31 protein-coding genes, 1 tRNA gene and 1 pseudogene (1 of these 33 running past the window's edge) are annotated in these 43,232 nt (G+C 60.0%); 14 read left to right on the top strand and 19 right to left on the bottom strand.

The window, feature by feature from the left end; genetic code table 11:
- From ACWTU7_RS21020 to ACWTU7_RS21005, 4 genes and pseudogenes are all read right to left on the bottom strand, one after another.
- Window positions 1-135, bottom strand: a pseudogene (locus ACWTU7_RS21020) (co-chaperone GroES); the annotation flags it as partial.
- Between the two features lie 469 nt (window positions 136-604).
- Window positions 605-1,480: a hypothetical protein gene (locus tag ACWTU7_RS21015; protein WP_455840066.1), complete on the bottom strand. Its 876-nt coding sequence runs from the start codon at window positions 1,478-1,480 to the stop codon at window positions 605-607.
- 123 nt (window positions 1,481-1,603) lie between these two features.
- Complete coding sequence (locus ACWTU7_RS21010; protein ID WP_455840072.1) at window positions 1,604-2,551, bottom strand: LysR family transcriptional regulator; 948 nt, start codon at window positions 2,549-2,551, stop codon at window positions 1,604-1,606.
- A 475-nt stretch (window positions 2,552-3,026) separates the two neighbouring features.
- A complete protein-coding gene (locus tag ACWTU7_RS21005; RefSeq protein WP_455840065.1) occupies window positions 3,027-4,403 on the bottom strand; it encodes an alpha,alpha-trehalose-phosphate synthase (UDP-forming) in 1,377 nt (458 codons plus the stop codon).
- Window positions 4,404-4,976: 573 nt separating this feature from the next.
- On the opposite strand from ACWTU7_RS21005, the gene ACWTU7_RS21000 reads away from it, so the two are divergent.
- Both ACWTU7_RS21000 and ACWTU7_RS20995 read left to right on the top strand, forming a co-directional pair.
- Window positions 4,977-5,687, top strand: a complete 711-nt coding sequence (locus ACWTU7_RS21000) for a winged helix-turn-helix domain-containing protein (RefSeq protein ID WP_455840064.1) — start codon at window positions 4,977-4,979, stop codon at window positions 5,685-5,687.
- Between the two features lie 437 nt (window positions 5,688-6,124).
- On the top strand, window positions 6,125-7,228 hold the full coding sequence (locus ACWTU7_RS20995) for a cytochrome-c peroxidase (protein WP_455846536.1): 1,104 nt from the start codon (window positions 6,125-6,127) through the stop codon (window positions 7,226-7,228).
- 412 nt (window positions 7,229-7,640) lie between these two features.
- Here the strand turns inward: ACWTU7_RS20995 and ACWTU7_RS20990 are convergent, their stop codons facing one another.
- Window positions 7,641-9,902 carry an nSTAND3 domain-containing NTPase gene (locus tag ACWTU7_RS20990; RefSeq protein WP_455840062.1) on the bottom strand — a complete coding sequence of 754 codons (2,262 nt, stop codon included), beginning with the start codon at window positions 9,900-9,902 and terminating at the stop codon, window positions 7,641-7,643.
- Window positions 9,903-10,540: 638 nt separating this feature from the next.
- Here ACWTU7_RS20990 and ACWTU7_RS20985 point away from each other — a divergent pair.
- Entirely contained in the window at window positions 10,541-10,831 is a 291-nt protein-coding gene (locus ACWTU7_RS20985) for a hypothetical protein (protein WP_455840061.1), read from the top strand.
- A 416-nt stretch (window positions 10,832-11,247) separates the two neighbouring features.
- Here the strand turns inward: ACWTU7_RS20985 and ACWTU7_RS20980 are convergent, their stop codons facing one another.
- Entirely contained in the window at window positions 11,248-11,658 is a 411-nt protein-coding gene (locus tag ACWTU7_RS20980) for a S1/P1 nuclease (RefSeq protein WP_455840060.1), read from the bottom strand.
- Window positions 11,589-12,182, bottom strand: a complete 594-nt coding sequence (locus tag ACWTU7_RS20975) for a S1/P1 nuclease (protein ID WP_455840059.1) — start codon at window positions 12,180-12,182, stop codon at window positions 11,589-11,591. The genes ACWTU7_RS20980 and ACWTU7_RS20975 overlap by 70 nt, the downstream gene beginning before the upstream one ends.
- A 155-nt stretch (window positions 12,183-12,337) precedes the next feature.
- Between ACWTU7_RS20975 and ACWTU7_RS20970 the strand changes: the two genes are divergently transcribed.
- The 4 genes from ACWTU7_RS20970 to ACWTU7_RS20955 are packed head-to-tail and all read left to right on the top strand — an operon-like array spanning window position 12,338 to window position 14,747.
- A complete protein-coding gene (locus ACWTU7_RS20970) occupies window positions 12,338-12,715 on the top strand; it encodes a calcium-binding protein (RefSeq protein WP_455840058.1) in 378 nt (125 codons plus the stop codon).
- Window positions 12,716-12,727: 12 nt separating this feature from the next.
- Window positions 12,728-13,558: a thermonuclease family protein gene (locus ACWTU7_RS20965; protein WP_455840057.1), complete on the top strand. Its 831-nt coding sequence runs from the start codon at window positions 12,728-12,730 to the stop codon at window positions 13,556-13,558.
- Between the two features lie 57 nt (window positions 13,559-13,615).
- The gene (locus ACWTU7_RS20960) at window positions 13,616-14,104 is read left to right on the top strand and encodes a hypothetical protein (RefSeq protein WP_455840056.1); all 489 of its coding nucleotides are present in this window, start codon (window positions 13,616-13,618) and stop codon (window positions 14,102-14,104) included.
- A 37-nt stretch (window positions 14,105-14,141) separates the two neighbouring features.
- A complete protein-coding gene (locus tag ACWTU7_RS20955; RefSeq protein ID WP_455840055.1) occupies window positions 14,142-14,747 on the top strand; it encodes a BRCT domain-containing protein in 606 nt (201 codons plus the stop codon).
- Window positions 14,748-15,877: 1,130 nt separating this feature from the next.
- Here ACWTU7_RS20955 and ACWTU7_RS20950 read toward each other — a convergent pair.
- On the bottom strand, window positions 15,878-16,528 hold the full coding sequence (locus tag ACWTU7_RS20950) for a hypothetical protein (protein WP_455840054.1): 651 nt from the start codon (window positions 16,526-16,528) through the stop codon (window positions 15,878-15,880).
- A gap of 750 nt (window positions 16,529-17,278) precedes the next feature.
- Here ACWTU7_RS20950 and ACWTU7_RS20945 point away from each other — a divergent pair.
- Window positions 17,279-17,674 carry a hypothetical protein gene (locus ACWTU7_RS20945; protein ID WP_455840053.1) on the top strand — a complete coding sequence of 132 codons (396 nt, stop codon included), beginning with the start codon at window positions 17,279-17,281 and terminating at the stop codon, window positions 17,672-17,674.
- A gap of 87 nt (window positions 17,675-17,761) precedes the next feature.
- Here ACWTU7_RS20945 and ACWTU7_RS20940 read toward each other — a convergent pair whose 3' ends face one another.
- Window positions 17,762-18,178, bottom strand: coding sequence for a hypothetical protein (locus ACWTU7_RS20940; protein ID WP_455840052.1), 417 nt, complete (start codon window positions 18,176-18,178; stop codon window positions 17,762-17,764).
- A 130-nt stretch (window positions 18,179-18,308) separates the two neighbouring features.
- Here ACWTU7_RS20940 and ACWTU7_RS20935 point away from each other — a divergent pair, with 130 nt between their 5' ends.
- The gene (locus ACWTU7_RS20935) at window positions 18,309-19,535 is read left to right on the top strand and encodes a hypothetical protein (protein WP_455840051.1); all 1,227 of its coding nucleotides are present in this window, start codon (window positions 18,309-18,311) and stop codon (window positions 19,533-19,535) included.
- 558 nt (window positions 19,536-20,093) lie between these two features.
- Here ACWTU7_RS20935 and ACWTU7_RS20930 read toward each other — a convergent pair.
- From ACWTU7_RS20930 to ACWTU7_RS20915, 4 genes are all read right to left on the bottom strand, one after another.
- The gene (locus ACWTU7_RS20930; RefSeq protein WP_455840050.1) at window positions 20,094-21,935 is read right to left on the bottom strand and encodes a hypothetical protein; all 1,842 of its coding nucleotides are present in this window, start codon (window positions 21,933-21,935) and stop codon (window positions 20,094-20,096) included.
- 702 nt (window positions 21,936-22,637) lie between these two features.
- Window positions 22,638-26,642 (bottom strand): DNA/RNA non-specific endonuclease, encoded by a 4,005-nt coding sequence (locus ACWTU7_RS20925; protein ID WP_455840049.1) that lies wholly within the window; start codon window positions 26,640-26,642, stop codon window positions 22,638-22,640.
- Window positions 26,639-27,880, bottom strand: a complete 1,242-nt coding sequence (locus ACWTU7_RS20920; RefSeq protein WP_455840048.1) for a hypothetical protein — start codon at window positions 27,878-27,880, stop codon at window positions 26,639-26,641. Before ACWTU7_RS20920 ends, ACWTU7_RS20925 begins: the two co-directional genes overlap by 4 nt.
- Window positions 27,877-29,175, bottom strand: a complete 1,299-nt coding sequence (locus ACWTU7_RS20915; RefSeq protein ID WP_455840047.1) for a hypothetical protein — start codon at window positions 29,173-29,175, stop codon at window positions 27,877-27,879. The genes ACWTU7_RS20920 and ACWTU7_RS20915 overlap by 4 nt, the downstream gene beginning before the upstream one ends.
- Before the next feature lie 901 nt (window positions 29,176-30,076).
- On the opposite strand from ACWTU7_RS20915, the gene ACWTU7_RS20910 reads away from it, so the two are divergent.
- Window positions 30,077-31,933: an alpha-amylase family glycosyl hydrolase gene (locus ACWTU7_RS20910; RefSeq protein WP_455840046.1), complete on the top strand. Its 1,857-nt coding sequence runs from the start codon at window positions 30,077-30,079 to the stop codon at window positions 31,931-31,933.
- Between the two features lie 69 nt (window positions 31,934-32,002).
- Window positions 32,003-34,480, top strand: coding sequence for a family 16 glycoside hydrolase (locus tag ACWTU7_RS20905; RefSeq protein ID WP_455840045.1), 2,478 nt, complete (start codon window positions 32,003-32,005; stop codon window positions 34,478-34,480).
- 417 nt (window positions 34,481-34,897) lie between these two features.
- On the opposite strand, the gene ACWTU7_RS20900 is transcribed toward ACWTU7_RS20905, so the two are convergent.
- From ACWTU7_RS20900 to ACWTU7_RS20890, 3 genes are all read right to left on the bottom strand, one after another.
- Entirely contained in the window at window positions 34,898-36,091 is a 1,194-nt protein-coding gene (locus tag ACWTU7_RS20900; RefSeq protein ID WP_455840044.1) for an IS91 family transposase, read from the bottom strand.
- A 2-nt stretch (window positions 36,092-36,093) separates the two neighbouring features.
- Complete coding sequence (locus tag ACWTU7_RS20895) at window positions 36,094-37,002, bottom strand: tyrosine-type recombinase/integrase (protein ID WP_455840043.1); 909 nt, start codon at window positions 37,000-37,002, stop codon at window positions 36,094-36,096.
- A gap of 616 nt (window positions 37,003-37,618) precedes the next feature.
- Window positions 37,619-37,695, bottom strand: a tRNA-Arg gene (locus ACWTU7_RS20890).
- A gap of 150 nt (window positions 37,696-37,845) precedes the next feature.
- On the opposite strand from ACWTU7_RS20890, the gene ACWTU7_RS20885 reads away from it, so the two are divergent.
- On the top strand, window positions 37,846-38,142 hold the full coding sequence (locus ACWTU7_RS20885) for a DUF768 domain-containing protein (RefSeq protein ID WP_029348647.1): 297 nt from the start codon (window positions 37,846-37,848) through the stop codon (window positions 38,140-38,142).
- 152 nt (window positions 38,143-38,294) lie between these two features.
- On the opposite strand, the gene ACWTU7_RS20880 is transcribed toward ACWTU7_RS20885, so the two are convergent.
- On the bottom strand, window positions 38,295-39,458 hold the full coding sequence (locus ACWTU7_RS20880) for a M20 aminoacylase family protein (RefSeq protein ID WP_455840042.1): 1,164 nt from the start codon (window positions 39,456-39,458) through the stop codon (window positions 38,295-38,297).
- A 230-nt stretch (window positions 39,459-39,688) separates the two neighbouring features.
- Here ACWTU7_RS20880 and ACWTU7_RS20875 point away from each other — a divergent pair, with 230 nt between their 5' ends.
- Both ACWTU7_RS20875 and ACWTU7_RS20870 read left to right on the top strand, forming a co-directional pair.
- Window positions 39,689-40,858, top strand: coding sequence for a D-alanyl-D-alanine carboxypeptidase family protein (locus ACWTU7_RS20875; RefSeq protein ID WP_455840041.1), 1,170 nt, complete (start codon window positions 39,689-39,691; stop codon window positions 40,856-40,858).
- Between the two features lie 4 nt (window positions 40,859-40,862).
- Window positions 40,863-41,969, top strand: a complete 1,107-nt coding sequence (locus ACWTU7_RS20870) for a CobW family GTP-binding protein (RefSeq protein ID WP_455840040.1) — start codon at window positions 40,863-40,865, stop codon at window positions 41,967-41,969.
- A gap of 283 nt (window positions 41,970-42,252) precedes the next feature.
- Here the strand turns inward: ACWTU7_RS20870 and ACWTU7_RS20865 are convergent, their stop codons facing one another.
- Window positions 42,253-42,528, bottom strand: a complete 276-nt coding sequence (locus tag ACWTU7_RS20865) for a sulfurtransferase TusA family protein (protein WP_455840039.1) — start codon at window positions 42,526-42,528, stop codon at window positions 42,253-42,255.
- A gap of 5 nt (window positions 42,529-42,533) precedes the next feature.
- Window positions 42,534-43,232, bottom strand: the 3' portion of a protein-coding gene (locus ACWTU7_RS20860; RefSeq protein WP_455840038.1) for a L,D-transpeptidase family protein. The gene runs 609 nt beyond the window's last position; the window shows 699 of its 1,308 coding nt (coding positions 610-1,308); the start codon falls outside the window, past its right edge; the stop codon is at window positions 42,534-42,536.

The following is a 43,232-nucleotide window of genomic DNA, read 5'->3' as shown; positions in this document are numbered from 1 at the left end:
GGCGATGATCTCGCCTTCCTGCGGCTTTTCCTTCGCCGTATCCGGGATGATGATCCCGCCGGCGGTCTTGGATTCGGATTCGACCCGGCGAACGACCACACGGTCATGAAGTGGGCGGAATTTCGACTGTGCCATTTTGGATTCCCTGGTGCGGATGTTGAACGGTTCCCCGTTGCCGGAGCGCGATTAGCACTCACCGAGGCCGAGTGCTAACAAAGGGGGTGGATAGGCGGTTGGCGGTTGCAAGTCAAGGCGCGAAGAACGGCAAAACCGAGCCGAAGGAAGGTGAGCTGAGGGCCTATATCGTTCTCCAGAAGGAGCAGGAGCATGGGCTCATTTCTTGCATCTATACCCCCCACAGAGGCGGCGGCCGTCAGTGGGGGCATCAAGGCCGTTTACAATGCGATCGACAGACGCGTCGTCGATACTGTGCCTTGCACTGTTCGTTTTCTCGGTTTTCGGCGTGATGCGGTTCTCGTATTCGATGAGGGACGATAGGCGGATATTTGCCGCCAATCGTCAGGATCGTTTCGCTTCAAACCGCGCTGGCGAGGTCGTCCGCTGCTGGTTAGGTGCTCTGCTTGAGCAGCCAAAGGACTGAAGATCAGACCTGCGGCTTGATATCATGTTGCGGGGTCGAGCCGCCGTTGAAAAAGTTCTTCGCCTTCTTGAACTGGTCAGTGGAGTTCGCATTCACGAGCTGCTGGAAGTTTTCATAGTCGGGCCCGCCTTTTCGGATCCGGCGTGCCTGTACGACGCTGATGACCTCGGTATAGTCGATGTCCACATTGACTCGTTGCGTCGACGAGCAGCAGGATTTCAGCTCAAGGAAGTTCTGTTTGAACTCGATCTGGCGCAGAACGATCGCTCCGTAATCGTAATATCCGCCTGCCCCATTATCGAGAAGGTAGCTCTGGTAGGTACACGTCAGCGCCTTGTATTGCTGCGCCTTGGCGTTGGCGCTGAAAGTGATGTCACCCATCGCGGTCAGGAAGGACTCGAAATCCGTCAGCAGCGATGCCCCGTCGGTGATGATCGCTTGGGCAACCAAGGAAAGGAACGTGGCTGAGACAGAAGTGCCGAAAACTTCTTTCGAATAACTTTTCTGGTTTTGCGCTCCGATCGAAAGATTCGGAATGTTGCTAAGAACGTCTGCCCAGATTCCGATGTCCAGCTTTTTTGAGTCGATGTTAGGATAATTGGAATGCAAGTAGTCGTAGATGAGTCCGCCAATCGCCAGAAGATTGTCCTCATTCTCATTCAAGATTCCGCTATACATACGGTCACGGGTTTTCTGGCCGATAAGGTGAAACTGTACCGTCCCTTGATCGTTGGCAATCATGTCGTCTCCCGGAGGTGCGGCATTTGCCAGCGAAAGAACCAAGGGCCTTGCGTGGAAGTACGCGCGAGCGGCCTTATAAATGTTGTCAGAATATTCTTTTTCACGTTCCTTAACATCAAGCGAAAATACGTTGGACATCTTATTCTCCTATGTGAGAGCTAGGGTTGCTTGTGAAGTGGTGAGGCGTCTGGAGTGCGTGCACTATCAGCTGACTTTTATGTGCCTCTGGCTGAATAGAATGCCGGTCAAACGGGGAGAGTCTTAGGAGGAAACATCCGTTATTGCCCTCCCACTTTGTGATATTTGCGTCAGCTCTGTTTGCGAAGCCGCTGCGGTGATCTCGTGGCGAAGCCAGCGGTGCTCCGGGTCGCGATGGCAGCGTTCGTGCCAAATGAGAGCGACCTCGTAGGGGGTCAGTTCCACGGGCGGATCGACAATCGCCAGGGGCAGCAAGGCGGCGATCCGCGTCGCGACGCGCCGTGGGACAATCAGCACCAGATCGCTCGCCGCGACTGACGCGGCTGCCGTCAATATGTTGGAAACCAGCACAGGATCGCGATCCAGGAGATCTAATTTGACCAATTCATCATGCACCCGGCCGAACCCGTCCTTGGAGTCTGAGGCGAGGGCAGCGTGGTGCAAGGTCGCGAAGGTATCGATCGTCCATTCTCGCGCCAGGGCTGGGTGATCATGGCGTAGCAGGCAGGCAAAGCGGTCGGCATAGAGCGTACGGCGCAAGTAACCCAGTGGTGCAGCCTCGATCTGCCCGATGACCAGATGGATTTCGCCTTGCTCAAGCCGCCGGAGCGCGCCGGCTAGAAGCGGGTCGGTGACGATATCGAGATTAGGCGCGTGCTCGCGCAGAAGTGGTAGGAGAGGCGGCAGCAAGATCAGCGCTTGGTGATCGGGCATCACCATTGTGGCTTTCGATCGCCATTCCCCTTGGGCGCAACTGCGGTCCATCATCGCGCGGATAGCATTCAAGACCGGCGGGAGGATCTTGGCAAGGCGCTCGGCCTGCGGCGTCGGAACCAGACTGCTTGATCCACGAACCACAAGATCGTCATTGAAAATTCCACGCAGCCTAGTCAGCGATCGGCTCATCGACGGTTGGCTCACGCCCATGTGCCGAGCCGCATGCGTGACGTTGAGGTGCTCCAACAGTGCCTCAAGAGCCAACAGCAATCTCAGGTCAATCGACGCCAGCATCCGTTGTTGCCGTGCGGCGCGCTCGCCATTGACAATGTGTGGCGCCCGCTCACTCCTGCTTGAACGATCCCGACTGTAAACGAGGTCCATGCCCCTCTCCTTATCTTTGTAGCGGTGTGCCTCAAGCTAACGTCTTGATAGTGGGCGTTGCGGGCCGAGCCTGCTGTTGACAATAGCGATGTCGCCAGTTGGTTCGACGTGGTTCAAGGTGACCGGTCTCGATCAGCGAAGCGTTCACAGTCGGTGCCGGCGACGAGCGCCTCCTGCGGCTTCGCTCGATGCAGGGGCAAAGCACTTGGCAAGGTGGAGGCGATCGCGTTGAGTAGGGGGTGAGCCCTCACTCGTGCCTGCAACTACCACGGCACATCGCCCGCCCTCGGCGAGGCAGGAATGCTGCCTCATTGATATGCTTGGGCCCAGCCTCACACTCGCGACACTGTCGCCGCGAGGCTGGGCCCACGAAGGGCGCCACACCTCAGGGCCCATTCAGTGACGAGAGAAAGTCGTTGCACCACTTGTGGACATTGTGCTCGCGAAGAATCGTCATGATCGCTTTCCAACGGTCAATCCGGTCCTCTCGCGGCAGAACAAGAGCCTTTTCCAGGGTGCCAGCCATCTCCTCCGTGTCATAGGGATTGACGAGCATCGCTGCGCCCAACTTCCTGGCGGCGCCGGAAAAGCGCGAGAGGACGAGGACGCCCGGATCCCTTGGATCCTGCGAAGCGACATACTCCTTCGCCACCAGATTCATCCCATCGCGAAGTGGAGTCACCAAACCGATACGTGCCTTCCGATAGAGGCCGGCCAGCTCCGACTGCTCGACCTCCTTATTAATGTAGTGCACAGGCACCGAATCGACCGTTCCGAATTCTCCATTAACGCGTCCTACCAGTTCGGCGACGTCCTTCTGAACCGCCATATATGCCGGTATACTTTCCCGGGACTTCGGGGTGATCTGCAGCAGCAACGTCTTGTCCACACGTGGCCCGTAGCGCCGCAGAAATTCGCCAAAGGCGACGATGCGTTTCTCGATACCCTTGGAATAATCGAGGCGGTCGACGCCGATCGCGATGTCATAGCCGGCGATCCTCGGATAAGTCTCCTGCAGACGCTCGTCGTGGGCCGCTTTCTCGGCGAGGCTTTCGAAGTTCGCGGTGTCTATGCTGATCGGAAAAACGCCGCAGCGAAACTCTTTGTCATAGGCTTGGTAGAAACCCCCTTCGACGAGTTTCCCTTGCTCCTCGCGGTCCAGACATTCGAGGAAGTTGCTGAGATCGTAATCGGTATGAAAGCCGACGAGGTCATAGAAGGAAAGCCCGCGCAGCAAAGTAGCGTACTTCGGGACGGTGGAGAGAATGTCCGCCGGCGGCCATGGAATGTGCAGGAAAAAGCCGATCCGGTTGCGGAAGCCCGCCTGGCGCAATTCTTCCGCCAGCGGAATCAAATGATAATCGTTCACCCAAATGACGTCGTCCTCGCTCAGGAGTGACTTCAACAGCTCTGCGAACATCTTGTTGACACGATAATACCCGGCCCTTCGTGCCTCGGAATATTCGGCGAGATCGGGGCGGCCATGGAAGATCGGCCAAAGAACCCTGTTCGCGAAGCCGTGGTAATATTCGTCCAGATCCTTCTGCGAGAGATCGACAAGTTGGTAGTTGATGCCGTCATCTTGCTGCGGGATCAGCGCCGGCGGGGCGGCCTCGGGTTTCACCTCCTTCGACCAGCCCATCCAGAAGCCGCTCCTTTCCCTGAGCGCCGCTTTCAGCGCAATGGCCATTCCGCCCGCTGGCAGCACCCCGTTTTCATCGCGCAGTGGAACCCTGTTGGATACGACGATCAGTCTACTCATTTCCATCTCCTTCGGTTGTTGCAGACACAACGAGAGCTCTTCGCTCCAGTTGTTTGTAAGTTGATTTGTATCCGGCGCAATCCTTTCGAAGGTAAATGCAACCAGAATTGGATAAATTGTGTTGTCGGACAAGTCTCGTGTGCCTTGATGATCGCTGTCATGCTCTCCTATACATCGGAACTACGGCAACAAATCCGTCTTAGCCGCAAGAATGTCAATGTTTTCGAGGTTTCAGATGAAATGAGGCTCAATCCGATTGGGAGATGTGCGCGCAGGCGCAGAACGCCTCATCACACTACCCTCAAGGCCGCAGGGGAGGGGATCCGCAGGGCCAAACACGGCATGTCGCGGGCGAGCAGCCAAAAGAGTAGGACGAACACTCTGAGCTAAATCGGAGAACACGGCCGAACAGCTTGGCGAGCTCGGTTCCTGGTTCACAGCTGCAGTCCCGTCTAGGACCTATGTATCTGCGCTATTGTGTCATGCGCCCAACGAAGATTGTCCCGCCTGCGGACCCTGCCTAATTTGGCTGATCGTCGCGGAAGCCAAAGCTGCATTCAACAGGGGGTAACCATGAAGAAGATTCTCGTTTTGAGTCAGGACGCTTCAACGAGAGAACTGCTCGTGGACCTCTTGTCCAAGCATGAGTTTAGGATCAGTGCGGTCGAAAACGGCCAACAGGCCGCCGGCAAAATGGTTTCTGAAGCGATCGATCTGGCAATTGTCGATCTGAGCCTCGACCGAGAGGACGGTTTGCAATTCGTTCGGGATTTTGGCGCCAACAGGGACCTTCCGATCATCATCATCAGCGCCGACTACCTGGATGAGTCCGATAAGGTGGTCGGTCTCGAAACCGGCGCCCGCGATTACATCACCAAGCCCTTTGGCCATCCGGAGTTCCTGGCCCGCGTGCGCGCCGCCGTGCGTCAGCGGCCGGGGCGTGAGCGAAATGCGATCTTTAATTTCGATGACTGGCAAGTCAGCACGAAACGTCGCCGCTTGCGTCGAGGGACGGATCATGAAGTAAAGCTCACTACGGGTGAGTTCAACCTGCTCATGGCCTTCCTCAAGAACCCAGGCCGGGTGCTTTCGCGCGAGCAGCTTCTGAAGGCCACCAGGGTCTATGATCAAGAGGTCTATGACCGCAGCATCGACGTGCTGATCCTGCGCCTTCGCCGTAAGCTGGCACACCGCTCGGCCCTGCAGTATATCCGCACCGAGCGCGGCGCCGGGTATGTTTTCGAAAGCGCCGTGGACGTTGAGGAGCTGAGGACGCGCCGCTAAGGCGGCGCCCTTCCTTTGTAGTCTATCATTCCTTCACCAACCACTCAGCGTATGTGGTTCACTCAAGGAGTGTTACCGGAGAGGCGCGACTATGTTGTCTGCCTGGCCGGCTACCGTGGCCGGCTTTGCGGGCGATAGACACCGAGTAGCTCTTCCGCGGGGGGGCGGGCCCGATCAGAAGCGTTAACGTATGCTTGCGCGCGTGGCCGTTGTGGCAGCCGCGGACATAAGATCGTGTGGACCGGTGTCGGCATGCGCCGGCCAACGTCCATTGTCGGGTTTGTCCGGCCCACGACGCTGCCGTGGTCGATTTGCACCCGGCTAGGGCCGAAAGCCGTTTGGCACACTTGTCCGAGTTCTTCCTGCGCCTTTGGCTCGATTTTTGCTCCTCTCCATCGCGACGCTGCAGATGCTGCCGAGGACGCCCCCAACCGCTGATGATGGGAAAGCGCGCTCATTTGGCGCGCAGGATCGGGTTTGGAAAAGGAGAGGCTTGTTTGGCGATTGGGTGGAACTTTCGGTATGCTGCACTCGGATTTTGTCTGCTCACCTCGACGGCGATGGGACAGGACAATCTGCTCGATCAAGCGAAATCGCTGTTCAGCCCCGTTCCCAAGGACCCGCCTGCCCTTGAGGGCAATCCGGCGACTGCAGAGAAGGTCGAACTGGGCAAGATGCTCTATTTCGAGCCGCGACTTTCGGAGGCGCAAAACATTAGCTGCAACACATGCCATCAAATCGGGCGCGGCGGCGCTGATGGCCGCCCCACCTCAATTGGCTTCAATTGGCAGCGCGGCGGCCGCAACGCGCCAACTGTGCTCAATTCAGTGTTCAACACCACTCAGTTTTGGGACGGTAGGGCGATCGACCTGACGGAGCAGGCCGGCGGGCCCATCGCCAACCCGATCGAGATGGGAAGCACCCCTGAGCACGCCGTCGACCAGCTCAAGGGCATTCCCGGCTATGTAGAGGCATTTCGCAAAGCCTTCCCAGATGAAACCGATCCTCTCGACTACGACAACATCGGGAAGGCGATTGCCGTCTTCGAGGCGACGCTGACCACGCCCAATGCGCCGTTTGATCGATATCTCGAGGGTGACGAAAAAGCGCTCACCGTTGAAGAGAAGAAAGGCCTCAGGCTTTTCATCGATAAGGGGTGCGTCTCTTGCCACAAAGGCGTCAATGTCGGCGGCGGTATGTACGCTCCTTTTGGCCTGGTCGAGAAGCCCGGCTGGGGCTTCCTGCCGCCCGACGATGAAGGTCGCAAACAGGTGACAGGTGAGATTGACGACCAATATGTCTTCAAAGTCCCCAGCTTGAGAAACGTCGAACTCACGGCCCCGTACTTCCATAGCGGCCGTGCGTGGGACCTCGAGGAGGTGGTGGCGGTGATGGGCACCACCCAGCTTGGCACCCGATTGGCCGCTGACGAAGTCTCAAATATCGTCGCCTTTTTGCGGACACTAAGCGGAGACCAGCCGCAGGTAACTTACCCGATCCTGCCGCCGAGCGTCGCCACGACACCTCGGCCAGCGCCGTGATCGCATGAGTTTGGTGATTCGTTGATTGCCAGCCGCCGTTTGCCTCCGCGACCGGCTCTCGGCCTGGAACAGGCGCTTTGACGATTACAGCGGCAACAATCCGGATAAATGTCAGGCTGACATAAAGTCCGCACGTGCAAGGGTTCGCGAGATCGAATTCGCGCTCAAGGCAGACGGCGCTATTCCGAAAAGCGAGCACGAGACGCATGCTCGACCGGATATTTCCAAACGCGCGCAGCAAGGAGATCGTGGAGTACGAAGGTCAGAAGTATCAACGTCGCTTCACGCCGCTCGAACGATCCCGTTCGAGAAAGTCCGTGACCTCCTGGGACAAGTTGTGGGTAAAGATCCAAAACTGAGCTTATAAGCAGCGAAAAAGCGTCTTGACTGCAAACGGCCGACGCCTCCCGCGTCATTCAGCATCGACGTCCCGAAATAGATTTTGAAGTCCTGTGGCTTGTGGGGTGGATGACGCCACGGGCGCGGATGTCGATGACGGTTCCTGATATTCATCTTCCATTTTTGACACGGCCAGGCGAACGGCGCTTTTCAACCGAATGAGCGGGGTATCATCATATTCGTACGGTGTGAGCACATCGCAAAGCTGGCTTATGGATTGTTCGAGTTCTGAAAAATGGTCGTCTGGGGGATATTCCGGATTCCAGTTTTTTCGCAATTTTTCGACATACTCCGGCAGACGAGGCAGCACTTCGGTGCGTGCGCACGATAGGAATTCTTCCATCTCATCAGGCTTAAAGACAGCCCGAAGGTCCGGCAATTCCAAAAAGCTTGCATCAGCGTCCTCAACCAATGCACTCTTGGCCGCTTCAACAAACGTCTGCCGCCTGCCCTCCGACAGGAGTCCCTGGCTGAAGAGCGTCCCCAGCAGCGTCGCGTCCGGGTCCGACTTGATCGGGGTAGCAAATATGCTCAAGCCCTTCAAAACAGATGGTCTACGCTCGATTATGAGTGAGGAGAACTTAGGGCTCGACCGGTAGGACAGGAATGTTCGAAGGAAATGATCCTCAACCTGCAAAATGCGATCAACCAGCAGCGCATGAAGTGCGTCGGGAACGACCAAAGGCGCTCCTCCAATAACCACTCCGGCGCAAACCACTTCATATAGGATTGAGTGAGGGTTGGCCCCGCGGAGGTAGATCTCGATAAGTTCGGGGCTGGTAGCCAGATAGCTTGAGAATGCGTCGCTGACTGTTGGATGTTTGTAGATCCAAAAAGGTCCTAGCTCGTCTTGGGCCAAGAGCAGAAGGCTTCCGTTCAACGCCTCCAATTGGTTGCGCGTTTCAGCCGGGGTAACGCCAAACGCATGTGCACCGCTTGCAAGATCTTCTGACGAAACCGGCGAGCGCACCTTACCGCCATTCAGAAACAGCACTGCAATGGCCGCTCTGCAATCAGGAGACATGCTCGCGATTGTCTCTTGAAGGAAGCTTTTTGGGTGTGAAAAGAATTTGGTCACTACGTGCTCAGACGGCTGCAAACCTCCTGCAAAGAAAGCCGACCCGAACCGGCGGGCTGTCTCTGGCAGAAAATCACTCCGTTCAGCTATCGCGGGAAGATAAGGTTTTACTAACGTGCGAAACCAGGTTGGCTGATCACCCATTTTGATATGATTGTACAGGATCTGAGCCTTCTCCGGTGTCGACAATTCATGCACGTCGATCACAACCTGGCTCTTATTTAGAACGGGCAAACTCGCGAGTTTAAGGTCGGATTTGGCGGCTTTCCAAATGTAATCTCGGGAAGTTATCAGGAAACGTGTTCCTTGACGTATGGCCCCATTCATCAACGGAAACACCTGGTTCCAGTCCTCAGCGCGTTGTCGCTGGTATTGGGTATTGCCCCATGCGTCATCGATCCAAAAGAACTGGCCCCCCTCGGGGCTAAGGTGTCGCTGAACCTCGGCCGGCGATGTCGCCCTGATCGTGTTGCTTTGCCAGATATCGGCGGCTCCGATCGCAATGCTCGCACCGATCGTGGACTTGCCGGCAGCAGGAGCGCCGAGCAACAAAACCAAGTTATGTTCGCTAATCGCTCGGACACTTCGCCGATGTGACTCTGTTACGACCAACCGCTGCAGATCGTCGCCCATCGCGCTCAAGATTAGTTGCGCTTGCGCATAGGCGCGCTGATCAAGCAAATCGTTGAGGCTACCAAGCCCATAGAGGCGAGGCACCATCATTCTTAAACGTGAGGATGTGCGAACCTGTCGAGTGATCCAGTCGCCGCCGAAGACCCGGCAGCGACCCACGCCTACGCCTTCAAAGGCGGCTTTGATAGCGAGCTCACTTTCGCCGGTAACACCATGGTTGGTGAGAATGATATAGTCCTTTGCCAGTCCTTTTTTTGCGAGCCGCTCGGCTTTCGGAAGCTCCTCTCCAAGCGATGACATTGTGAGATTCAATGACTGCCGCGAGGTAAATTTGCACTGAATAGTGGATTCGCCTGCCGCCGGATCATCACCTTCCCACCTCCCAACGAAAGCCCCGTCCCTGCCGGCGTCGTTGCTCGGAAGAAAGCTTTGCACTGGACGTCGCAGGCACTCCTCTGCGACACTGACGCATAAGTCCTGGAATGCTTTCCATCCCAAGAGATGCAGCGGGTACGGCGCCAACGCCGCAAGCAACAATGGATCGGGCTGAAGTTCATTTAGCATTGGACGACGATACCAGACTTTCGGTGACTCCTAACATGTCCCGATGCAAACCGGTCAATGGCCGGAAGAATCGATGGCCGATGCACCGCAGGTGCATCGCTCGTTCGGGCTGTCATACTGCACACGACTAGCTTCCAGGAACCCAAGACAAACTGGACGCGCTACGGACAATCAGACCGCGGGATTCGGTTTGTCATCGCCGATGCGATCAGATCAGGAAGGCCCGCGACCGGCACAGGGAATGGCGGCGTGCCTACTCTCGCACGTCCAGCTAGCGCCCCTCCGAGTGCACATCTGCCGGTTTGCTGAAAGCCGCAGCCAAAATCGCGTTTTGCGCGACCTTCGCGTTGGCTTGCGTGTAGCCAATGTTTCAGCAATCCTCGGTCGATGAGCGTGCGGGACGTTTGGCAAACGATTAGAGATAGCTTGGCCTCTAGCCTGGCTGGTGCCGTTGAGGACTGGAGCCGCTTGCCAATAACTGATGCCAGCCGGACTTCTGGCCTCGAGGCGTACTATCCACCAGCGGAGTTGGAACGACAGCGTGAAGGCGCTGAACGGGCAGCTGAGCGCGCTGCCTCCCACCTCGCCGCTGAGTTGGAGAAGGCAAATCTGCGCCGAGAACAGCGCCGCGGCCGACAATGATCCGCCGCTCTTTTGCCGAAGAGCTTGAAAGCGCCGCCGATCGCATCGCGGATATCTCGCGAGCGGATTTGCAGGTCATCCTTCGTCGCGCTGCCCTCTTGCTGAGAAACGTGGCTGGTGTGCCCCTGGAGCCTGCAATCGCGGATGCTCTGGATTCGATCGCCAGCGAGATTGGAATTGGCCGATCGGACCTCGTTCAGATCGTGTTGCACGAGTGGCTGGAGACCAACGCCTATCTGCCGGTGCGAACGATCGACGAGGAAACCGAGACAAACGGAAGCGCCTAGGTACAGTTCCGCGATCACGCCATTACGCGTCGGCGACCTGTCTGTTACTTTGTTCTGGCGGACTTGATTGCCCGCTTGGCCGGCGCCCTTACCCCAAAACCCGACCCGCCCAATGGGCGCCGGCCATTACCAGCACGGAAACAATAGGATGACCCTGACAAAGGTCGCGCAGGCATTATCAGGAACATGACCAAACTCTCGGATTTTGATTGCCGATGACCAAGAAAGGCCAGATGATGAAGCTGGCAAAGTGACCGTTAATCTTCTGCCGCTTGTGACGGTAGAAGGGCGCTTGGTGACAGGATATTCTGCTGGTGACATAATCCATTCAGGGCCTATGCATTTTCATGATTCGATGGCTCCCTGTCCTGTGGGGGAGCGTCGAACCGATCGCAGGTCGCCCAGTCTTCTGTCCGTTATTTGAATGCGTCATTGAGAACGTTGGCGAGCCTTGCCGCTGCCAGCGCTGCCTGGCTTCTGGCAACGTTTCGCGCATCGGTCTCATATGCGCGGGTCAGCACTGCCACAGTGTTTTCGCTCAGCACAGGCTCCGCATACGCAAACTTCTTGCCGAGCACGAAGCTCCCTTGGGTCCAAGCGTCCGGGTCCAGCAGCTTGGCTTTTGCGCTGTCGACCTGGAGCTTCGAGATGCCGGTCTTGTCATTAGCATCGAAGATCGCACCGAGCACCGAGACGTAACCTCCGAACATTCGATCCCAATAGACGTGAAGGTCGATTGTTTCGCCGGTCGCCGGCGTCACGTTGACTTCGTTGCCGCCGCGGTCGCCATCTGTGTTGATTGCAGAAATTCGCTCCGTCGCGTGCAACGGCTGGTGAATGTCTCCAATGAGATGCAGCAGCCAACCATGTCGTAGGAGCGAATGTCATCGGTCGCGGCCGACGTCGCCGGCAGCGCCGCGATGAACAGCTTCATCTGCGACACGGCATTGATCGGATCGGCATCGGAGAATTGCGTCCCGTCGGTCGAAAATCTGATGTCCTTGAAATGCCAGTAGCGGTGCATGTTTTTGTCTGCGTAGCCGATGTTCTGCCCCGTCGGCGTGTCGTCGTCCTTGGTGTAGCCGTGGGCAGAGTCTTTGATGTCATCCGCCCAAACGGCCGCATGAACGAAGGCGTATTGCGCTTTCTTGTCATCGGGCACGCCGGCGATCCAACTCGGATAGTCGGGGTTCAGCTTGATCAGTGTATCGACTTTGGCCTTCGCCTGCGGCGTCAGTTTTGAGTAGGCCACGGCGGCGACCTGCATGTGCCCGCCGTCCCACCAGGCCAGTGAAGGCGCCGATGACAGGATCAACGAAAGAACGGAACCAAAAACGAGCGCGCCACGCATGTATTCCTCCCCGGGACCGACTTTGCTGCTCTATCAGCTGTAGACGACGCGGCAATGACGGCAATGGTGCCTTCACGGAAGGTCGAACCTCTTCTGGATTCGACAACAAAAGCCAAATAGCGCATGATCTAGCCCGGGGTTGGGGAAATTCATTCATGGGCGTGCGCGAATTTTCGTGCGTGTTGTGCGGAGTGCTCTTCTCGGGCTACGCGGCCGACTACTTGGACCATCACGATACGGTGACACTCGCGGCTGGCGACGCAGGCCATGCAAATCTGCTTCTTCAAACGGCCGACCCGTTCAATCCGAACAGTCAGAACACGCATATCGAGGGCGACGGCGTGCGCGCTGCCGCAGTCGTCGATAGGTATCGAGGGGTGTCGGCGGCGCCGTCGCAATCGTCACGGGCCGGCGGCGGCGATTTGGATTGCGTAGGCGGCAGGGGAAACAATCCCGTCGTGGTTGGTCCGGTGAAGATCAACGGCGATCCCAACAGGCTGGACCGCGATCACGACGGCGTCGGGTGCGAGTAGGGGCGACGGACGTTGGACAGCTCTCGCTACGACAATCGATCTGCCCAACGGCGCAAACGGAGTGGCGCCAAGCTGCGGCGTGTGCGCCAATTGGCCGGCATTCCAAAGCGACTGATCATCGTAACCGTGGCTGCGATGGCGGCCTACGCAACGCAGTTCGTCATGCCGCGCTTTGACCGCATGCCTCACCTCAATCTTGCGAACTGGACCAGCACGAGCCCGGCGCCGATCGCCGGTATTGCCTCCGTGATCGATGGCGACACGATCGAAATTCACGGACAGCGGATCCGCTTTAACGGAATCGACGCGCCAGAAAGCCGGCAGTATTGCGACGACGCCAAGGGCTTCGAATATGCCTGCGGGCGCCAAGCCGCCGAAGCACTGGAAAAGTTCCTGGCGGCCTCGAGGCCAGTGCATTGCAGCTTCGTCACCTGGGACCGTTACGGCCGTTTTGTCGGCGACTGCCGGCGCGCCGACGGCGCCAGCGTCGCCGCCTGGATGGTCGAGCACGGTCAGGCGCTCGATTGGTCTCGCTACAGCCACGGCGCGTATTTAGCTCAGCAGAGCAAAGCCGAGAAGGCGAAGGTCGGCCTGTGGGTCGGAACGTTTCAGGAGCCATGGGATTGGCGTGCTGAGCATGCGGACAGTCAGCAGCCAGCCGTCAGTCAACCGCTCGGCATAATCAACCGCAGGCAGGTAGCGCAAAGCTACTCATGCCAGCCGCGGCGGACGTGTTCGCAAATCAGCTCGTGCGATGAAGCCCAATGGTATCTCAGCAACTGCCCATGGAGCCGCAAACTGGATCGAGATGGTGACGGAGTTGCATGCGAAATGCTCTGTTAGAGAACGACTAATGGCCGCGGAATTTTGGCGGACTGAATAATTTGGGTGGGAGGGTAAATGGAAATCGGCCGGCGTGCCGCAGCTTCGGCTGCGGTTGGTTTTGCGCTTGCAAGCGCATCATGCACAACGTCCCAAGAGGCGCTGAATAAGAACCCCCAGGCAGTCAGCACTTCCGCGCTTTGCAGATCATATGCCTCGACGAGCGATCAAAGCTTCCGTGACGGTCTCTACACGGAGCTTGCTCGGCGATCGGTGACGCCACAGCAATGCGCCGACAGGATCAGAAAGCAGAACCAAGCGATCGCCGCGGGCGTGGCGATCGCCGCGGTAGGCGCAGCCATCGCGGTTTGCTCGAACAACAACTGCGGCGGCGGCGGATATGGCAGGCCGAACTATTATCAGGGCGCCGATTGGGATGAATTCTACAACCAGTACGGCCAATTGGTTTGGGCGTGCCGCGACATCTCTAGCGGGCAGTTCGTCGACTATGGCAACTGCTACGGCAAGGCGCAAACGGATTGGCGTTGGCCTGCAAAGTACGCATGAGGAATGGGTTTCTTGAATGAGGAAGAGGGAGGTTTTAGTGGGCGACAGATTTTACAATCGCGTTGGCGGTGATCGCATCTCATCGCGTCAAGTCGACGAACTCATCGGACTTGCGCGCGGTCTGGCCGCGGATGGAACCATCAACAAGGCCGAGGTCGAATTCCTTCAAAAATGGTTGGCGGCGAATGCGGAGATCAGCAATCAGCCACTTATCCGAACCTTGTATGGGCGCATCAACGATATCCTCGCAGACGGCGTGCTCGATTCGGATGAACACGCCGAACTCTTGGACACGCTAAACAGCTTTTCGAATCGTGATTTCGAACTTGGGGAAGTGCTAAAGCCGACAACGCTGCCACTCTGCAGGCCGGCCCCAACTTTGACCTTCGCCGGCCGGCTGTACTGCTTCACAGGCACATTCAATTTCGGTCAGCGAAAACACTGCGAACAGGCCATTGCAGATCGTGGTGGCTTCACGGGAGGTCTGAGCCAGAAGACAGAGGTTTTGGTGATAGGGGCGTATGCCACCGAATCGTGGAAACATTCGTCATTTGGCGACAAGATCGTGAAGGCGACCGACTGGCGCGACCAGGGATTGCCAATCTCGATTGTGGCCGAGAGCCACTGGGCTAGCTTCCTCTGAGAGCGGGAGTTCACGGCATGAACCTTAGACGAGGATTCTCCCGGCTATGGTGCGCCTTCTCGGTGCCGTGGATGGCCTTTTGGTCCTGGCACGATGACTTGCCTTGCTTACTGGGGTTTGGTCTCACCCATAAAAGCCCCTGGTGTAGCACCGGGCTTTACCTGCCGGTTCGTCCTAACATTGAAACGGCCGAGCTGATCCTAGGAGTGCCAATGGCGATTGCTGGGGCTATGGCCCTGGTCATGTGGGTAGCCGCCGGTTTCAAGGCACCGAACTGACATATCCCCATGTGCCGGGAGGCGACGGAATCCGCGCTGCGAACGAAGACAGCGCTCCTATACTTGTCGCGCAGAGTTTCGCGATCGTTTCGCTTAGCGACCTGAATTGCCCGTCGCGTTGCGCCCGGGCCGAGCCACGAGCGGAGTGCATCATCCTTGGCAATGAGGTCGCCCAGAGCGCCAAACATCGTCGCGCTTATCGCTTGCTGTTGGATGCGTAGGTGGTCCTCGAACAGCTTGTGCCGCGAAATGTACCCGGCGTTCGATGGTGCGTCGAACTCCGAGACGCCAGCAGCCGTCGCAAGCGTCCTGAATGTCTGCCGCTGGTCATTGCCCCACTTGCCTAGAACATCCCGATCTTCCTTCTGCTCGGCCAGATCTCCGCTTTCGCTGTCTGCAGGGAAGAGCCAACTATTGGCTTCAAGGGGAAAGATGTAGCGGCCAAAGCGGATTGCCCGCGCGAGGCAAAGGATCATCTGGCGCGAAAGCGGAATGTCAAATGCGCGGTCGGCTCCCCTTCGGTCGCGGGATGTGCAATACACGGCGGCGACGGAGGTCGAGATGCTACAGCCTAGCCTCCATCATCGCCATTGGGCGGCAGCCGGAAAGCAAAGAAACAGATGGAACTCACGACGGATGGGGTTCGGGAGTGCCGCGACTTGTTGGAACCAATGGCGTAAGTCGTCTAGGCCCATCGCAGTATTCCGGCGATACTCAGAATTCCAATCCACGACGCTCGCGGGGTTATCGGCCGGCAGGTAGCGATGTGCTTTGCGCGCGTGGTTGTAGATGGCGCGGAGCGTTCGCATGCTGCCGTTGGCAATATAGGGGCCATGCTCCCTAGTGATCTCGTCATTGCTTTCCAATGACCTTGGCCGGATCGTCGGCGAGTTGTAGCAGGGGTGTGGCGAGCCAATCCTTTAAGAGGCGTTCGACGTGGTCGCGATAACCTTCAATTGTCCCCCCGCTCCGATTGAGGTGGGCGTCTCGATACCGCTCCCACGCTTCTACTAGGGTCACGCCTTTCGCGGCTGCGTTATGCTCCGATGGGATTGTCGCCTCCCGGTTGGGTGCCGCGGCTTCGTTGGTCTCGACCGCCAAACCAATCGGTTTCGGATCTGGGTGCTCACCCTTCGAGATTTGAGCGAGATACGATTTTGGCCGTTCCGCGTGCTTCGCGTGTTGACATCGTCTCAGCATTGCCGATCCGCACGGAGATCGAGGCGACACGCTTGCCATTCTTTCGCGGTCTCCCTGAACGGCAAATATCCTGGTCCGCCGGCCGATCACAATGTGGAAGCCTTTTAGCTGTGTGTCGCGTGCGCGGTACTGTCTCGACTTCGGAGTTGAGAGATCGCTGATTACGCGATCTTTAAGGAGAATACGAATGTCGCCCATAGCGTTGAGTCTGCGAGCGTGGAGTTCTTTGATTGGAAATTCAGCCGGTTTTTCAGCCGGTGTTAGGATCTGCGGGTCAGGAGTTCGAATCTCTTCGGGCGCCAACAACTTCAGATATTTAGCCGAACCTCATCGTTTCAAATGGCTGACTTGAAACGGTTTTTGAAACGGTTTTGCATCGTGGGATAGATTCGCGCGGCTGGGAGAACTGCAGCGGAGGATCGGCGCTTCGTTGAGCACCGTGGACATTAACAGCAGGCCGTCCTCGCTGTCCGCTGTTGGCCAGAGCGGCCGCTCGTTCCGCGACTGCTTCTCGGCTGTGCGCCCCATGTCGGCCATACAACGGGACGACATCGCCGCCGGAAAGCGGACATCGCGCAGGAGATCGTCGCCAATGAAGAGGCCCCATCGTGTACATATGTTATGGAACTGTCGGATGCACCAAACGTAGGTAAAGGTCTTAAATGCCGAGCGTAACCATTGACAGCAATCTATGGGAACAAATCGTCCATTGGCACGTGTTTAAGTTTGATCCCGGGCGGCAAGGAACGCTTAGGGCCGTTAATGCCGCAATCGGACGGGGGGTCATCAAAGCCGATAGTGCTGAAAGCGTTGCTACAGTTGAAGGAGTTCCAGGCAAGGAACGCGGGACCTTTCTCACAAACCAGCCTGTAGAGCCACGCGTAAGGGTATTTCAAGGAGAAACCATTGTGGTCGCGGGGCCAAACCAGTCCAGCCGGCCACCAATCCCGCCTGTGCTGAATGATCGTCTCAAAGATGCGATCGAGCTTGGCATCCGTTTGATCGGACTCCCGGTACACAGCGAACTCGAGCTTCCCGAGGATTTCTATGCCGATGAGCCGCCTGCGTTCATCGATCGATATGCAAGGGCGCAAGAAGCCCTTATCAGGCGCGGTGTGGGTAAGGCGCCTTTCCTACAGTTTGCGAGCGAACTGGCAAGACGGGGGCCGCTCTCACATGTTTGCGCTGGACACGTTACCCCAAGTTCCTCTCACCGATGATGATCGGCGGAAACTTGCGGCGTTGGTCGCCGAACAGGCCGATGGAGAGCTTGTGGCAGCGCATGTCGGTATGGGGAACGACTGGCTGATAACCGAAGACAAAGCCGGGTCTAGCAAGCTGCCGGCGTCCGTGTTCGATGCTGCGCACCGGCAGTGGCTGCTGGAGGACTTTGGCGTGAAAATCACAGATCCGAAAGGCTTGGCAGAGCTTGCCGAAGAGCGGAGCTAGGTCCCTATCGCTGCCGCCAGGCGCCCATTTCGTGTCGCGAGCTCGTCAGAATGTGGCGCCAGCGCGTCGTTCGCCGGGGTAGTGAACTCACCATCTCGGGATGCATGGCCGCCCAAAGCGATCAACCCAGCTCTGGCTCTTGGCATCCCATGTACAATCGGTATTTGATCCTCCCGCAGCCTGCCGGAAAGCAAGACGCCCGATTGTCCCCGAAACGGGTATCGCGCGGGCGAAAATGTTCGCCTCGGGACTGGCGGGCCGACGCAATTTCAATGTCACGACCACGTGGCTATGGTCACGGCAGACAGCCGTGCCGTACCGCTCGTATTCCTCAATCATATCCTCGTGGATTGGGAGCCAATCGGTGCAGTCGTCATTTGTGGACAAGAGGACAACCGCCGGGTCGTTCTCGTCCTCTTTGACCATGCCGGTTAAATAGAAATCTCCGCTTTGCTTCAGTTCGGAGAACATATTCCTGGCCGAAAAGCGCTTCTTAGCGGGCACGTCCCCCTCCCACGTATGAGCTCTCCACGATCATGAACAAAAAATTGTATGAAGCAAGGCCCTTGCTTCGATCCAAAAATTAAAAGATGATAGCACGTGGGGCCCAGCAATAATTTGTTTGGGGGGTGAGATGTTGCGCGTTCGTCAAAGCATGCGGCGCATTTGTGCCGTAAGTTCTATTGCTGCCTTAGTTTCCGGCTGCGCCGTTGTAGACGTGGTGGCGCCGCGAGCGACCACTTTCAATAAACAAGCCGCAGAAGCTGGGGTCAAAACAATCCTGACGAATATTGTGCGCGCGGCGTACGCCGAGCCGCTTCAGTTTTCAAACTTGGCCAGCACATCGGCTCAGGGCACCATGAACGGTACGATCGGGGCATCAATACCCTTTCCGTTCCGAGGGGGAACTGGTCCTCTCCCTCTCCAGACCATTACAGGAACGATTAACTCGACATCGACTGCCGGAAACACAATCACCGTCAACAACCAAAACACGCAAGAGTTTTATCAGGGTATCCAGACGCCGTTGTCCCAGGCGGCAATGTTCTCATTGATGTCAGAAGGATACGACGCAAGGATTATCTTAAGTGTATTCGTGTCTGATATCATTCTCACAGGTCCTGCAGGTACCAAAGTTATACGAAACGATCCGCTCCAGCCGTCCGAATGGAATAATTTTTACTCGGCGGTTGATAAGCTGATCGATAACAATCTGGATGGAGAAAGAATCTCCGACGTCACTGCAATCGGTCCGCGGCTTTCAGCAGGTCAAGCACGTGATCCGCAGGTGCTGGCCGCGCTTATCGCGGCGCCAAGCGGCGCGCCGAGTCTCACCGCGGATAACGGGGCCTATGTCCTTACCAAACGCGAAGCGGGATTCAGGTACTGTTTCAGAACAGAAGCCACAAAGGTCATTCTGGCATATTACGGTTACCCCAATCCAGATCCTCAGCAGACCTTAGCCCTAAATGCCGGCGACAAGTGCGGCGCGTCAGCTACGGAGCGAGCGCTGCCAAACGAGGGCGTGAAGCTTCAGTTCAGGACGCGATCCATCAAAGCGGCCATCTTGTATCTTGGCGCCCTCGCGCGTGCACAGATAGGGCTGAGTGCGAGGGGTGCGCAGCCCTTGGCCGTACCACACTCCGATGGATCTACCTTTTTTGTGTTCAGGCTGCGTCGGGGGCTGAGCGACAACACGTGGCTGACCGTCAATCATCGAGGTCAGCTTTTCAGTCTGGCAAGCGATCCAACCGGTTTAAAAGATGGCTCAACACGGGTCATGCAGCTGCTGACCGACGTCCTGGCACTCCAGAGTTCCGCAAAGGACGCTCCCACGACGAACATTATCAGTGTTCTCTAAGGCATCCTCGGATCTGCATCGGTCGGCAGTTGGCCTAGCGGATTATCATCGCAGGTGCGATGGACATAAGCCCCTGATAAGATTCGAATAATGGTACTATGCTAAGGCGCGGGGTTTCCCGTGCGATGAGCCCGAGCGAAAATCGCACCTTCAGCTGATCGTTTCCGCGCGCCCCGGCCGCCGGTTCACGTTGAGAACAGCGCCCGCTATGGCTGGAGGGATGGTGGACAACGAGCGGCGGATGCTAACGCATGTTGGCGCGTGCCGCGACCGGTTGGCTCTTATTGTCGCGGATCCTTGAACACCGCCTCGATCGCCCGCGTGCTCCTCGGATTGTCGGCCATCGATGCAAACATGCCGCTCTGCCACGCCAAGACGGCCTTCTATCCTTCATCGCCATGATAGACTGAGGGAACATCATCGAAAGTTGCATCTGATCCAGGCGCTACCCGCTTGGCAAGGTCCTCAACCGTACCCCGCGGCAAGAACCAGCCGAGCGGCAGAGACAGGTCGTTGGTTCTGATGACGCTCTCAAAGACACCCCAGTCTGATGCCAGCTCAGCCTGGGGGACAGTTGTAACTGCCGCACAGCTGGGAGAGCAGCGCATATCGGGCGGTCTCACCGCGCCGGGAACGCGCTTTCAACAGCGAGGTGATCGGGTCGAGAAAGAAGTTCTGGGCACCCACGCCCCGTTCGTAAGGCACCTCGGCTCGAATCGAAATCACGTACACGCTGAATTTTACGCCGCAGGTTTCGACCCGGGTGTCCGGCGGTGAACGGGGATCCGCGACCGGCACGTACTGAGGCGAGTGGTGGCAATCAGATGCCACCGTGGGTGGTTGGTACGAGCGCGGCGGCTGTAAACCGAGCAAGGTTGAGCCGTCAAAATCTACGTTCGGATCTTGCAGCTCGGCTAGGATATCTCGTGCGGTCTCGCCACCCGAATTATCAATGTACCCGCCATCGACCAGCGCAATGCTTTGTCCGAACATACCGTGAAGCACCCGGCTGGGGGTTACGTAGGGAAAGCTGGCGCTAGCAATCGCGGCGTCCATCAGATGGATATCCGAGGATCGTATCCCAGCCTCATCGTCGCCTTGCCAATTCAGGTCCAGCAGACCTTCTTCAAACCTTTGCTTTGGAAAGCTGAACACGAAGGGCGCGAAGACGTAGCGCTTCCCGGACATCAGGTTGGTAGCGACGTCAACCAGCGCGGGCCGGTCATTCAGGACAAGCTGGTCTTCTGCCCCCTTGCTCCAGTAGTGCTCGAAGTACAGCGGATTCGACTTGTCACGGGGTAAATGGATCGAGTTGAGGATCGACTCGCTCAAAGCGTCCGAGCGGTCCCCGTCCCCGAAAACCGGCCAGAACTTGTTTGGAAAATCCTTGAAGAACAACGCTGCGAGCACGGGTGACAAATGGTCAGCCGACAGGCGATCGATCGACTTCGGGTCCTCCTCGTTGTGGTCTTTACAACCCATAGGTTCGGCAAGATTGATGTCGTCTTGCAAGCCAGCCCAAAACATGGTGTTGCCAACTGATCCGCCCGAAACGCCTACCAACGCGAAAACGTGCTGGGCGAAGTTCGGGCAACGTTTCTGCATCTTGGAAAGAAAAAGGTCGGCATGCGCGGCCGCATAGCCGCCCCCACCCTCGGCGGTCACGAGAAAGACCGGGTAGGGTATGTCAGCATCTCCGTAGGCTTGCAGGTCATTTCTGCCGGCCAGCCACGTATTGAACGACTCCTGTAGCGACACGGATTGCCGCCACTCTCCACCGACCGCATTGGCCTTGGTGAGCTCGACCTGGCCGATCTCGTGGGGCCGCTCAATGAACAGGAAGAGATAGCCGAGGAGGACGGCAGCCGGAATGCCAAGAGCTGGATAACGCACCATCAGCTGCAGGCACACGGCGGTCAAGGCAAGGAATGCCAGCGTCAGCCCGATGCTGCCGAAGGCCCGCGGAAACGCGATCGGATACATTCTTGTAGCCAGATAGAGACAGAGCCATAAGATCATCGCGAGACTCAGGACAGCGACGGCAAGGCGCCAAGTTGGCTCGGGGCCGCGCTGCAGCCAGAAGCAAAGCATCAGCGTCAAGATCGCTCCGGCTGCGGCAATATAGACTGCAGCCCGATCGTAGTGACGAAACGCGACGATTAGCAGCAGAGCCGGCAGTGCGAAAAGCACGGTATCCAGTAGGCGCCAAATGGCGTTGCCGCGCTGGGTCAATGGCAACATTCCAGTTGCCGACGCCATTGCGAGAGCTGTCGCAAGCAAGGCAGTCCAGGCTGAACTCGCGTCGAAGAGTACGGAAATCTGGTCGCCCTCACGCGTTGCCACCACATAATAGACGCTGCTCAGCAACACGATCGGAAGCCGCTCAATGAGAGCGCGCATGCCCCAGATATTCGATCTCTCTGCCGACCGTCCTGACACGCGCACCCCCCAAGCAGCTCTCCCCCAAAGATTGAACCGGTGCGTGCAGCGCTCGTCAAGCGGCTAGAAAAGCCTTGAAGGCCGCGGCGGTCGCCGCGAGACGCCCACTTGAATGGCATGGTCCGCCACAAGAGGCCGACACATGTTCCCACTGACTGTCGATCTCGATAAACTATCTGACGACGACGAGCGAATGTCTGGAATACGACCGTTTCCCGGACAGGCGATTTGTCCGAAGCATTCAGCAGATCCTCGGCCTTATACCTGTCCTGAAATCATGATCGGATTTCGGTTGTCCCGAAAACGTTTGCCTTCGGGTTTAGACCAAGGCAGATCGCACCATAAAACGGCCTCTGACCGCAGCCAGCGATGACCGCAATGCGCCTGATTCTGGCCATTCAGGCGCCGCGTTAGCGCTCCTAAAAGCGGCTCATCTGTCCTCGAACTCAGCAATGGGGTGATTCGCTCACCCGGCGCTGGAGCTTGACGGTGCGCCAAGAGCAAGCGCAGCGTCAAGTTAGCGCCATCATTACTGGCGAGAATCGTGGCAGGTGAAAGCGGCCGACCGCACTTGAACATCGCGCAAGGTAGTGCAAACGACCAATTTGGGGTCGGAAGCCGAGCGGCAGCTATCCGCTCCACGCCGACGGCAGCGCGCCAGCGTCACGATTGCATGCGAGCGATTCGGACGAGTTCCTCGCCATTCGGCTTGCTGAATTGATCTGCCTGGCGCAGCTCCTCGGGAAATCGGATCGAGTTGCCGAGGCGCTCCTCGAGCGTGGAGATTGCGACCATCCTCCGCCGCCACTCGCGGGTCGGCTCGAACTCGAAAGCAGACGGTTCCATCGCTTCGTCAACAGCCGGTGTTTCTAGGCGGAGATCGCTCAGATCCTGATCTAGGACAAAGGCGAAGGTCTGCAACGACCCCGCCTTGGCGGCGACGACAACCTTCCAGTAGCTCCTGGGAATCTTGACCCGAAGCGGACCGTCCTCACCCACGCCGTGGAACTCGCGGTCCGTCTGCTGAAAGATCGGGCCGGCGAAGACGCAATAGGTTTCCACCTTGGCCTGCATCAGCACGAAGTTTTCGAGATCTCCCCAATTGTCGACCCCTCGTGCCGATTGATTGTAACCTGACACCTGAGGCGAGCAGTTGGTGGTGTGGTAGGTATCGCCGTTGGCCCGCTGGATCTGAGCGAAGGAGTTGCCGAAGCAAACATCGTCGCGCCGTACGACGTGGCCTTTGTCGAACGCGCCTCGATCGTTGCTGTAGAATTTGTCGGGCAGTTGATGCGAGCTTGGAATTCGGGGTTCCGTGACCCACTCCTCTATATTGTTCCGACCAAGTCCGGTCAGTCCCTTGCGCGAATAGTCACGGCCCGGTTCGGGACGGCGGCTTGCCTGACGACCATCTACGTTTGTGGCGGTGAACAGCGCGAGGCGGCGCGGCTTGTGCATGACGATGGAGAAATGCTCGTAGGGGATTGCATGGCGACCATCGGCCATACTCGAAACGGTAGTGAGATCCGTTACTGTGGGAAGTGGGACCAAAAAATTAGGTCCGAGAAACGCCGGATCATAGCCGGCTCGGGAAGCGTAGTTGCGGTCGACGATCGGCTGCTTGGGTGTGAGCCGCTCGAGGAGGTGTGTCCGGGCGCTTATCGCCGGAGCAACCGGCCGCGCCTGCACCGCGTCGGGAGTTCCCAGCCTGACGGAAATGGTGAGAGGCACGTTGAAGACGATTTCGCCGGCAATCGTGCTCTGAGCCGGCGAAGCGGCTCGCGAAGCATTCGGTTCGTTGAGTGCGCTGGACGTGCTTGATGTCATTGGTTGGGTGTCTCCCGGCGAATTTACGATCGCGACCGGGCTCAGCTGGGCCTCCGGCGCCAAAATCGGAGGCGTCAACAGTTGGTCGAGCAAAGCCTGTTGTTGCGGCGACAGGCTGGTGAGACTGCGGAGCCGGGCGATGATACTGCTGATTCTGGCACCTTCGTTGGCGATCCATTTGACTGCGGCTTCGCCCATGTCCGGCGTCCATATCCGATCATCGCGGCTTAGGATTCGGCCATTGGCATCCCGGGCGGCCACGCCGGAATGATGAAGTGCGATCATTTCCCACTGATTGTTGAACACCGGCGACCCCGATGAGCCAGGCAGGGTGTCCGTCCGGTAATGTAGGAAATTCTCGAGCCGATCGATCAGTTCGTTTTGCTGAAGCGCGATCTGTTTTGGACGCCCGTCAGGATGCTGGACGATGTTGACGGATTCGCCGAGCACCACCTTGCCGAGCTCTTCAGTGAGGCGATTGAAGCCGAAATCACCGATCGAGGACCGGCCATCCTGCGATCGCTCGGTAACGGCGACGATGGTGAAGTCGAGATCGGCATCTGTGTAGAAGAAGATGTTAGGCTCGAGCCTGAAGACGCTGAGCGGGAGCGGCCGCCCGTCCTCCCCGGTCTCATAGTCAAACTCCACCTCGGAGGACTGCGCCGCGAGAGCGTCCGGAAACACGTGATTGTTGGTCATGACCAGCCGCGGCGATACCAGCGAAGCCGTGCCGAACCCCAGCGTCGCGCCCGACGGACCGCGGACGACTACGCGCGCGACCGTGCGAGAGACCTTGGTGCCGATTTTCAGGAAGGCGGCTCCCAGCAGATTGTCGCCGCCGATGATCCGCTCGAGAACGATTGGATCGACTGTGCCTAGCGTTTCGAGCTGATTTCCGCCCGGCCCACCGGCCAGGATATCGCGGACGCCGGGCTGCGACAGCACGCGCTGGCTCCGCAACGCGATCCTGTCTTGGTCATCGACCTCGAGAAGGCTTCCCTTCCGCTCCTTGGCCTTGTCTATCTTTTCGATGTGAGCGGTTCGTTCCGCCGTGCGCTCGGCAAAGCGCTGCTCGGTGGCAGCGAGAACCGTTTCCGGCAGCGCCAGGCGCGCTGCAGCCGGAGGGAGCGAGGGCTCCGTGACACCCTGTGTCTCGAGGAGCATGGTTGGCGTAGCTCCTGCTGGCTGGGGTGGGTTCGGCATGATCGCAGCGCCGTTCGGGTCGAGGCGCAGGGTAAGCAGTCCCAAGCTGGCTTCACCGCCGCGAAGGTCACGAACCAGCTCGCGGCCCGGCCTGTTTGGCGAAAGGCCGGTGTAGCTGAGCAGCTGCCGGTTATTGCTCGAATATTTGCAGAACTTGCGCAGCAATGCGGTCAGGCCGCGAGCTCGCTGCAGCGCGTCCCGACTGAGCGAGCTTTCGAGCGTTCGCAGATAGAGGTCGAGCCGATCCATCGCGTAACCGAGGCCCTCAGTGAACATCGGCAGCCCACGCCCGGAAAGAAGCAGGAAAGCGTCGAGCGCCTCGTCGTGCCTTCCCAGCCGTGCGAGATGCTCTCCGCGGATCACCGCCCCATCCGGCAGCCATTCGAATTGGTTTGAAAGATTGTTGGTCCAGCTGTCCGGCAGCCGGTCCAACTTATTGAATCGAAGCAGAGTATAGCCGCCGACGACCGCAGCGACCGGATCTTCGAACTTCTCCGAAAGCAGGTGGTGGGCAGTCGATGTCTGACCATCGCCGAGGCTGGTCTCGACCTGCCTGAGCTCTCCCATCGCGCGATAACGAAGCAGCGAGTTGGCGGCAGCACTGTCGAGGTGAACATCGATCGAGATCACGTCCACATCCGACGTCGGATTCAGCGGCGCCGCAAGTCTCGAAATCTCGACCAGGCAGCCGTGTTCGGTAGAAACCGGAAGGGCGATATTCAGTGGCGGTCGGCCTGCCTCGATGACCTGCAGCGTGCATGGGGAGTTGTTGCCATTGACGGCGATCCGGATGCTTCGGTCTGCGACGCTCGCTATCCAGGGCGTGTTGTCGACCACCAGGTTCGATTTGAAAGAGAGTGGGTTGCCGCGGAAGAAAGCGAGCTGAACGTCAAGCGGTCCGGCAGCGGCCTGCACTGCCGCTTGCGAAGCGATGGCCGGCGCCGTGGCCGGTCCGGCCGGCCCCATGACTTCGAGGGTGGCAAGGCCGCCGCCCGCGGCGTGTGTTGGTGGCGGCGTGCCCGACTGCAATGCGGCGAATTCGGCAAGCAGCAAGACGCTCTCCGATTCCCGCGGTGCGGCCAGAGTGAAGTCGCCCGGGGCCGCGCCCAGTATCTCGAGGCCGATCTGCCGGGCGCCGGGGCGAGCGCCGCGGGGTGCGGATTCGAACGTACTTGCGCCAGTGACAGTCGTAGCCGCGAGCGCGCTGGCCGGATCCTGCGCCAGAGGCACGGGCGATCTCCAGCCCGCTTGGTCGACCGGCGGCGCTGAGCTGAGCGCAGTCTTGACCGGTAGGCCCATATACTCGGATCTCTCGTCCGTTTCCCTTGCCGACCGCTGCGACTCGCGGACGGAAAGCGGCACCTCGATCGGTTCGGGCGAGGGATTCTTCGGGATCTTCACCGCTCTCGACAGATTCTGGCCGCCCGGCAGGGAGGCCATAACATAATATTGACCGGGCGGCAGCTCTCGAACGGTCTGCAAGCTCGTGGTCCTGGCCATGACCGTGGAATCGAGGGCTCTGACCTCCAGCGGGATTTCGAGGTCCTTCAGCTCGTTCGAGCGAAAATCCGTGCTGAATTTGAGCGAGCCGGTCTTTCGACTCGGCCGGCGTCGGCGCGGGGTGCGCGCGGCGCTCATGACAGCTTCACCTTCGTCCGGCAACGCAGAGGCTCGACCGTGTGAGTGAACTGGTCGGCTTCACGCAGCCCGTCAATCTTCGGATTTACTACGGCACCGATCTCGTAGATTCCGGCGGGGACGTCCCTTCGGAAGGGATGAGAATCACGGTTCGACCTGAACTGCGCGAGTACCGCTGGCGCGCCTCCCAGCTTCAGGTCCACTGTGGTGCTGCCGAGCGCACGCTCTGGATCGACTTCGATCTGCAGTGGAACGATCGGCGTACCGCTGAGGTGGGTAAGCACTGCATCGTTGCCGCCACCATCCATGGTCCAGCTCTGCTGGCCGCCATATTCCCGGTTGACCTCTTCGAGCATGATCGGCAGGCCTTGGGCGATCGACTGCGTGGAGACATACCAGTGGTTCGCCGCCCGGCCGTTAGCCATTCGGTCGGGCGGGAAAGCGGCCCGACCCGCGAGACAACGCAGCAATGCTATGCTGAACAGGGTCTGGACCCGGGGAACCGCCTGCGCCTTGCCGTCAGGTGGCGAGGCGAAGAAGATCGGCGCCCGGCGATCGTCGAGGCCGCTTGCATGAACCTGGAAGACGTCTCCAGCACGCACATTCTCGAGCGAGAGGTTGGCCGGCGGCAGGTTTCGGCAGGCGTCGACGAAGTAGAACTGGGTCCGCGCGATGTCCGGGTGCGCTAACGAGGGCGCCATTCCATTGCGCAGGACGCTGCAATCCACGGAATGCATCGACACCGGGCCGGTGTCGCCGAAGCTGTCGAGCAGCAAGGCCTGGTTATTGCGTGTGATCTGTATGCCATGGCCGGCGAAGTAGAACAGCGTGCTATGGTTTTTGTTGGTCGCGGCATCGTTCCGCCAGGCTTCGGCCGCATCCCGGAACAGGGGCATAGAGCAATTGGGCGGGGCCAACGCGGCAATCCCGGGCGCATGTCCAGCGCTGTCCGATCGTTCTTCAGCCGAGGGCGTCAGCAGCAGCCGACAGGTCGCGAGCGGCTGTTCGAGCCGGTCGTTCTGACTAGCGTTAAGCAACCAGTAGAACATGAGGTAGGCAGTCAGTGAGGTCGACGACAGCGGCACCATGCCAAGCCCGTTCGCGCTCGGCAGTTTCGGATAGGCGCTGACGCCCGCGATCAGCACGTGCAGGCCCGGCTTGCCCGCAAGCTGCTTCCGGGCGTCATAGACCAGCCATGGTTCCATAGCTGGTCGCGCAGGCGGGAGAACGATGCTCATACCCTTTGCTCCAGTTCTTTGCCGAGAAGCGTGTAGAAGCTTGGCCGCTTGAGGTAGGCGCCATGTGCTTCCAGTGTGCTAGCTCCCGACTTGAACTTCAGGTCTTTGATGGCGAAGCGAGGATCGGCACTCTCGAATACGGGCGCAACGAGGAAGCTCAGCACGTCGACCGGGTCGTAGACGTTGAGCCAGGTCTTCACTCGCCCGCCGAACGGCTTGACCTTTGCCGGGGGTCCGAGTGCCCGGTCGCTCGCCAGGAACAGCTTCATCTCCTCGAACTGGCCGACCTGACCGCCGACCGAAATCCAGGCATCGACTTCCAGTGCAGGATCGAACGTCGTCAGCAGATCGAACAGGATGTTGCCGCCCATCGAATGGGTGATGAGCACCAGCGGCTCGCCGCTCTTACGTGCCTTATGGAGTTCATTAAGAACGAGCTTCGGGATAGGACCCGGAGATGCCCGATCGCCGCGATGCTGGAGATAGACGAAAACGTCGCCGAGGAACCGCCCTATCTGGGCGTGGAGCCGCGCCCGATAGGCATCAAGAGTGCCAGCCGAAAGTGCTCTTCCCGCTTTCGACTTTGCACGATCGAACAATTGCTGGATCCGGTCTTTGGCGCCGGTTAGCCAGGACGGGCCAAGTTCCTCGAGGTTGGTGCTCGCCCCGGCGTCGGCGGGTTTGCCGGCAAGGCTGGCACGCTTGGTGAAGCGTTGATCGAGGTGGTCGCGAAGAAGATCGAGCGCGGCGTCGCCGGAAGGCGCCGCTTGCACTTCAGCCACAACGGCGGAGTCCGCTACAATGTCCTGCGCTGCGGCAAGCAGCATCCCTTCAAGCGCACCGTGCGCTTCGGCGTCCGGCGTGGGGCCGCGATCGATCAGAGGTTCCTCCGAATAGATAAGCGGCGCCAACACCGCCTCGAGAAGCGCCTGCACATCGCGTCGCGCGGCCGCTGCGATCGGATCGACCGCACCGAGAGGCTCGAGTCCGCTTGCCCTCCCACTTTGCTCCTTCAGCAGCATGGTCATTTCCAGGTCGGATTGGAAATAACTTTGCGCCGCCCCGAGGTCCTCTAGGAGGCTGACGTTCGGCACCGTCGCCTGCCCCCAGGCATGGGTAACGCCCAGTCCGCCCCAATACGGGTTGATGATTTTCAGCCCGCCATAACGCGGATTTCGCTGTGCCAAGCGTTTTAGGAGGAGGCTCCGGATCAGCTCGTCGCGTGCGGCCACGTCGCGGTCGTAGCTTGGGTCATCTTTGCGAACATTCACGCCGTGGATGAAGCATACTGGCATCACATCCCTCCGCAGAAAATGAAACCTCCCGCTCCAATAGTCGCGCTATTCCTGGGTGTCCAATATTATTGTGAAGTCCGACTCCAACCGCAAGTTGTTAATGCTATACAAGAAAAGCAAGCTATATGTAGCGGATGAAACCCGGTGATGCAACTCGCATCAGTTCGCGGCGGTTCTTCACGCGACAAGAAACTCTTCATCGCCGAGCCGGCGATCATCCCCGTCGTCGGGGTGCAGCATCACTAACGGGGGAAACGCGACCCGGCGCCCTGCGTCGTTCCGACTGTCAGAGACGGCGATCTGATCACATACTATGGCACCCTATGGCACCCCATCGCACCAGGTCCGCTGATCTCGCTGGCGCAGCGGTATCGCCGCCCCGCGACGACGCCCGGCTTGGCTAACCTTCTGGTACACGTCAATCTTGAGAGACGTTGGACGACGTATGGTCGGTCACTACGCGTCAGGTCCGAGCATGTCCGCTTCACACGCGCGCTTGATGCAAGCGGCCAATCAACTCTCGGCCCCGATGTAGCCAGTCTGCATGCGCCCGATTTCGGCCGAAGCCGTGAGTGCCACTGCTGCTCCAAAGCGGACACTGAGCCGAGCAGCTTTCTTAAGTCAGCAGCGCGCTAACACTACAGTTGCGGTTTGGGTCGGGGTTCGATTGAGGGGCTCTTTTCCGTTTGAGAAAGGCGGGCTCGATACCCTGAGCTTGAGGGGCAGAACGTGCGACAAGGTAAGCCGCTGAACCGCTGTCCTCCAAAGCGTACGCGTTCCGCGACTTGTACTGCAAGTTGTCCAGCGACGTGCTATGCATTGCATCGATCTCGGGCTTCCGCGCGGCAGGTTTACGCGATGCTTTGGCCAGCGGTGACGCCGAGATGCATAGAGGTGGTCCGTGATCTCACTCGATGACGTCGGAGCGCACCCGCAACCGCCCGTGGCAGGGCTATGGTTGGTCAGGTTCGGCCTCTATCTCCCCGGAGTCACGTACAACAAGGGTTACCGGTTGAAGGTCCGGGTGATCCACGAGGCGGACCATTTCATCCGAGGCATCGATCCCAAAGAATTCTGGATGACGTGGATCAACGGATCACCGCTTGATCTCTGGACAGCGACGGTGCCACTCGTTGCTGATCCGCCACCCAGTCATTTTGGCCAGCCCGGACGTTACGTCTATCGCTACCAGCTGCTCCGTTCGGACGGGCGCCCCATCGCATTCTGGTTTCCGGATCCCTTCGCCCGGGAGACGGCGATCGGGACACTGTCGGCGTTTACGATTGATCCACAGGTGCAGCCCTTCGCGTGGTCCGACGCCGCATTCGTACCGCCGGACGTCGACCAGATGGTCGTCTACGAAGTCAACGTTCGGGAGTTCAACACGGACTTCGATGGTCTGACGAGGCAACTCGACTACGTGAAAGCGCTGGGCGTGAACGTGCTCGAGTTGATGCCCATCTCGAACGTAAAGGAAGCGGTGGAGTGGGGTTACACGCCCCTCGACTACTTCGCGCCGGACGAGCGGCTCGGCGGCCCGCTGGCGTTCAAGCGTCTAGTGAATGCCGCGCACGAGCGGGACATCGCCGTGCTCCTTGACTCGGTGTACGCGCATACGCACCCGGAGTTCACCTACAACCTCGTCTACGAGGCGTCCGGTGAGACGAACCCTATGCTCGGCCGGTTCGAGGGGGAGTTCTTTCAGGACTGGGCCGGAACGGACTTCCGGAAGGCGTTCACGCGTGATTACTTTTTCACGCTCAACAAATATCTGGTCGCGGAATACCACGTCGACGGATTCCGGTACGATTACGTCCCCGGCATGTACGACGGCCCTGCCGGTCAGGGGTATGCCGACCTCGTCTACCGGACCTACCAACACTCGAAATCGATCGCCCGGTTCCAGGCGGCGAGCGGACGCAGCCGGATCATCCAATGCGCAGAGCATCTCCCCGATGCGGCGGGAATTATGGCGCAGACGCACTCGAACTGCGCCTGGCAGAACGGCCTCCTCGACCGCGCGAGAGAGATGGCGCGGGGCGGTTACGTCACCGAACGGCTGGCCCATCAGCTCGATCCTGAGTTCCTGGGCTACCCCTCGGAACACACGGCCGGCGGTGACACGTTCCCCGTGGCCCCGTTTCAGTACCTAGAGTCGCACGACCACGGCCGCTTCATTAACCAGTTCGGGACGATGAACCTGCGGGACCTGCTCGGCGAGCGATACGGGAACCGGGACCGGTTCTACAAGATGCAACCGTACGTGATTGCGTTGTACACGGGGAAAGGGATTCCCATGCTGTGGCACGGGCAGGAGTTCGCGGAAAACTGGGGCCTGCCGCCCGGGGGGTTGGGGCGCAACCTGTTCGAGCGACCGCTGCACTGGGAGTTCTTTTACGACGAGGCTGGGAAGGCGCTTGTGCGCCTCCACCGCATCTTGGGAACGCTGCGCGGGACCCACCGTGCGCTCGGAAGCCGCGGGTACTATTACTACTACCACGACCAGGCGCACCTTCAGCGTGGGGTGCTGGCCTACAGACGAAAGGCAGACGCCCAGGGCACGAGCGTCACCGAGGATGTCCTCGTACTGCTGAATTTCTCCGACAGCGAGGCAGAGGTATGGCTGCCGTTCCCTGCCGCCGGCATCTGGGTGGAAATGATCGACGGCACTCTTTCACCAATCCAGGTGGCGCAGAACGGCCAATGGTTCCCGGCGATCGTGCCATCAAATTACGGGAGCATCTACAAACTTACATGAGGCGGTGAACTGATGCGGTTCAACGCCTCCCTGCGACTTTCACGTGAGCGCGGCAACTGGAGGTGCGTCATGGCAAATGTGGGGATCGAGAAAACCACCTTCACGCTGGACGTGATCGGGCGATTCACATGCAATGCTGACTGGGAAGCCCTGGCCGCGATAAGCCGGCCCCACGCACGACCTTTCGACATCATCGTGGTGGGCGGCGGTAGTTTCGGTCCGATTCTTGCTGAGAACGTCTACTTCGACGACAAGACTCACAGCCGACGCGTGCTCGTGCTGGAAGCCGGACCGATGGTCTTGCCCGAGCACCAGCAGAACCTCCCTGTGCTCGGGGGCGACATCGAAAATCTCGTCCGAGATGTACCTTGGGCCGCCGACGGGAAGCTCAACTTCGCAGGTCTGCGGGTCATGCTCGGCGGCCGCTCAGCGTTCTTCGGCGGCTGGTCGCCTCAGCTCCTCGACAACGCAAAGCACACGGAGATGCCTCGGGACCGCTGGCCGGACGCGGTGGTGACAGAGCTGAAAGACACGTATCTTCCACGTTCCGCCGAGCAGCTCGCTGTCGACGAGACGAACGACTTCATCTTCGGCCCGCTGCACGAGGTGTTGCGGCAGCGCCTCGCCGACGGGATCGATGGCGGAAAGGTTGATGAAGCCGTCCCGCTAGACGATCTCGACCTCCATCTCAAGATAGATCCGGCCACGTCGCCAGCCGAACAGCGGCTACTCCGCCTCGAGGCTCCCCTCGCGGTACAAAGCAAGTCGCCGCGCCCCGGTTTCTTCCCTTTTAACAAGTTCAGCACGGTGCCGCTGATCGTCCGCTGTGCGCGCGAGGCCCAGTTCGAAATTGAACGGCTGCTGAACGAGGATGGCACTGAAGGGGACGACACCAAGAAGCGCTTCATGATCGTCCCGAGAATCGTGGTGACGAAGCTCGAGACTTCGCCAGCCCCGAACGGTGAGGTCCGCGTTACTAAAATCAAGGCACGGCGTCGCGAGCCGAATGGCAACGAGGTGCCAGTCGACTTTCCCGTGGAGAGCGGGGCCAATGTCGTGATCGCCATGGGGACAATCGAGTCCACACGCCTCGTGTTTGACTCGTTCACCAACCTGCCGAACGTTGGCAGCAACTTTATGGCCCACCTCCGCTCCAATGTCGTCATCCGCATTCCGCGCTCGTCCTTGCCGCCGAATCTGCCGAGCGAGCTGCAATCCTCAGCGCTCTTCATGAAAGGCGCGCATAAGTTTGCGGACGGGAGTTTCGGCTACTACCACCTGCAGATCACCTCCGCGGGTCTCGACAACTTGACCGATGACGACCACGTCGAACTCTTCATGAAAGTGCCGGACATCGATTTTTACGAAGACATGATCGAAGCTGACGACCAGCACGTGGTCATCACGATCCGCGGCATAGGCGAGATGGAACCGCGCAATCCGGCCAGTCACATTAAGCGCGTCAGCGACTCGCGCGTTGAGGTGACGATCGTCCCGAGTGCGCGCGACGAGGAGCTGTGGAAGGCAATGGACACCGCGTCCGATCAAGTAGCGCGCGTCTTCGCCGCAGGCCGAGAGTTCGAGATCCGAAAGGCCGACCAGAGTTGGAAACCCGTGCCGTTCGCCGCGGACCTCCAGGACGATACGAACCTGCCGCTTACGTTCAGGGACCGGCAGCCCGGTGATACGCATATACCCGGCCGGCGCGATCGACTCGGCACCACGCACCATGAAGCTGGCGGCCTGCACTTCGGCTCCGATCCCGCGACCACGGTTACTGATGAACACTGCAGAATTCGCGGTGTGACGAACGCGTATGTTGCCGGTCCGGCGCTTTTTCCGACGATCGGCTCCCCTAACCCGATGCTCACTGGCACCGCCTTCGCGCGGCGTCTGGCGACGCATTTGATCGAGACCATGCCGCACCACGTCCCGACGGTGGACCCAGGCTTCGCTCTAATGTTCGATGGGCTGACGCTCGGAGGCTGGGCAATGTCGACGATCAGCGGAGAGCCGGGACGGCCGGGCCGATTCCTCGTCGTTGATGGCGCGCTCGAGGGGACGCACGCGACCGGCCTCGGTTTGCTCTGGTACACCAAAGCGATGCCGCTGAACTATGTTCTCAAGTTGCAGTGGAAGCGGTTCCGGCATGAGGACAATTCCGGCGTGCTGCTCCGCTTCCCGGACCCGCGAACGAAGGGCTACCGGAACACCGCCTGGGTCGCAAGCCACTTCGGGTACGAGGTCCAGATTGACGAGCTCGGCGTCGGCAATCCGAACGGCGCGAACAAGTTCCGCACCGGCGCGATCTACAATGAGGACAACCAGAGCTTTTCACTCAAACCCGCAAAACCAGCCGGTGAGTGGAACGACTATGAAATCCGCGTCGACGGCAACCGTTTCACGGTCTTCCTCAATGGCCAGCAGGTCACCGACTTCACGAACACCGATCCGAAACGGGGCCAGCCGGCGAACCGCCACATCGGCTTGCAGATCCACCCCGGCTCGCGAGTGGCGTTCCGCAACATTCAGATGAAGGAAATCTGATGAGCGACGAAGTGCCGCCTCGTATTACTGAATAGGATTGGCGCCCATTCGGACGATCGTCTGATTTCGTGAAGGTCCGCTTCTCCACCTTGGATGCGAAAAGCGGACCGGCAGCTTTCGTGAAGAGTTTCGGGCGCCGGCAGGCGTACGAAAGTCCCCGAGGAAGGAACCCGCGGGCCACAGGCGATGGCTATGGGGATTTCGATTTTCGGCAGATGTCGGCGATGGCGCGACCGGTGTCGGGAAGTTCTGGGGTGAATGCAGACAGACTGCCTCGTTGCGCCTGCACGCGGTGTTGTCGGGACGGTGGGCGGCTGGGCGCGGCTCTGTCGGCGTTGATGATCACCATGGACACGCGTGGATCCGGTGCCGGAGGCTGTGCGCCTACGGCTTGAGACTGGATCATGCCGTGCCGGGTCATGGGGCGTTCTCCGGGTTCGGTGTCTTTTTGTCCGGGGGTCCGCGCGGCTGCCTCCATCGTTCGAAGGTCTCGATGATGATCATGCGGCCGCCACAGCAGGGGCATGGCGGGCGGAAGTCGTCCGGTTCTTCCGTGGTGTCGTCATCGGACGGTGCGGCGACGTTCAGGAGTTCGCGAGCAAGCGCGAGGCTGGCCTTGCGAGCGGAGCCGGCAAGCAGGCCGTAGTGTCGGATGCGATGGAAGCCGCGCGGCAGGACGTGCAGCAGGAAGCGGCGGATGAACTCATCGGTGGCAATCGTCATGACCTGCTGCCGCTCGGCGCCAGGGCGACGATAATCCTTGTAGCGGAAGGTGACGCCGTCCTCGTCGAAACGGATGAGGCGCCGGTTCGAGATCGCGACCCGGTGCGTGTAACGCGACAAATAGGCAAGCACCGCCTCCGGTCCGGCGAATGGCGCCTTGGCGTAAACCACCCAGCGTTTCCTCGTGACGGGAGCGAGGTGGCGCAGGAATGCCCGCCGGTCGGTGAGGTGCGCCATCGATCCGAAGGAGCTGAGCCGCCCGACGTCGTGCAGCGCGACCAGACGGGTCAGGAAGAGCCGTCGGAACAGCTTGCCGAGTACCCCCACCGGGAGAAGGAAAGCCGGCCGCGACGAGATCCATCGGTTTCCGTCCGGCGCGATGCCACCACCAGGAACGATCATGTGGACATGCGGATGGTGCGTCATCGCCGAACCCCAGGTGTGGAGCACGGCGGTGATGCCGATGCGTGCGCCGAGATGCTTCCGATCTGCCGCGATCGTCAGCATTGTCTCCGACGCTGCCTTGAACAGCAGGTCGTAGACCGCCGCCTTGTTGTGGAAGGCGATGTCGGCGACCTCGGCGGGCAGCGTGAACACGACGTGGAAGTAGCCGACCGGCAGCAGGTCGGCCTCTCGCTCGGCAAGCCATGTCCGCGCCGTGGCACCTTGGCACTTCGGACAATGCCGGTTGCGGCAGGAGTTGTAGGCGATGCGCCACTGGCCGCAGTCCTCGCAGGCCTCGACGTGACCGCCAAGGGCCGCGGTGCGGCAGTGCTCGATCGCCGACATGACCTTGAGCTGGGCGAGGCTCAGATGCCCGGCATGGGCGGCCCGGTAGGCGGGCCCGGCAGTGCGGAAGATGTCGGCAACCTCGATCGAGGCGCGCACGCTCAGCCGTCGGGTGAGATCTCCTCCGGCTTGAAGAGGCCAAGCTTGTCGAGCGGGCTCGTGACGGTGCGCACCGTGCGGGTTGCAACCTTGGTGTAGAAGGCGGTGTTGTTGAGCTTGGCGTGCCCGAGCAGGACCTGGATGATCCGGATGTCGGTGCCGTCCTCCAGCAGGTGGGTGGCGAAGCTGTGACGCAGTGTGTGCGGCCCGACCCGCTTGGCGATGTCGGCCGCTTGCGCTGCCTCGACGACCACGCGATAGAGCTGGCGGGTGCTGATGGGCTTCATCGCATGCAGCCCCGGGAACAGCCAGCCGTCGCGATGCATCACCCCCTGCTGGCGTCCGACCTTCCACCACTCCCGGAGAAGAGTGAGCAGATCCTCCGACAGCATGGCGTTGCGGTAGCGCCCGCCCTTGCCACGCTCGACGCGCAGCAGCATGCGCTCGCTGTCGACGTCGGCGACCTTCAACATCGACACCTCGGCGACACGCAGGCCCGCGCCATATGCGACCGACAGAGCCGCCTGGTGCTTGAGGCAGGTTGTGGCATTGAGCAGTCGGGCCACCTCGTCGCGGCTGAGCACCACGGGCAGCTTGCGCGGATGCGACAGCCGTACGAGCCTGCGAGCTAGGTCCGGCCGGTCGAGCGTGTGAGTGAAGAAGAAGCGCAGCGCCGACACGATGCTGTTCATGGTCGGAACGGGAACGCCGTCCTCCTGCTGCTCGATCTGGAACCGGCGCAGGTCGTCGGTGGTTGCTGTGTCTGGTGAACGCCCAAGGAATGTCGCCAGGCGTCCGATGTCGCGGAGATAGTTGCGCTGCGTCTCTCGTGAGAAACGCCTCAGATTCATGTCGTCGATCAGTCGTTGGCGCAGCGGGCTGATAGGGGCATCGAGAACGGAATGGGGCATGACCAGGCTCCTTGTTGAAGAAGCCCGTCATGCTCTGCCCCAGCCGGACGACGCTCAACGCGAGCGGCGACGGCCGACTCTTGATCTCTACCTCAACTGCAGGCGCCCTCCCGCGCAGCGGGTTCGTTCTTCGGCCCATTGCGGCCTTCGAGAACTGTAGACGAACGATTGCCTATGGCCGTTGGACGCTTTCATCGAACAGCCAAAGCTGCCGTTAGAAGGCCTCGCTTTGGGAAGTTTCGCCATTGCTTCCCTGCAGGGTAAGAATGCCTACAGAGTCGACCTCAAGGAGTAGGTCTTTATGTACCGCCTGAATAGCGTAACGATCCCAGCCCACGAAAAAGCCTCTCTCAATCAGGAGTTGAATACGTCCTCCGGGCCTCGAACCCTAGAGGGATTTTCGACTATCATCGATGCACAAGCCGCTGTCATATCGGCGTGGTTACCAAATGTCGGCATCGGTGGTTGCGTGTCCCCGCAACCTACTCAATTCCGGCACCCATTCCCAAGCCGGTTTAGCCGTGCGTGGTCGACATTCTAGGGAAAAACGCCGTACTAATTGCCGTACTAATTTGGAAAAAAGTACGGCAATGGTTCGCTAACTATTTGAAAAGCGTGGTGATCCCGACAGGAATCGAACCTGTGACCTACAGATTAGGAATCTGCCGCTCTATCCTACTGAGCTACGGGACCACGCGGCCCGACACATAACCGCTTCGGACCGTTTCGCCAAGAGGCAGGCTCGATGCAATCGGCCGGTTGCGAGGTGGATCGCAAAGATGAGCTGGGGATAGCGGAACTTCGGACCACCGCCGCGCTTTAGTGTGCCGAAGGAGATGCCGCATGAGTGCTACGAGAGAGTTCTTTGAAACCTGGCTCCAGGAGAACGTCGGTAACCTGCCCGCTGAAAGCGAGGTGAGCGTGGCGGTCCTGGCTCAGCAGTTCGAACAAGATGCCGACGCCGCCGGCTACGGTCACGAGGTGCGCGAAGACGAGATCGGCGACATTGAAGAGGCGATTGAGAAAGCTTTGGACAAGGCCCGGACCGGCGAACAGCAGCAGGCCGATCCGGTCGAAGAGAGTGATCTGGCGCCCGTCATGGAGGCGCTGGAGGTCGAGGACCCGAAGAGCGGACCATAGCGGTCCAGGCGCCATCCACTGATTTCGAAAAGAGTCCCAGCGGTTGCCCCTCCACCCCACATGACGCTCATGATAGATGCGTGGGTATCGGCGTCGCGTTGGCTGCCTACCCTTGGGGGGCAAGCCCGAGGGTAGGCTTTGGGGGCGATGCATTAGGCGGCCAGCGCCGTCTCCGCGAGCTTCACCCAATAGCTCATGCCATGCGGGATGACTTCGTCGTTGAAGTCGTAGGCAGGATTGTGGAGACCGGCCGTGTCGCCATTGCCGATGAAGATGAAGGCGCCCGGCCGCGCTTCCAGCATGTAGGAGAAATCCTCGCCGCCCATCACCGGCTGGATGGCGCGATGCACATGCGCCTCGCCGGCGACATCAGCCGCGACGTCGCTGGCAAAGGCCGTCTCTTCCGGATGGTTGAAGGTGACGGGATAATTGGCATTGTAATCCACCTCGATCGTTGCGCCGAAGGCCGCGCCCACGCCCTCGCAGATCGCGCGCACGCGCTCCTCAGCCTTCCTGGCGACCTCCTTCTTCAGCGTGCGCACGGTGCCGGCGATCTCGGCGCTCTCGGGAATGACGTTGTAGGCGTCGCCGGCGTGGAATTTCGTCACCGACACCACGACAGCCTCGACCGGATCGGTGCTGCGCGAGGCGATCGTCTGCAGAGCGCCGACGAGCTGGCTGGTGATGACGATCGGGTCGATCGTGCCGTGCGGCATCGCCGCATGCCCGCCTCGGCCCTTGACGGTGATGGTGAATTCGGCGGTCGCCGCCATGATCGGGCCCGGCTTGATGGCGAACTGGCCGACCGGCAGGCCCGGCATGTTGTGCATGCCGAACACCTTGGAGATGCCGAAGCGCTCCATCATGCCCTCCTTGACCATCTCGTTGCCGCCGCCGCCGCCTTCTTCGGCCGGCTGGAAGATCACCGCGAGGGAGCCGGCGAAATTGCGCGTCTCGGCAAGATATTTGGCAGCACCGAGCAGCATTGCGGTGTGGCCGTCGTGGCCGCAGGCGTGCATCTTGCCCGGAATGGTCGAGGCGTAGGATTTTCCGGAGATCTCGTTGAGCGGCAGCGCGTCCATGTCGGCGCGCAGGCCGATGGTCGTGCCTTCGCCCAGGCGGCCGCGGATGATGCCGACGACGCCGGTCTTGCCGAGCCCGGTCACCACGTCGTCGCAACCGAAGGCCTTCAGCTTCTCGGTGACGAAGGCGGCGGTCTTGAAGACGTCGAAATTCAGCTCCGGCGTCTGGTGCAGATGGCGGCGCCAGCCGGCGACCTCGTCTTGCATTTCGGCGGCGCGGTTCAGGATCGGCATGATGGTTCCATCTCGCTGTTGGAGCAGACGGGCTCTGCCTGCTGCTTTGCAAATTGTGCCTGCTGTTTTACAATTGTCATTCAGGCGCTTTGCCATCTTGACGTCACATAGGCTAAATAGCACCGCAAGATTGCGATCCGGATAGGGGCCGGATCACCATGCTGGCGATCGCGTAACAAATCTTACGGAGCCAGAGGCGACTGCGGCAAGAGGCGATTTCGGATTCCACCATGCGGTACAGGCATTTCCTCAAACTATTGCTGGCGGGCGCCGTGGCGCTTCCGGTGCTGGCCGGACCGGCTCTCGCCAATCCGACGATCGTGTTCGATCTGGGGAATGGCAAGATCCTCCAGCACCAGGAGGCTTTCAAGCGCTGGTATCCTGCCTCGCTGACCAAGCTGATGACCGCCTATGTGGCATTTCGTGCGATTGCCGCGGGCGAGGTCCAGCTCGATTCGCCGATCAAGGTCTCGAAACGTTCCGCCGGCGAGCCGCCGAGCAAGATGGGCTTCAAGCCGGGTTCGGTCATGCGGCTCGACAACGCGCTGAAGATGATGCTGGTCAAGTCGGCCAACGACGTCGCCATGGCCGTCGGCGAGAACATCGGCGGTTCGCAGGCCGCTTTCGCCGAACGCATGAACACCGAGGCGCGCCGGCTCGGCATGACCGGAACGCATTTCGTCAACCCGAACGGGCTGTTTTCGCCGGACCAGTATACGACGGCGCGCGACCTCGGCTTGCTGGTGATGGCGATCCGCACGGAATTTCCGCAATATGCCCCATGGTTCTCGATCGAGGGCCTGGCCGTCGGCAAGAAGCAGATCCCGAACTACAATCTCCTGATCGGCCGCTATCCCGGCGCCGACGGCATGAAGACCGGTTTCGTCTGTCCTTCGGGCTTCAACATGATCGGCTCGGCAACACGCGGCGGGCGCACGCTGGTGGCGGTGGTGCTTGGCGAGAAGTCGGCCGTCACCCGCGCCGAGACCGTCGCCAGGCTGCTCGACCACGGCTTTGCCACGCCGACACCGGGCTGGTTGACGGTGGCGGCGCTGCCTTCCTATGGCGACACCACATCGGTCAACAACCTGAATGACGAGATTTGCAGGAAGAAGCCGGCTAAGGAGCAGTCGGAAGCGGTCACTGTCGGCGATAAGAATGCGCCAAAATCTCCCTATCGGAAAAAGCTCGACCATGTGCCGACATTGGTCGCCGTCGGCCTTGGCGGCGCCACCGGGCCGAAGCCGAAGGCGATGCTCGATGCATCGGGCCGGGAATATGCCGACGTGCCGCTGCCGAACTGGCGGCCCGACCTGCCGCCGCCGCCCGGCGCCGAGCCGGCAGTGATCGGTTCCGCCACCGCGGCCCAGGACGACCAGCCCGCCAAGGCCTTGAACTAGCCTGATGAGCAGCGGCTTTCCCATCGCCGTCTCGGTGTTGACCGGCTTTCTCGGCGCCGGCAAGACGACGCTGCTCAACCGGCTGCTCAGGGATCCCGCACTTGCCGACACCGCGGTCATCATCAACGAGTTCGGCGAGGTGGCGATCGACCATCTCCTGGTCGAACAGGCCTCAGACGGCATCATCCAGCTTTCCGACGGCTGTCTCTGCTGCACGGTGCGCGGCGAACTGGTCGACACGCTAGCCGATCTCGTCGACCGGCTGCAGACCGGCCGCATCGCCCGGCTTGCCCGCGTCGTCATCGAAACCACCGGTCTCGCCGATCCGGCGCCGGTGCTGCAATCGATCATGGCGCATCCGGCGCTGGTCCAGGCCTTCCGGCTCGACGGCGTCATCACGCTGGTCGACGCGGTCAATGGCAATGCGACGCTCGACGCCCATGTAGAGGCGGTGAAGCAGGTGGCCGTCGCCGACCGCCTCGTGCTGACGAAAGCCGAGCTGGCCACCGATCCGCGCGACGTCGAGGCCTTGCGGGCCCGGCTGCGGCAGATCAATCCGGGTGCCGAGCTGCTCGATGCGGGTGACAGAAGGACCGATGTAGCGGCGCTGTTCGATTGCGGCCTCTACAACCCGGCCACCAAGTCCGCCGACGTGCGGCGCTGGCTGGGCGAGAAAGCCGCCCATGATCACCATGGCGGTCATGACCACGGCAACCATGAGCACGATCACGACCATCGGCACGATTCCCGCGTGCGCTCCTACTCGTTGGTTCATGAAGGGCCGGTGCCGTTTTCGGCGATCGAGATGTTCTTTGACCTGTTGCGATCGGCGCATGGCGAGCGCCTGTTGCGCATGAAGGGCGTCATCGAATTGCTGGAAGACCCGTCGCGGCCGCTGGTCGTCCACGGCGTACAGAAGATCCTTCATCCGCCGGCGCGGCTGCCGTCCTGGCCGGACGGTCAACGCGGCACAAGGCTGGTGCTGATCACGCTCGACATGCCGGAAGACTACGTCCGCCGGCTGTTTGCCGCCGTCACCAGCCGGCCGTCGATCGACACACCGGACCGCGCAGCGCTGGAAAACAACCCGCTGGCCATCGCCGGGCGGTAGCTTCAATTTCCGAACGCCGCACTGCCCTCTAACGGAATTGCAAACGTTCCGGAGCTGGCGGCGTCCGTGCAGCTACCAATCTCCCTCCTTGAGGGGGAGATGTCGCCGAAGGCGACAGAGGGGGTCGCCTCGGCTGGTGCGACGCCCCGCAGGACGAAAGAAAAGGTTGGCGCTTCACGCGCGGCAACCCCTCTGGCCTGCCCTCTTTGCCAAAACTTGGCATCTCCCCTCAAGGGAGATTGTCCCGCTCAGCCGCTTTCGCCAGAACGAGCTAAGCTGAAACTCAGCCACCGCCGCGCTCGACGAGGAAGCGATGGCCGCCTGATATCGCTGCCGTTTCGATCAATCGATGGCCGCTCTCGGTGCAGAAGGCGGGAATGTCGATGACGGCGAGGGGATCAGTGGTTTCAAGCCACAGGCGGCTGCCCGGCTGCATTGTTGCCAACCGCTTTTTTGCCTTGAGCACGGGCAACGGGCAGTTCAGGCCTTTGAGATCGTAGACGGCGGCGGGGCTGGTTGAGGGCCTTTCTTCTTGGCCCCCATCTTCTTGTTCAAGCATGAACCTCAGCCGCCGAACATGCCGAGCAGCTTCTTCTTCAGCCTTGTCGTCGTGCTTTCGTCGGCACTCGCCGCCTGCGTTTCGATTGCCGCGGCGGCCTCGGAGGGCACGACGGTTGCAGTGGCGACAGGCGCTTCGGCTGCGGCCCGGACCGCTTCCTCTTCAGCCAGAGCCTGAGCCTTAGCCTCAGCCTTAGCTGCCTCTTTCTCGGCCTTGGCTGCTTCTATCGCGGCAAGCCTTTGCTCCTCGGCCTTCTGCTTGGCGGCCTTCTCCGCGTCGAGCGCGGCCATCTTGCGGCCGGCCGGCGAATCGATGCGGCCCATGCGCGCCGTCGCCGTCAACGAGCCGTCGGCGTTGAGCGAGGGCGGCTCGATCGGCACGCGTTCGCCACGGGCGCGCTTCTTCGACCACTCGGAGACGATGCTGGCTTCCTTGATCCCGGCGATGGTCGGCTTGGGCGCCGGCACGCTAGCCTTGACCGCGCCGTTAAAAGCCGCTTCGTAGGTGCTCTGATAGGCATTGAAGGCGCTCTTCAGCGAATCCGGCTGCGTGGTCGCGGGGCAGGCGCCGGTCGGATCGAAGGTCGCGCCGTCAGCCGCGACCTGGTTGAAGACATAGCGCTTCTCGCAGACATCGACCTTCGGCGGCACTTTGGTGATCTCGAAATTGTCGTAGCCGACCTTCAGCATCTTCCAGAATTCGTA

This window comes from Mesorhizobium sp. BHscii (assembly GCF_053848065.1).
Note: the sequence above shows the minus strand (reverse complement) of the source record. Positions and strands in the feature narration are given on the sequence as shown.

Bases quoted from the DNA above. Each gene is read 5' to 3' on its own strand.
- ACWTU7_RS21015 (WP_455840066.1), bottom strand. From the start codon at position 1,480: ATGTCCAACGTATTTTCGCTTGATGTTAAGGAACGTGAAAAAGAATAT.
- ACWTU7_RS21010 (WP_455840072.1), bottom strand. From the start codon at position 2,551: ATGCTGGCGTCGATTGACCTGAGATTGCTGTTGGCTCTTGAGGCACTG.
- ACWTU7_RS21005 (WP_455840065.1), bottom strand. From the start codon at position 4,403: ATGAGTAGACTGATCGTCGTATCCAACAGGGTTCCACTGCGCGATGAA.
- ACWTU7_RS21000 (WP_455840064.1), top strand. From the start codon at position 4,977: ATGAAGAAGATTCTCGTTTTGAGTCAGGACGCTTCAACGAGAGAACTG.
- ACWTU7_RS20995 (WP_455846536.1), top strand. From the start codon at position 6,125: ATGATGGGAAAGCGCGCTCATTTGGCGCGCAGGATCGGGTTTGGAAAA.
- ACWTU7_RS20990 (WP_455840062.1), bottom strand. From the start codon at position 9,902: ATGCTAAATGAACTTCAGCCCGATCCATTGTTGCTTGCGGCGTTGGCG.
- ACWTU7_RS20985 (WP_455840061.1), top strand. From the start codon at position 10,541: ATGATCCGCCGCTCTTTTGCCGAAGAGCTTGAAAGCGCCGCCGATCGC.
- ACWTU7_RS20975 (WP_455840059.1), bottom strand. From the start codon at position 12,182: ATGCGTGGCGCGCTCGTTTTTGGTTCCGTTCTTTCGTTGATCCTGTCA.
- ACWTU7_RS20970 (WP_455840058.1), top strand. From the start codon at position 12,338: ATGGGCGTGCGCGAATTTTCGTGCGTGTTGTGCGGAGTGCTCTTCTCG.
- ACWTU7_RS20960 (WP_455840056.1), top strand. From the start codon at position 13,616: ATGGAAATCGGCCGGCGTGCCGCAGCTTCGGCTGCGGTTGGTTTTGCG.
- ACWTU7_RS20945 (WP_455840053.1), top strand. From the start codon at position 17,279: ATGAGCCGCCTGCGTTCATCGATCGATATGCAAGGGCGCAAGAAGCCC.
- ACWTU7_RS20935 (WP_455840051.1), top strand. From the start codon at position 18,309: ATGTTGCGCGTTCGTCAAAGCATGCGGCGCATTTGTGCCGTAAGTTCT.
- ACWTU7_RS20930 (WP_455840050.1), bottom strand. From the start codon at position 21,935: ATGCGCGCTCTCATTGAGCGGCTTCCGATCGTGTTGCTGAGCAGCGTC.
- ACWTU7_RS20925 (WP_455840049.1), bottom strand. From the start codon at position 26,642: ATGAGCGCCGCGCGCACCCCGCGCCGACGCCGGCCGAGTCGAAAGACC.
- ACWTU7_RS20920 (WP_455840048.1), bottom strand. From the start codon at position 27,880: ATGAGCATCGTTCTCCCGCCTGCGCGACCAGCTATGGAACCATGGCTG.
- ACWTU7_RS20915 (WP_455840047.1), bottom strand. From the start codon at position 29,175: ATGCCAGTATGCTTCATCCACGGCGTGAATGTTCGCAAAGATGACCCA.
- ACWTU7_RS20905 (WP_455840045.1), top strand. From the start codon at position 32,003: ATGGCAAATGTGGGGATCGAGAAAACCACCTTCACGCTGGACGTGATC.
- ACWTU7_RS20895 (WP_455840043.1), bottom strand. From the start codon at position 37,002: ATGCCCCATTCCGTTCTCGATGCCCCTATCAGCCCGCTGCGCCAACGA.
- ACWTU7_RS20885 (WP_029348647.1), top strand. From the start codon at position 37,846: ATGAGTGCTACGAGAGAGTTCTTTGAAACCTGGCTCCAGGAGAACGTC.
- ACWTU7_RS20880 (WP_455840042.1), bottom strand. From the start codon at position 39,458: ATGCCGATCCTGAACCGCGCCGCCGAAATGCAAGACGAGGTCGCCGGC.
- ACWTU7_RS20875 (WP_455840041.1), top strand. From the start codon at position 39,689: ATGCGGTACAGGCATTTCCTCAAACTATTGCTGGCGGGCGCCGTGGCG.
- ACWTU7_RS20870 (WP_455840040.1), top strand. From the start codon at position 40,863: ATGAGCAGCGGCTTTCCCATCGCCGTCTCGGTGTTGACCGGCTTTCTC.
- ACWTU7_RS20865 (WP_455840039.1), bottom strand. From the start codon at position 42,528: ATGCTTGAACAAGAAGATGGGGGCCAAGAAGAAAGGCCCTCAACCAGC.